Source organism: Paenibacillus sp. Pae15 (assembly GCF_024519685.1).
In the GTDB taxonomy this organism is placed as follows: domain Bacteria; phylum Bacillota; class Bacilli; order Paenibacillales; family NBRC-103111; genus Paenibacillus_G; species Paenibacillus_G naphthalenovorans.
In genome coordinates, this window is sequence record NZ_JALJRM010000032.1 from 1 (window position 1) to 56591 (window position 56591).

56 protein-coding genes, 2 tRNA genes and 1 other RNA gene (1 of these 59 running past the window's edge) are annotated in these 56591 nt (G+C 50.9%); 38 read left to right on the plus strand and 21 right to left on the minus strand.

Annotated elements, in window-relative coordinates; all coding sequences use genetic code 11:
- Positions 1-76, plus strand: a tRNA-Lys gene (locus tag NR121_RS21075).
- 118 nt (positions 77-194) lie between these two features.
- Here the strand turns inward: NR121_RS21075 and NR121_RS21080 are convergent.
- Genes NR121_RS21080 through NR121_RS21095 form a run of 4 tightly spaced genes read right to left on the minus strand, consistent with a single transcriptional unit; the run spans position 195 to position 4107 of the window.
- A complete protein-coding gene (locus NR121_RS21080; RefSeq protein ID WP_074729708.1) occupies positions 195-1763 on the minus strand; it encodes a GMC family oxidoreductase in 1569 nt (522 codons plus the stop codon).
- Positions 1760-2356: a gluconate 2-dehydrogenase subunit 3 family protein gene (locus NR121_RS21085; RefSeq protein ID WP_062410083.1), complete on the minus strand. Its 597-nt coding sequence runs from the start codon at positions 2354-2356 to the stop codon at positions 1760-1762. Before NR121_RS21085 ends, NR121_RS21080 begins: the two co-directional genes overlap by 4 nt.
- An 8-nt stretch (positions 2357-2364) precedes the next feature.
- Positions 2365-2757, minus strand: coding sequence for a hypothetical protein (locus tag NR121_RS21090; protein ID WP_062410082.1), 393 nt, complete (start codon positions 2755-2757; stop codon positions 2365-2367).
- A 21-nt stretch (positions 2758-2778) separates the two neighbouring features.
- Entirely contained in the window at positions 2779-4107 is a 1329-nt protein-coding gene (locus tag NR121_RS21095) for a nickel-dependent lactate racemase family protein (protein WP_171006041.1), read from the minus strand.
- A gap of 146 nt (positions 4108-4253) precedes the next feature.
- Between NR121_RS21095 and NR121_RS21100 the strand changes: the two genes are divergently transcribed.
- The 24 genes from NR121_RS21100 (at position 4254) to NR121_RS21215 (ending at position 28593) form a co-directional block, all read left to right on the plus strand.
- Complete coding sequence (locus NR121_RS21100) at positions 4254-5348, plus strand: PucR family transcriptional regulator (protein WP_137671223.1); 1095 nt, start codon at positions 4254-4256, stop codon at positions 5346-5348.
- Between the two features lie 91 nt (positions 5349-5439).
- Positions 5440-6564: an ABC transporter ATP-binding protein gene (locus NR121_RS21105; protein WP_062410080.1), complete on the plus strand. Its 1125-nt coding sequence runs from the start codon at positions 5440-5442 to the stop codon at positions 6562-6564.
- Between the two features lie 144 nt (positions 6565-6708).
- A complete protein-coding gene (hprK, locus tag NR121_RS21110; protein ID WP_062410079.1) occupies positions 6709-7650 on the plus strand; it encodes an HPr(Ser) kinase/phosphatase in 942 nt (313 codons plus the stop codon).
- A gap of 47 nt (positions 7651-7697) precedes the next feature.
- Entirely contained in the window at positions 7698-8738 is a 1041-nt protein-coding gene (lgt, locus tag NR121_RS21115) for a prolipoprotein diacylglyceryl transferase (protein ID WP_062410078.1), read from the plus strand.
- A complete protein-coding gene (ppaX, locus tag NR121_RS21120; protein ID WP_074729711.1) occupies positions 8716-9363 on the plus strand; it encodes a pyrophosphatase PpaX in 648 nt (215 codons plus the stop codon). The genes lgt and ppaX overlap by 23 nt, the downstream gene beginning before the upstream one ends.
- A 3-nt stretch (positions 9364-9366) precedes the next feature.
- Positions 9367-9882 carry an acyltransferase gene (locus NR121_RS21125; RefSeq protein WP_062410076.1) on the plus strand — a complete coding sequence of 172 codons (516 nt, stop codon included), beginning with the start codon at positions 9367-9369 and terminating at the stop codon, positions 9880-9882.
- 296 nt (positions 9883-10178) lie between these two features.
- Entirely contained in the window at positions 10179-11384 is a 1206-nt protein-coding gene (locus NR121_RS21130) for an ATP phosphoribosyltransferase regulatory subunit (RefSeq protein WP_074729713.1), read from the plus strand.
- 16 nt (positions 11385-11400) lie between these two features.
- Entirely contained in the window at positions 11401-12042 is a 642-nt protein-coding gene (gene hisG, locus NR121_RS21135) for an ATP phosphoribosyltransferase (RefSeq protein WP_062410074.1), read from the plus strand.
- A gap of 44 nt (positions 12043-12086) precedes the next feature.
- Entirely contained in the window at positions 12087-13376 is a 1290-nt protein-coding gene (gene hisD / locus NR121_RS21140; RefSeq protein ID WP_062410073.1) for a histidinol dehydrogenase, read from the plus strand.
- The gene (gene hisB, locus NR121_RS21145; protein WP_217437490.1) at positions 13324-13980 is read left to right on the plus strand and encodes an imidazoleglycerol-phosphate dehydratase HisB; all 657 of its coding nucleotides are present in this window, start codon (positions 13324-13326) and stop codon (positions 13978-13980) included. The genes hisD and hisB overlap by 53 nt, the downstream gene beginning before the upstream one ends.
- Positions 13981-13983: 3 nt before the next feature.
- Positions 13984-14604, plus strand: a complete 621-nt coding sequence (gene hisH / locus NR121_RS21150; RefSeq protein ID WP_062410071.1) for an imidazole glycerol phosphate synthase subunit HisH — start codon at positions 13984-13986, stop codon at positions 14602-14604.
- 81 nt (positions 14605-14685) lie between these two features.
- Entirely contained in the window at positions 14686-15414 is a 729-nt protein-coding gene (hisA, locus tag NR121_RS21155) for a 1-(5-phosphoribosyl)-5-[(5-phosphoribosylamino)methylideneamino]imidazole-4-carboxamide isomerase (protein WP_074729715.1), read from the plus strand.
- A gap of 67 nt (positions 15415-15481) precedes the next feature.
- A complete protein-coding gene (hisF, locus tag NR121_RS21160; protein WP_062411077.1) occupies positions 15482-16240 on the plus strand; it encodes an imidazole glycerol phosphate synthase subunit HisF in 759 nt (252 codons plus the stop codon).
- A complete protein-coding gene (hisIE, locus tag NR121_RS21165; protein WP_062410069.1) occupies positions 16237-16932 on the plus strand; it encodes a bifunctional phosphoribosyl-AMP cyclohydrolase/phosphoribosyl-ATP diphosphatase HisIE in 696 nt (231 codons plus the stop codon). Before hisF ends, hisIE begins: the two co-directional genes overlap by 4 nt.
- Before the next feature lie 93 nt (positions 16933-17025).
- Positions 17026-17841: a histidinol-phosphatase HisJ gene (gene hisJ, locus NR121_RS21170; RefSeq protein ID WP_062410068.1), complete on the plus strand. Its 816-nt coding sequence runs from the start codon at positions 17026-17028 to the stop codon at positions 17839-17841.
- 113 nt (positions 17842-17954) lie between these two features.
- Positions 17955-18905, plus strand: coding sequence for a ribose-phosphate diphosphokinase (locus NR121_RS21175; RefSeq protein ID WP_062410067.1), 951 nt, complete (start codon positions 17955-17957; stop codon positions 18903-18905).
- A gap of 174 nt (positions 18906-19079) precedes the next feature.
- A complete protein-coding gene (locus NR121_RS21180) occupies positions 19080-20819 on the plus strand; it encodes a tetratricopeptide repeat protein (RefSeq protein WP_062410066.1) in 1740 nt (579 codons plus the stop codon).
- 89 nt (positions 20820-20908) lie between these two features.
- Entirely contained in the window at positions 20909-21856 is a 948-nt protein-coding gene (gene trxB / locus NR121_RS21185; RefSeq protein WP_256831890.1) for a thioredoxin-disulfide reductase, read from the plus strand.
- Between the two features lie 163 nt (positions 21857-22019).
- Complete coding sequence (locus tag NR121_RS21190; protein ID WP_256831891.1) at positions 22020-22970, plus strand: ROK family glucokinase; 951 nt, start codon at positions 22020-22022, stop codon at positions 22968-22970.
- Positions 22971-23024: 54 nt separating this feature from the next.
- Complete coding sequence (gene rapZ, locus NR121_RS21195) at positions 23025-23924, plus strand: RNase adapter RapZ (RefSeq protein WP_062410064.1); 900 nt, start codon at positions 23025-23027, stop codon at positions 23922-23924.
- Positions 23921-24910 (plus strand): gluconeogenesis factor YvcK family protein, encoded by a 990-nt coding sequence (locus NR121_RS21200; protein WP_062410063.1) that lies wholly within the window; start codon positions 23921-23923, stop codon positions 24908-24910. The genes rapZ and NR121_RS21200 overlap by 4 nt, the downstream gene beginning before the upstream one ends.
- Before the next feature lie 5 nt (positions 24911-24915).
- Positions 24916-25845: a DNA-binding protein WhiA gene (gene whiA / locus NR121_RS21205; RefSeq protein ID WP_062410062.1), complete on the plus strand. Its 930-nt coding sequence runs from the start codon at positions 24916-24918 to the stop codon at positions 25843-25845.
- 247 nt (positions 25846-26092) lie between these two features.
- Complete coding sequence (locus NR121_RS21210) at positions 26093-26362, plus strand: HPr family phosphocarrier protein (protein ID WP_054819201.1); 270 nt, start codon at positions 26093-26095, stop codon at positions 26360-26362.
- Between the two features lie 455 nt (positions 26363-26817).
- On the plus strand, positions 26818-28593 hold the full coding sequence (locus NR121_RS21215) for a stalk domain-containing protein (protein WP_256831892.1): 1776 nt from the start codon (positions 26818-26820) through the stop codon (positions 28591-28593).
- Between the two features lie 157 nt (positions 28594-28750).
- Here NR121_RS21215 and clpP read toward each other — a convergent pair whose 3' ends face one another.
- Together clpP and NR121_RS21225 are read right to left on the minus strand one after the other, a co-directional pair.
- On the minus strand, positions 28751-29332 hold the full coding sequence (gene clpP, locus NR121_RS21220; protein ID WP_062410060.1) for an ATP-dependent Clp endopeptidase proteolytic subunit ClpP: 582 nt from the start codon (positions 29330-29332) through the stop codon (positions 28751-28753).
- Positions 29333-29494: 162 nt separating this feature from the next.
- A tRNA-Arg gene (locus NR121_RS21225) sits at positions 29495-29566 on the minus strand.
- Between the two features lie 270 nt (positions 29567-29836).
- Here NR121_RS21225 and NR121_RS21230 point away from each other — a divergent pair.
- From NR121_RS21230 to ssrA, 11 genes are all read left to right on the plus strand, one after another.
- Complete coding sequence (locus NR121_RS21230; protein ID WP_054819206.1) at positions 29837-30865, plus strand: sugar-binding transcriptional regulator; 1029 nt, start codon at positions 29837-29839, stop codon at positions 30863-30865.
- Between the two features lie 85 nt (positions 30866-30950).
- Positions 30951-31955, plus strand: a complete 1005-nt coding sequence (gene gap, locus NR121_RS21235) for a type I glyceraldehyde-3-phosphate dehydrogenase (protein WP_062410059.1) — start codon at positions 30951-30953, stop codon at positions 31953-31955.
- Positions 31956-32206: 251 nt separating this feature from the next.
- Positions 32207-33388 carry a phosphoglycerate kinase gene (locus NR121_RS21240; protein ID WP_062410058.1) on the plus strand — a complete coding sequence of 394 codons (1182 nt, stop codon included), beginning with the start codon at positions 32207-32209 and terminating at the stop codon, positions 33386-33388.
- A 14-nt stretch (positions 33389-33402) separates the two neighbouring features.
- Positions 33403-34155: a triose-phosphate isomerase gene (gene tpiA / locus NR121_RS21245; protein ID WP_062410057.1), complete on the plus strand. Its 753-nt coding sequence runs from the start codon at positions 33403-33405 to the stop codon at positions 34153-34155.
- Between the two features lies 1 nt (position 34156).
- A complete protein-coding gene (gene gpmI, locus NR121_RS21250) occupies positions 34157-35710 on the plus strand; it encodes a 2,3-bisphosphoglycerate-independent phosphoglycerate mutase (protein WP_256831894.1) in 1554 nt (517 codons plus the stop codon).
- A 35-nt stretch (positions 35711-35745) separates the two neighbouring features.
- Entirely contained in the window at positions 35746-37038 is a 1293-nt protein-coding gene (gene eno / locus NR121_RS21255) for a phosphopyruvate hydratase (RefSeq protein ID WP_062410055.1), read from the plus strand.
- A 122-nt stretch (positions 37039-37160) separates the two neighbouring features.
- Entirely contained in the window at positions 37161-37877 is a 717-nt protein-coding gene (locus NR121_RS21260) for a M50 family metallopeptidase (RefSeq protein WP_054819204.1), read from the plus strand.
- A 112-nt stretch (positions 37878-37989) separates the two neighbouring features.
- On the plus strand, positions 37990-38226 hold the full coding sequence (gene secG / locus NR121_RS21265) for a preprotein translocase subunit SecG (protein WP_054819205.1): 237 nt from the start codon (positions 37990-37992) through the stop codon (positions 38224-38226).
- 378 nt (positions 38227-38604) lie between these two features.
- Entirely contained in the window at positions 38605-41010 is a 2406-nt protein-coding gene (rnr, locus tag NR121_RS21270; protein WP_062410054.1) for a ribonuclease R, read from the plus strand.
- An 86-nt stretch (positions 41011-41096) separates the two neighbouring features.
- On the plus strand, positions 41097-41576 hold the full coding sequence (gene smpB, locus NR121_RS21275) for an SsrA-binding protein SmpB (protein WP_054819995.1): 480 nt from the start codon (positions 41097-41099) through the stop codon (positions 41574-41576).
- 201 nt (positions 41577-41777) lie between these two features.
- Positions 41778-42141, plus strand: a transfer-messenger RNA (tmRNA) gene (gene ssrA, locus NR121_RS21280).
- On the opposite strand, the gene NR121_RS21285 is transcribed toward ssrA, so the two are convergent.
- The 11 genes from NR121_RS21285 to NR121_RS21335 form a co-directional block, all read right to left on the minus strand.
- On the minus strand, positions 42102-43661 hold the full coding sequence (locus NR121_RS21285) for a recombinase family protein (RefSeq protein ID WP_256831895.1): 1560 nt from the start codon (positions 43659-43661) through the stop codon (positions 42102-42104). The two genes, ssrA and NR121_RS21285, sit on opposite strands and share 40 nt — an antisense overlap.
- A gap of 108 nt (positions 43662-43769) precedes the next feature.
- Positions 43770-44159: a recombinase family protein gene (locus NR121_RS21290; RefSeq protein WP_137671259.1), complete on the minus strand. Its 390-nt coding sequence runs from the start codon at positions 44157-44159 to the stop codon at positions 43770-43772.
- Between the two features lie 83 nt (positions 44160-44242).
- Complete coding sequence (locus NR121_RS21295; protein ID WP_171006045.1) at positions 44243-44413, minus strand: hypothetical protein; 171 nt, start codon at positions 44411-44413, stop codon at positions 44243-44245.
- A gap of 234 nt (positions 44414-44647) precedes the next feature.
- Positions 44648-45106, minus strand: a complete 459-nt coding sequence (locus NR121_RS21300) for a JAB domain-containing protein (RefSeq protein ID WP_054819980.1) — start codon at positions 45104-45106, stop codon at positions 44648-44650.
- Positions 45099-45479 (minus strand): hypothetical protein, encoded by a 381-nt coding sequence (locus NR121_RS21305; RefSeq protein WP_137671260.1) that lies wholly within the window; start codon positions 45477-45479, stop codon positions 45099-45101. Before NR121_RS21305 ends, NR121_RS21300 begins: the two co-directional genes overlap by 8 nt.
- A 122-nt stretch (positions 45480-45601) precedes the next feature.
- Entirely contained in the window at positions 45602-47098 is a 1497-nt protein-coding gene (locus NR121_RS21310; RefSeq protein WP_137671261.1) for a hypothetical protein, read from the minus strand.
- Between the two features lie 63 nt (positions 47099-47161).
- The gene (locus NR121_RS21315; RefSeq protein ID WP_137671262.1) at positions 47162-47773 is read right to left on the minus strand and encodes a hypothetical protein; all 612 of its coding nucleotides are present in this window, start codon (positions 47771-47773) and stop codon (positions 47162-47164) included.
- Positions 47774-47913: 140 nt separating this feature from the next.
- The gene (locus NR121_RS21320; protein WP_137671263.1) at positions 47914-48702 is read right to left on the minus strand and encodes a hypothetical protein; all 789 of its coding nucleotides are present in this window, start codon (positions 48700-48702) and stop codon (positions 47914-47916) included.
- A gap of 244 nt (positions 48703-48946) precedes the next feature.
- Positions 48947-49372, minus strand: coding sequence for a hypothetical protein (locus tag NR121_RS21325; RefSeq protein ID WP_137671264.1), 426 nt, complete (start codon positions 49370-49372; stop codon positions 48947-48949).
- Between the two features lie 321 nt (positions 49373-49693).
- Positions 49694-51058 carry a copper amine oxidase N-terminal domain-containing protein gene (locus tag NR121_RS21330; RefSeq protein WP_054819989.1) on the minus strand — a complete coding sequence of 455 codons (1365 nt, stop codon included), beginning with the start codon at positions 51056-51058 and terminating at the stop codon, positions 49694-49696.
- A 57-nt stretch (positions 51059-51115) separates the two neighbouring features.
- A complete protein-coding gene (locus NR121_RS21335; RefSeq protein ID WP_137671266.1) occupies positions 51116-51739 on the minus strand; it encodes an EcsC family protein in 624 nt (207 codons plus the stop codon).
- A gap of 216 nt (positions 51740-51955) precedes the next feature.
- Here NR121_RS21335 and NR121_RS21340 point away from each other — a divergent pair, with 216 nt between their 5' ends.
- Positions 51956-52411, plus strand: a complete 456-nt coding sequence (locus NR121_RS21340; RefSeq protein WP_137671267.1) for a helix-turn-helix domain-containing protein — start codon at positions 51956-51958, stop codon at positions 52409-52411.
- Positions 52412-52608: 197 nt separating this feature from the next.
- Here NR121_RS21340 and NR121_RS21345 read toward each other — a convergent pair whose 3' ends face one another.
- The 4 genes from NR121_RS21345 to NR121_RS21360 all read right to left on the minus strand — a co-directional run bounded on the left by NR121_RS21345 (position 52609) and on the right by NR121_RS21360 (position 55245).
- Positions 52609-52905: a hypothetical protein gene (locus NR121_RS21345; protein ID WP_137671268.1), complete on the minus strand. Its 297-nt coding sequence runs from the start codon at positions 52903-52905 to the stop codon at positions 52609-52611.
- A gap of 113 nt (positions 52906-53018) precedes the next feature.
- Positions 53019-53273: a hypothetical protein gene (locus NR121_RS21350; RefSeq protein WP_054819990.1), complete on the minus strand. Its 255-nt coding sequence runs from the start codon at positions 53271-53273 to the stop codon at positions 53019-53021.
- 33 nt (positions 53274-53306) lie between these two features.
- Positions 53307-54335, minus strand: coding sequence for a hypothetical protein (locus tag NR121_RS21355; protein WP_256831897.1), 1029 nt, complete (start codon positions 54333-54335; stop codon positions 53307-53309).
- A gap of 100 nt (positions 54336-54435) precedes the next feature.
- Positions 54436-55245: a hypothetical protein gene (locus tag NR121_RS21360; RefSeq protein ID WP_054819991.1), complete on the minus strand. Its 810-nt coding sequence runs from the start codon at positions 55243-55245 to the stop codon at positions 54436-54438.
- A 158-nt stretch (positions 55246-55403) separates the two neighbouring features.
- On the opposite strand from NR121_RS21360, the gene NR121_RS21365 reads away from it, so the two are divergent.
- Positions 55404-56591, plus strand: the 5' portion of a protein-coding gene (locus tag NR121_RS21365) for a hypothetical protein (protein WP_054819992.1). 393 nt of this gene lie beyond the right edge of the window; only the first 1188 of its 1581 coding nucleotides appear in the window; its start codon is at positions 55404-55406; its stop codon lies off the right edge, out of view.

Below are 56591 nucleotides of genomic sequence, written 5' to 3' on the forward strand. Positions count from 1 at the left end.
GAGCCATTAGCTCAGTTGGTAGAGCACCTGACTTTTAATCAGGGTGTCGTAGGTTCGAGTCCTACATGGCTCACCATTTGGTGACCGTAGAGAGACCTTTAGAAGGTCTCTTTTTTTCATTTTGTAAAAGTTACTTGACGATTCAAACGATTCGCTACCCCCTTACATTTTCAAGCAATAAGCATGAGAACGGGCTATAATTCCCTGAGGTTGGCTTTTTCTTTAATGTAGTCGGCTGTACGGGAAGCCAACGCCATGACCGTATTCGTCGGATTGCCGGCACCCGAGGTAACAAAGATACTGGCATCACAGATGAACAAATTTGGAATGTCATGCGTCTGACCGTAGGAGTTGACCACGGAGCTCTCCGGGTCCGACCCCATGCGGCAGCCGCCCATCAGATGGGCGGTATCGGGCACGACGAACTCCGGCCTTCCGCCGGCGGCTTTAAGAATGTCTTTCATTGTACCTACGGCATGATCAATAAGCCGCTTGTCGTTATCGCCGTAGCTGAAGGTGACTTTGGCCAGCGGCATGCCGTTCGAGTCCTTGCATTCGCTCAGGGTGACGGTGTTGCCGGGGTCGGGCAGCACTTCGCCGACCATGGTAATGCGCGCATAGGCGTTATAGTCGAGCACCGCTTCACGCAGGCGTGTGCCCCAGACCGGGCGGCTGCCGCCCGACTTGGAGATGCCCTGGGCAAAGCTCAGCGGCCTGACTCCGCGGGCGTGCAGCGTGTAGCCGCGCGTGACACCCCCGGTTAGATGATAGAAATCCTGCGTCGTCGCAAGTACCGGCGTTCCTTTGTACAGCCGCACATCGTGATCGAACCGCGCGTAGACGTCGTTGCTGCTGTGCGTCATGAACGCTTTGCCCACCCATCCGCTGCTGTTCGCAAGCCCGTTGGGGAACTGCGCATTGGCCGAGTTTAACAAAAGCCTTGGGGTTTCTACGACATACGCGGAGATAATGACCAATTTAGCCCGCTGTTCATAGGTCTTGCCGTTATGAACGAAGGTGACGCCGGTCGCCCTGCCGTCTTTACCGACGTTCACCTGCGTGACCATACAGTCAGGAAGAACCTCCGCTCCGGCCCGTATGGCTTTTGGAATGTGCACGATCAGTGTGCTGAATTTGGCGTTCGGCATGCAGCCCTGCGTGCAGAAGCCGCGGTTAATGCAGGGCGGCCGGCCCTCAAAGGGCGCTGACAGGATGGCGAGCGGGCTGACCACCCAGCGAATGCCAAGCTTCTCGCAGCCTTTAGCGAACAATTGGGCGTTCGGGCTGATCGGATCACGCTCCGGGTACGGATAGGGGCCGTGGAATGATCCCCAAGGGAAATACTTCGGACCCGATACGGCGATTTCTTTTTCCACTTTATCGTAGTAGGGCGCCAGATCCGCGTATCCGATCGGCCAGTCTTCTCCTACGCCGTCAAGCGTCCTAGACTTGAAGTCTGTCTCGTGAAACCGCAAGAAGACGCCGGTAAAATGCACCGTGCCTCCGCCTACCCCTTTGCCGGAATTGTTGTGCCCCATCTGGAGCGGGTCTGCACCATCTACAATGCGCGTATCCTGCCAGCCCAGCTGCTTCATGGCCAACTCATCGCTGGCAAAGTCGTGCTGCGGGTCGCGAAACGGCCCTGCATCCAGCACTACGATTCGCATTCCGGCTTCACTGAGCTCCTTGGCCAAAACCCCTCCCGCCGCGCCGGCACCCACAATGACGACGTCCACCGTTTCGTTTTCGTATTTCCGCTTCATTCTTTTTTCTTCTCCTCCTTCGCCTCCCAGGGATCGAGATGTTCCATACGAGCGTAGCCGCGAGGGTAAGCCGGTCCGCCAAATCCGATTTCCGACCATATCTCCGGATGGGAATAATAGGCTTCTATGCTCAAGGAAAGCAGCTTCTGGAAAAATACCTGCTGGGGTACGTCCCGCCACACTTCGTGAGGAACCGCCTCGCCCTGGCTGACCTCTTCCATAAGCTGTTTTTTCTGCTTCTCCTCCAGATGAAAGAAAAGCTTCGTATGGATGGACTGGCATGCGGCTTCCAGCGCCTGCAGACCCTGGCGAACCAGCTCTTGGACTGGAGGAATCCCGGGCTTGCGCTGGCTTTCCTCTCCGGAGGCCAGTGACCGGTCGATGTGGCCGAGCACGAATTGTATGATCTCCGGACGGGCGTCATCCATTAACAGACTGCACCATGCTCTCAGCATTTCCGCTTCCACCGTTGTGAGGAAGGTATGGCCCCCGAAGGTTTGCAGCCGGGAGTTAACGATTTTTCGCGTATGTTCATCCCATTCATGCTGTTCGTTCATCACATTGTAAGAGGGGTAGCGGGTAAGACGTTTCATAGGCTGACTTACCTCCAATAGTAAGCGATCAGGCCCAGCACGCTGATCGCGATGTACATCATAGGCATGAGGACAGGCGGGCCGACCAGAAAATTGCGCATGCTGTAGCCGCCTACACGCAAGCCTACGCCGTGAAAATGATAGTAGAAGCCGGCGGTGCCGGTCAGAACGCCGAACCACATCAGGAAAACAAAGACAGAAAGCAGCCAATCCGGGCGGGATATGGCAATCCATATCGCTGCCAGACTGTAAATTGGCGATGAAATGACAGGAGACCACATCGCTTTGTGATGGAAGTTCTGGCGGTAATGCGATAGCGTGACCTGTACCCACACGGCCAAAAAAGCCAAGCCGACAAATAAAAATACAACGCGCTCCAAGGGCCAACCGGTCCAATTCATAGGAATCGCCTCCATGTGAGATTAAGCTTGGGGCCGGGGTTGCCCGGGAAAGGTTAAGGAACCGAACGGCATGACGGCCAGTTCCAGCGGGGATGTCTTCGACAGATCTTTCAGAACCGTTTCCAGATGATCCGCCGGATGGAAGCCCAGAAGCTCCGTCATGTGACGGGGGAGGGAAGAATGCAAATACACCGGATGGCTGTTGAGCACTTCGTCTACGTGCAATATTTTATGGGCGCCGAGCACAAAGTGCTGTTTCAGCTTGGCCGTCATCCGCGGCCGGTCCGATATCGTTTCGACCCAGTACTGAAACATGCCGTTGCCGAGTCCCTCGGAAAGCTCCGCCGCCATCAGGATCGGCCCTCCCGGCTTGGTAAACGCAGCGGCATTGCGCAGAGCTTTTACCGCTTGATAGAGCTGCCGGTCTTTAGGATCCCCTCCGGGAGATACAATAACGAGATCGTACCGCTTACGAACGGGATGCAAGAAGCGGGCGGAGGCAAGAGCTGCGCCGGTTCGATGAGCCGAGTGCACATTTCCGGCTACCGCGTCCAGAACATGCCTGTCCATATCGACGATCACGTTGAGAAGAAAATGAATGGGAACGAAGGCATGAGCTTCCTCGAGATCGCGGTGAATCGGATTATCCGGATCCCCAATCGCCGCGCGGTACTGCAGAGACAGTCCGTGATTGTGCTCGATACAGGACTGCGAGGCGACGCCGGGAATCAGTGCTTTCACCCCACCGGAGACGCCGACCAGGGCATGAGGCTCGATGTTGCCCGTCGCGATGCGAAGCGGCGCTTCAACCACCCGCCGGTTGATTTCCACCGGCGTGCCGTGCGAGGTCGTTCCAACATGCACGCAATCCTCAGGCAGAGCGGAATGATTGTACACCCTAATTCTTTGGTATACGGCCTCCCCCACCAATTCCCGCAATTCCTCTTCGGTATGCTTCCGATGAACGCCGAGCGCCACGATGATATCGATTCCGTCGTCTTGAATGCCCGCGGATCGTAGCTCTTCAAGCAAAGGTTCCAACAGCAGCGGAGTCGGACAGAGCCTTGTGCCGTCGCTGACCAGAATGACCGCCCGGCTGTATCCGGCCGCCAGTTCCCGAAGTCCGGGCGAGTCGATCGGTGCCTTAAGCGCTTCCCGGATCAGATGTAAAGAGCGGTCACGCCCTGCGCATGGCTGCTCCTGCATGTAAGTAATCGTCTCGTAAGAACAGGCCGGGGGGATTTCAAAAGAAACAGTTCTCGTACCGTAACGCAAGCTTGGAATGACCTTGCCCTCCTTCGATATTGGCGGGATAGCGTCCGAATGCAGACTCTTAAAAATTATTTCCATATTGCAATAAATTATCCTGAATGATGGAGCGCCAAAGTACGGACATTGCGCCCTTTTTATTTTTACGGCAGTGCAGTTATGCTACAATATAGAACAGCGAACGAAGAAATCTTCATCATTATTTATAGAAGGTTGGGAGCCAGGACATGGATTGGGAACTGTTAAGGGAGCGGCTCGAGAAGACGTTGAACGTTCCGGTAAAATCGGCCAAATGGTCATGGGACGACTGGCGGCGCGATGCGCAGGAAAGCGGAGCGGGGAGCTTGGCCAAGGGTGGGGAAGTGTACTTTTTCGTGCAAAAGGAAGGGCAGGATGCCCGGCTCTTTACGGTGCGGGAGGATGCGGTCACTCCGGTGGAACGCCGGCTTGTCGAGCTGATGCTGGAAGCGTGGAATGTCCGGGACAAAAAAAGCCCGGTAACTGTGAGTGAATTGGAGCGCAAGGCGGGACTGGTACGCGAATGGTTTCGGGAGCAGCAGGAGCTCGGATTGGTCCAGGCGGAGATGCCGGATACGCTGGTGTCCCAGCTGGGGCTGTATTCCACCAAAATTCCGCTGCTGCTGTACGGCGATTACACGACGGCCCGCCGCGTGCAGTATCTTGAGCTGAAGAAGCTGCTGGAGTCGTTTTTTGATGCCGAAATCACATTGATTCCTTTGACAGATAAAGAATGGCTCATGCTGGCGCCGGAAAACATCCTTTCTATAGATGACAAAGAGGATCGCGACCCTGATGAAGAAACGCAGGAGGATCTGCTTGCGGCGGTGGGCTATGGATTGCATGAAATGCTGGAGAATGAATGGGTGGGGGAGTGTCACCTGGCTGTCCATTACCCGATTCTTCCTTCAAAAGAGCTTTATGCAGCTATATTGCAGCTGCGGGAGACGATGATGCTGGGACGGACGTATCATGTTGGCAGCACTACGCATTTGCCATGGGAGCTTCAGCTTGAAAAGCTGGTGCATCTGATCCCCGAAGCGGAGAAGGCCGGTTTTTTGGAACGCGCCGCCCAACGTCTGGACCTGGCGTTCGATCCGGAGACCCTAACGACGCTCGAGCATTTCTTTCAGCTCGACTGCAACGTCAGCGAAACGGCCAAAAAGCTGTATATTCACCGGAACACACTGCTGTACCGGCTGGACAGATTCAAGCAGGAAACGGGATTGGACGTTCGGACCTTCAATCATGCGGTGCTGGTCAAAATCGCTATGCTATTGTACAAAGTCACGAAAAGAAAGTGATTTTTTTGTGAAGATTGTGCATAGTCAGCCTGCGGTCAGGTACGGTATGATTTAACCATATCACGATACTAACTCGCAGGAGGAATTAATCATGGCAGGTGTACGTTTAAACCACGTCGTTAAAAGATATCCTGGTGCTGAAGAAGCAACGGTGAAGGACTTTCATCTTGATATTAAAGACAAAGAATTTCTTGTTCTCGTAGGCGCTTCCGGCTGCGGTAAGTCAACTACGCTTCGCATGATCGCCGGTCTGGAAGAAATTACGGAAGGCGAACTGTATATCGGCGACCGTTTGGTGAATGACGTAGCACCGAAAGACCGTGACATCGCGATGGTTTTCCAATCCTACGCGTTGTATCCTCACATGAACGTGTATCAAAACATGGCATTCGGTTTGAAGCTCCGTAAATTCAAGAAAGCCGACATCGACGCCCGTGTACGCGAGGCGGCCAAAATTCTCGACATCGAGCATTTGCTGGACCGCAAGCCGAAGGCTCTTTCCGGCGGTCAGCGTCAGCGTGTTGCCTTGGGTCGTGCGATTGTCCGCGAGCCGCAAGTGTTCCTGATGGACGAACCGCTCTCCAACCTGGACGCCAAGCTGCGCGTACAGATGCGTGCTGAGATCAGCAAACTGCACAAACGTCTTGAGACGACCGTGATTTACGTAACGCATGACCAAACGGAAGCCATGACCATGGGCGACCGGATCGTCGTTATGGATAAAGGCGTTATTCAACAAGCGGCTACGCCGGAAGAAATCTACAACCATCCGGTGAATATGTTCGTAGCAGGCTTCATCGGTTCCCCGTCCATGAACTTCATCAACGGCGGATTTGTAGATCAGGGCGGAAGCTTGCATTTCAAAACTACGGGTATCGATGTAGAGGTGCCGGAAGGAAAAGCAAAAATCCTGCGTGAAAAAGGTTATGTAGGCAAGGAAGTCGTAATGGGCGTTCGTCCGGAAGATTTTCACGAAGAAGCCATCTTTATGGAAGCTTCACCGAACAGCATCGTGAACTCCTATATCGAGGTGGCCGAGAACCTGGGTCATGAAATGTTCCTGTACCTGAACGGTATCGGTACACAAAGCGTCGTAGCCCGTGTAGACGGACGTTCAGGCCTTAAAGAAGGTTCGAACGTGAAACTCGCTATCGATATGAACAAGGTTCATTTCTTCGATAAAGATACGACTGCTTCCATCCTGCTTCATTCCTAATCGCAGCAATGATTCAAAAGGTCAGCCCTGATGGGCTGGCCTTTTTTTGAATCTTCGTGAACGAAAGGGCAGCTTCTTCCGGTTGATTTATGCGCGGGATTTCGTTAGGATGAGAATATTGGGATAAAAAGGAGAAAGAGCACGATGCCGAAAAAAGTGAAAGTATCCGATTTGGTGAAGGAGTTCCATTTGGAAATCATTTGCGGCGAAGAAGGGCTAAAGCGTCCGATTACAACAGCCGATTTATACCGGCCGAGCTTGGAGATGGCCGGCTATTATGAATTTCACCCGCACGATCGGGTCCAGATTCTGGGAAAGACGGAGCTTACCTTCTTTGACCGCTTGTCTTCCGAGGAACGGATGGATCGGATGCAGAGGCTTTGTTCGCCGGAAGAAACGCCATGTATCATTATCAGCCGCGGGATGGAGGCGCCGATTGAGCTGCTCGCGGCGGCAAACGAACATCATATTACCGTGATGCGGACGAATCTGGCGACGACCATCCTGGCCAGCAGACTGACGGGATTTCTGGAGAACCGGCTTGCGCCCTCGACGACAATCCACGGGGTACTGGTTGATGTGTACGGGATTGGTATGCTGATTTCCGGCTCCAGCGGCATTGGCAAAAGCGAGACGGCTTTGGAATTGGTCAAGCGCGGTCACAGGCTCATCGCCGACGATGCGGTGGAAATCCGGCAAACGGCAGACAATCAACTGATCGGGAACGCTCCTGAGCTGATTCGGCATCTGCTCGAGATCCGCGGGATCGGAATTATTAATGTGATGACGCTGTTCGGGGCAGGCGCCGTAAGGACGGCAAAGAAAATTTCGGTGGTCTGCAAGCTGGAGATTTGGCAGCAGGATAAACAGTATGACAGGCTGGGTCTGGACGAGGAGACGACGCGCATTATCGATACCGACATTCCGCTGGTTACGATCCCTGTACGACCCGGACGTAACCTGGCGGTCATCATCGAAGTGGCGGCTATGAACTACAGGCTGAAGCGAATGGGATATAATGCCGCGCTGCAGTTTACAAATAAGCTTACAGAGTCGCTGAACGAAGATATGGACGATTTGGAATAGAATTGTACTGCTCATCATTAGGAAGGTAAGTGGAAGGGAGTTTAAGCATGTTTCTTGCGATAAATCCGATTGCGTTCTCCATTGGTCCGTTGAGCGTTCGCTGGTACGGTATTATTCTGGGTACGGCTGCTCTGATAGGGCTGGTGCTTGCCATACAAGAGGGGAAAAGGTTCAAGATGTCCCCCGATTTTTTTATGGACTTGGTCCTGATCGGAGTGCCGTCGGCTATCATTGGCGCAAGGATTTATTATGTAGCCTTCCAATGGGACGATTATAAGGACAATTTGTGGGATGTGTTCAAAATATGGGAGGGCGGCATTGCCATTTACGGCGCACTCATCGGGGCGATCGCTGCTGCGTTTTTTTATGTTCGGCGTAAAGGGTATTCATTTTGGCGAATCGCCGATATTTGCGCCCCGGGGTTGATTGTCGGTCAAGCCATCGGCCGATGGGGAAACTTCATGAATCAGGAAGCGCACGGCGGACCGGTGACGGAAGCCTTCCTGCGGGAAAACCTGCATCTGCCGGACTGGATCGTGAATCAAATGCTGATCGACGGACGGTATTACCATCCTACCTTTCTGTACGAATCGGTATGGAACATCGTGGGGCTTCTTCTGCTGCTCGTGCTGCGGAGACAATCGTTTATGCGGGCGGGAGAGCTCTTTTTAAGCTATTTCATCTGGTATTCGACTGGGCGTTTTTTCATTGAGGCGCTGCGGACCGACAGCCTTGATTTCACGGGACCGGCATGGTTGGCCGAGCTGATGAACGGGCTTTGGTCCCCGATGCAGCTGCTTGGCTTCGAGCAGGGCTACTTGACCTATGGCGGCAACGTGCGCATATCTCAGCTGTTGGCCTTGTTGATCGTTCTTGCCGCCATTACACTGATCGTGGTCCGCCGCCGGAGCGGGGCCGCTGCGGCACGTTACTCAGATCCGATTTATCGGATCGGGGAAGAACCGGATCGATCCGGGGCGCCGGTCTCTGACGATACGAAAGCAGGCGGTGCCGAGACAACGGCCGGTGGTCATAGTCAAGACGGCAAGACGAAGGAGCAGAAGAATGATTCGAACCATACTGTTTGATTTGGATGGAACCATTATCGATACGAATGAGCTGATTATTCAATCCTTTCTACATACGTTTGAAGGGGTGGGGCCTGAACCGCTGACGCGTGAACGCATTGTTCCGAACATGGGACGGCCGTTGATCGAACAGATGGTGTATTTCTCCGGAAGGGAACAGGTGGAAGATTTGGTGGCCAAGTACCGGGAATTTAATATCAGCCGCCATGACGAGCTGGTTAAAGAATTCCCGTATGTGCGGGAGACGTTGGCGCGGCTGCATGCCGCGGGAGTGAAGCTGGGCGTGGTCACGAGCAAAATCCGCCGAACGACGGAAATGGGGCTTAGGCTGACCGGCATGTTCGACTTGTTCGGTACGATTGTGACCGTAGATGATGTGACAAAGCCCAAGCCAGATCCGGAAGGCATCCGCAAGGCGCTGCGTGACCTTGAAGCGGACGCCTCGGCTGCGATAATGGTCGGCGACAGCCACTATGATATCGAAGCGGCGCATCAGGCAGGCATTCGTTCTGTGGGTGTTTCCTGGTCGTTGAAGGGGATAGATTATTTAAAGCGGTATGAGCCGACCTATATCATTGACGATATTCGTGAAATTTTGCCGCTTGCCGGCGTCGAGGGGAAGTAGCCAGTGAGACAAACGGACAGGTATCCGGTAGAAGGGCCGAACTCGCTGTGGCAAATGTACAGCACGATCAGCCGATGGAAGGCCGTTCGCAATTTTATATTCATCCAAATATCCAGATATACTCCTTCCCTGCCGCTGAAGCGCTGGATTTACCGCCGGGTGCTGGGGATGAAGGTGGGGGAGCAGGCTTCTTTCGCGCTGATGGTGATGGTGGATGTCTTTTTTCCCGAAAAGATTGAGGTAGGCGACAATACCATTATCGGCTATAACTCCACCATCCTGACACACGAATATTTAATCAAAGAGTATCGGCTTGGGCGTGTGCGCATCGGTTCCCATGTAATGATCGGCGCGAACACGACGATTTTACCGGGTGTCACGATAGGGGACCATGCCGTTATTGGGGCGGGTTCGGTGGTCCATAAAGATGTGGCTCCGTACAGCTTCGTAGCGGGTAATCCGCTGCGGGTGATCCGTGAGGATGTGCGGAAAGAGCCGGTTTACTTAAATATGGAATAAATTTCATCCTGCGGGAGAAGGGCCGGTTTCCCCAATGCGGCTCCTTCAACCGGCAATCGATAACAGTCAGGGGAAGTTGGGAGCCGGAAGCCGTTGGCTCCCTTCATTCATTATAAGCAGATGGCATCCGAACCTGTTTCCCGATCATTGACGAATCGGGGGTTCCGTGGTAAACTAGCGAGTGTCTTCTTTATCTTGGTAGTATGGTAGCACATTAGCGGACTAAAGTAATAGATGGATGACTCAAAGATGAACCGAATCCAATATCATTTAATGAATAGTAAGGGTGAAGACCGATGTCCAAACCGAAGGTGTTTGAAAAGCCGACAGGCGTAAAGGACTATCTCCCCGAGGCGGCGGCGGCGCTGCGCGGCATTGAGTTCAAAGTGCTGCAGTGTATGGAGCGCTGGGGATACAGAGAAATTATAACGCCTACTTTGGAATATTACGATACGGTTGGAGTCGCGAGCTCCACGGAAGATAAAAAGCTGTTCAAACTGCTCGACCGCAATGGAACAACGCTGGTCATGCGATCGGACATGACAGCGCCGATTGCCCGTGTGGTATCCTCGCTGCTGAGGGAACATCCGTTTCCTCTGCGCCTGTCGTATCATGCCAATGTTTTCCGGGCCATTGAAGCGGAAGCGGGACGGGATGCGGAGTTTTTCCAGACCGGTGTAGAGCTGGTAGGCGACGATTCGAGCGAATCGGATGCGGAAGTGATCGCGCTGGCGGTGGCGTGCCTGCAGGCTGCCGGCGTGAAGGAGTTCAAGATCGCCCTTGGCCATGTGGGATTCTTGAACGGATTGTTCCAGGAGATGCTGGAAGGGCGTCCGGATGCTCAGCGGGCGCTAAAGGACTGCCTCCTGAGCCGCGATTATGTAGGTTATCGGGAGACGATTAAAGCGCTCGGGCTGCCGGCAGAGGTGCAAAAGAAGCTGGAAGGCGTTCTTCGTCTGCGCGGCGGGCAGGAGATTTGCCGTCTGGCGCAGCAAGTGACGCATGATCCTGTAGCCGAACGTGCGATCGCTCATTTGTGTGAGATATGGGATGTGCTGAAGGCTTATCATGTAAGTGAGCATGTGTTAATCGATCTGACGATGATCGGAGATTTCTCCTATTATACAGGCATGACGTTTGAAGGATATGCCGCAGACCTTGGTTTTCCCGTATGCAGCGGCGGCCGCTATGACAATCTACTGTCGCAGTTTGGACGTCCGGCGCCGGCCACCGGATTCGCGCTGAAGACGAACCGCATTTTAGAGGTAGTCGGGAAAAGCGCATCAAGCGCAACGGCCAGGAGAGTGCTTGTCGCTTACACCGCCGAGCATCGCGAAGCGGCGCTTAAGGAAGCCTTGGCGCTGCGTTCACGCGAAGGGTTGATGGTGGAGACCAAACTGCTGGATCATAAGGACGGACTAAAAGACAAACAGCCGCTGGATGACGGAGCCTTCCGCGTACAGGGGACGGTCTATCAGGATGTCTTTGAGTTTGTGAAGTAAAGGAGGGGCGATACGCATGCAGGATTTATTGAAAGTAGCGATGCCCAAAGGGCGTATCTATAAACAGGCCTCCAAGCTGTTCCGCGAAGCGGGCTTAGCGATTCCCGAGGATGCGGATGACTCGCGCAAGCTGATTATCGCCGTACCGGAAGCGCGGATGGAATTCATTATGGCGAAGCCGGTCGATGTACCCACTTACGTCGAGTACGGCGTTGCAGATATCGGAGTTGTCGGCAAGGATGTGCTGATGGAGGAAAACCGGGATGTCTATGAGCTGCTGGATCTCGGCATTGCGCGATGCCGCATGTCCGTGATCGGGCTGCCGGACTGGAAGCCTGTGCTGAATCCTCGGGTAGCGACGAAATACCCGAACGTGGCTTCGCAGTATTTCCGCGAAAGGGGACAGCAGGTCGAGGTGATCAAGCTGAACGGCTCCATTGAGTTGGCTCCATTGATCGGATTGGCGGACCGGATTGTAGATATGGTGGAAACCGGCGGAACGATAAGGGAAAATGGTCTGGCAGAGCACGAGCAGATTTTTGAGATCACAAGCCGCTTGATTGCGAACCGGGTAAGCTACCGGATGAAAAATGCCGCTATTCAAGGGCTGTGCGATCGGCTGCAGCCGGTGATCGCCGCGGTGACGGCAAAGGGATAACCATCCCATCATCCGCAACGAATTGTCAGAAGGAGGCAGGGAACATGAGAATTATGCCTGCATCGAAATTTTCACTGAAGCGGGAGGTCGAGTACGGCTCCCCCGAGCAGAACGAGAGCGTCCGGCGGATCATCGAAGAGGTGCGCCGCGACGGGGATGCGGCGCTGCGGAGATTCGCGCAGCAGTTTGACGGTGTCCGCGTGGACGAGCTGCGCGTGACGAAAGAGGAGATCGAGGCCGCTTACAACGAGGTGGACGAGGAGTTTTTGTCGGCCATTCGTGCGGCCGCAGTGAATATTCGAAAATTCCATGAGAAGCAGATGCGTTCCTCGTGGATGGATTTGCAGGCCGACGGCACCATCCTCGGCCAAGTGATCCGTCCGCTGAGGCGGGTCGGCTTGTATGTTCCGGGCGGGAAGGCGGCTTATCCTTCTTCGGTGCTGATGAATGCCATTCCTGCACAGGTCGCGGGAGTGCCGGAGATCGTGATGGTGACGCCGCCGGCCACCGCAGGGGCTGTGGGCATCAACCCGCATATTCTGGTAGCGGCGGCGGAAGCGGGCGTCGGCGAAATCTACCGCGTGGGCGGAGCTCAGGCCGTAGCTGCGCTCGCTTATGGGACGGAGTCGATCCGAGCCGCGGACAAGATCGTCGGGCCGGGCAACATTTATGTAGCTCTGGCCAAGCGGTATGTGTTCGGCGCCGTAGATATCGACAGCATTGCCGGGCCGAGCGAAATTGTCGTGCTGGCCGACGATAGTGCGGATCCGGCCTACGTAGCTGCGGATCTGCTCTCTCAGGCGGAACACGACGAGATGGCCTCGGCCATTCTGATCACGACATCGGAACCGTTGGCCGAAGCGGTCCGCGCAGAGGTGGAACGCCAGTTGAACGAGCTGCCGCGGCGTGAGATCGCCGCGAGATCGATTCGCGATTATGGCGCGATTCTTACGGTATCTGACCTTGAAGAGGGGATTGATGCAGTCAATCGCTTGGCGCCGGAGCATCTGGAGATTATCGTGCGGGAACCGTTTCAATATTTAAGCCGGATCGAGAATGCGGGAGCGATCTTCCTTGGGCCTTACAGCTCCGAGCCGGTAGGCGATTATTTTGCCGGACCGAACCATGTGCTGCCGACCAATGGCACGGCACGGTTCTCGTCACCGCTTAACGTGGACGATTTCATAAAGAAGTCGAGCGTCATTTATTACAGCAAGGAAGCGCTGCTGCGGGACGGCGGTCAAATTATTTCGCTCGCCCGTCATGAGGGGCTGGATGCACATGCGCGGGCAATTCAAATTCGTTTGGAGAAAGAAGGGAATACTCGTGGCTGAACAAGACTTTCAGGCAGCGGGGCGCCGGGCTGAAATCGCGCGCAAAACGAATGAGACGGACATTAAACTGGCTTTCTCTGTCGACGGTTCGGGCGTATCCGAGATCGAGACCGATGTACCGTTTTTGAACCATATGCTCGATTTGTTTACGAAGCACGGCCAATTCGACCTCAGGGTGGACGCCCGGGGCGATGTGGAAATCGACGATCACCATACGGTAGAGGATATCGGCATCTGCCTCGGACAGACGCTGCGTGAAGCGCTGGGCGACAAAAAAGGAATTAAACGCTACGCAAGCGTGTTTGTTCCGATGGATGAAGCGCTGGCTCAGGTGGCGATCGATATCAGCAACCGTCCCCATCTGGAATATCGCGCCGAGTATCCATCGGCAACGGTGGGCAGCTTCACGACGGAGCTGGTACATGAGTTTCTGTGGAAATTTGCGCTGGAGGCCCGGATTACGCTGCACGTTATCGTGCATTACGGGCACAATACGCATCATATGATCGAAGCGGTCTTTAAGGCACTTGGCCGTGCTCTGGACGAAGCGACCAGCATCGACCCGCGCGTGCAGGGCGTTCCGTCCACGAAAGGGGTACTGTAAGCCATGATCGCGATCATCGATTACGGAATGGGCAATCTGCACAGCGTCCGTTCGGCGGTGGAGCGTCTTGGCTACAGCGCCTTGGTGACGACGGACGAGCGCGAGCTGCTGGATTCGGAAGGAGCCATCCTCCCCGGTGTAGGCGCGTTCGGCGATGCGATGGAGCATCTGCGCAATGCCGGGCTGGATGAAGCGGTGAAACGTTACGCGCAAAGCGGAAAGCCTCTGCTGGGGATCTGCCTTGGCATGCAGCTGCTGTTCAGCAGGAGCGAGGAATACGGCGTGCATGAAGGATTGAACCTGCTGCCGGGCGAAGTCGTCCGCTTCCAGGGCAGCTGCAAGGTTCCGCACATGGGCTGGAACAAGCTGTCGTTCAAACAGTCGAATCCGCTGCTTCAGGGTTTGGAAGAAGGCCATGTGTATTTCGTCCATTCCTACCATGTGCTTCCCGAGCGGAAGGAAGACCTGCTTGCGACGACCGATTATCATCAGGAGGTCACGGCTATTGTCGGCCGCGGCAACGTGTACGGCATGCAGTTTCACCCCGAGAAAAGCGGGGCTGTCGGCATGCGGCTGCTCGGCAACTTTCTGAATATGTGCGTCAAGAAACAGGCTGCAACGTAGCCAATCAGGCTGCCATACAGCGAAGCACGAATGTCTGATGGCGGCTTGTACCCTATAAGACTCTGAGATGGAGGAACGTCCATGTCTTCATTTGTTATTTATCCCGCGATCGATATTCGCGGCGGCAAGTGTGTTCGTCTGATTCAAGGGGACTATAACCAGGAAACGGTATACAATGAAAATCCGCTAGAAGTGGCCAAAGCCTGGGAATCGCAAGGGGCGAAATGGATTCATTTGGTCGACCTTGACGGAGCCAAGGCGGGCTATCCCGTGAATGACAAGCTGATCGGTGAAATCGCAAAGTCCGTTCAGGTGCCGGTGCAGCTCGGCGGCGGCTTGCGCACGGAGAAGGACGTGGATCACGTGCTTTCGCTAGGCGTATCGCGTGTTATTCTCGGTACGGCGGCGATTGAAAACCGTGATTTTGTGAACCGCGTACTCGCCAAGCACGGTGATAAGGTGGCCATTGGTCTGGATGCGCGCGACGGCTATGTCGCGACGCGCGGCTGGCTGGAAACGTCTGCGGTGAAAGCGGATGAGCTTGCCGTGGAGCTGGCGCGGGAAGGCGCCCGCACGTTTATTTTTACGGATATTTCCCGTGACGGCATGATGAGCGGACCGAACGTGGAAGCGATCGTCCACTTGGCCAAGGTGTCCGGACAAACGGTGATTGCGTCTGGAGGCGTCAGCCAATACGACGACTTGAAGCGTCTTGTACAGTACGCGTCTGAGGGAGTCGGCGGCGCGATCGTCGGGAAGGCGCTGTATACTGGCAGCATTAAGCTGGAGGAAGCGCAAAGCCTGGTATAAGCTGATTCAACGATTGCCGCCCGCCGGAGAGCGAGGCGGCTTTACGGCAGAGAAAGGGGTGCGGGGTATGCTGGCCAAACGGATTATTCCCTGCCTTGACGTCAAGGATGGCCGGGTCGTCAAGGGAGTTAACTTTGTGAATTTGCGCGATGCTGGTGATCCGGTAGAGCTGGCTTCGATCTATGACCGCGAGGGGGCTGACGAGCTTGTGTTCCTCGATATTTCGGCTTCGCATGAAGGCCGTGCCACCATGGTTGAAGTGGTGCAAAAAACGGCCGGTGAAATCACGATTCCGTTTACGGTAGGAGGCGGGATTTCCAGTGTGGACGATATGAAGCGGCTGCTAAGAGCGGGCGCGGACAAAATCGGCATCAATACGGCTGCAGTCAAAAATCCGCAGCTCGTGTCCGACGGTGCGCGCCGGTTCGGCTCGCAGTGCATCGTGGTGGCCGTTGACGCCCGATACAATGCCGAATGGGGCGAGTGGGAGGTATTTACACACGGCGGACGGAACGGTACGGGCATCAAGGCGCTGGAGTGGGTAAAGCGGATCGAACAGCTCGGGGCTGGAGAAATTTTGCTCACAAGCATGGATGCGGACGGTACGAAGGACGGCTTTGACCTCCCGCTGACGAAGGCGGTGTCGGAGCTGGTGACGATTCCTGTCATCGCCTCGGGCGGAGCGGGCAGGAAGGAGCATTTTTATGAGGTGTTCACAGAAGGCAAAGCGGATGCGGGGCTGGCTGCGACGATTTTCCATTATAAAGAAATAACGATTGAAGAGGTTAAGGACGACCTTAGAAATAAAGGAGTGGAGATCCGATGAGTGGACAACAAACGTCGGTGGATAACTTGGAAAGCTTGTTAGCGGCGATTAAATGGGACGGAAGCGGCCTGGTGCCGGCCATCGTTCAGGATGCGGCCAGCAAAGAGGTGCTGATGATGGCCTATATGAACAAGGATTCGCTGAAAGCTACGCTGGAGTCGGGCGAAACCTGGTTTTGGAGCCGTTCGCGCGGGGAGCTGTGGCATAAAGGCGCTACAAGCGGGCATATCCAGAAGGTAAAATCGCTGAAGTACGACTGCGACGGAGATACGCTGCTGGTGCAGGTGGACCAAACCGGTCCGGCTTGCCATACGGGACGCTACAGCTGTTTTCAGCACGATGTACGCGTCGGCGTTTTGGCCGGGCAGGCGGAGAAGATAGGGTCTGATGAAGAAGTCGTGAAGGACCGCTTCGCGATGCTGGGCATATTGGAATCCGTCATTGCACAGCGCGATGCCGAGCGTCCGGAAGGGGCCTATACGACCTATCTGTTCGAGAAAGGCGTCGACAAGATTTTGAAAAAGGTCGGTGAGGAAACGGCGGAGGTCATCATCGCAGCTAAAAACCGGGACAACGACGAGCTGCGTTATGAAGCCAGCGATCTGATTTTCCATCTCCTGGTGCTGCTCCGCGAGAGAAAGCTGCCGCTGGATGAGCTGATGAAAGAGCTGGACCGCCGCCACAACAAGTAAATAAGCTTGGGATCAAAGCTCATTGGAAGAACAACCTAACGGCAATTCAGCGGAAGAACATGGAACCGCTGGCCGGGCAAGGAGAATCGCTCTATGCGCATTGATTATCATACGCACCATGTAAGATGCGGCCATGCGTCGGGTGAACTGGAGGACTATGTGCTGAAGGGCATTGAGATCGGACTCACCCAGCTCGGGCTGTCCGATCACATGCCCTTGCTGCACGTAGATCCGGCCGCCTATTATCCCGGCATGGCCATGCCGATGGAAGAACTGCCGAAATATATTGAGGAAGCGTTCATGCTGCGGGAGAAATATAAAGACCGCATTGATATTCGTGTAGGGCTCGAAGGAGACTATATCGAAGGCTACGAGGCTGACATCGAGCGGATCATTCAAGCATATCCCTGGGATTACGTTATCGGGTCTGTGCATTTTTTGGGTGAATGGGACATTACCGACTACCGGCAAACCGACGGCTGGAAGCAGAGGGACGCCTACGAGGTGTACGAACAGTACTATGATGCAGTAGGTAAAGCCGTCAGGACAGGCTTTTATGATTATATCGGGCATATTGACGTGATCAAGAGGTTCGGCTTCAAGCCGGAGCAAAGCGTGGAGCACCTCGAACGCCAAGTTTTGGAAGCGGTAAAAGCACAAGACATGGCCATCGAGCTGAATGCCAGCGGTCTGCGTATGCCGGTCAACGAAATGTTTCCAAGCCGCCGGATGCTGGAATATGCGCTGGAGCTGGGTATTCCGCTCACGATCGGCTCGGACGCTCACCAGCCGGAGCGGCTGGGACAATATCTGGATCAGGCGGTAGATCTGCTTCGTGATGTCGGTTTTAAAGAATTAGCCACATTTAAAGGCCGGAAACGGCTAATGATGCCTATTGGATTCCCCTAATATGATGTATAATAGGGTAGTAGCTTTATTAAAATGATGTAAAATACCATTTTTTGCAATACTTGCGGCGTCGTTTGATGACCCACGTAACATAAGCACAAGCGGAGGTAACCATGTACAGCGACAAAATGAAGATTTTTTCGGGTTCGTCCAACCCGAGATTGGCGGAGCGCATTTGCAAGGAGCTTGATGTACCGCTCGGCCAGATCAAGCTGTCCCGTTTCAAAAGCGGGGAAATCTACTGTCTCTATGAGGAAAGCATCCGGAATTGCGACGTGTTCCTAGTGCAGACCTTTTCCCATCCGATCAATGAGAATTTCATGGAGCTTCTCGTTATGATGGATGCCGCCAAACGGGCATCGGCGAGAACGATCAATCTTGTCGTTCCCTACTATGGTTATTCCCGCCAAGAGCGAAAAGCGGCGCCCCGGGAACCGATCTCGGCGAAGCTGGTGGCGGACCTGCTGACTACAGCCGGTGCGGACCGCGTCATCACCATCGATCTGCATGCTCCGGCCATTCAAGGCTTTTTCAACATTCCGGTGGACCATTTGACGGCACTGGATTTGATCAGTGATTACATTAAGAAGAAAAACATTCCCAATCCGATCATCGTTTCACCGGATGCGGGACGGGCGACGACTGCAGAGAAAATGGCCAACATTCTTGACGCGCCGTTCGCTATGATGATCAAAAAAAGACCCGCTCACAACGAAGCGGTTATCACGCATGTCATCGGAGAAGTTGAAGGAAGAACCCCGATCATCATTGAGGATTTGATCGATACGGGAACGACGATCGTCAACGTTGTCGAAGGCCTCAAGGAGCGCGGGGCGAACGATGCCTACGTGTGTGCGACACACCCGGTGTTCTCCGGACCGGCGCTGCAGCGTCTGGATCATCCGAACATCAAGGAATGCGTGATTACGGACTCCATCGCCATTCCGGAAGATCATTCGGCCCGGTTCCAAGTATTGTCCGTGGCCACTTTGCTGTCGGATGCCATCAACATCATCATGTCCGGCGGATCGCTTAGCTCTTTGTTTAAATATGGCGGTGTATAACTTATAATACATTTATTGGATGACCCCGACAAACAGGAACTAACAGTTTGGGGTCATCTTGTGGTATACTTAAGAATCAATATTACTCCGGCGATTTAGAGAGCACTTTGCGAATGGATATTCAGGAAGGGTTTCTCATGAATTCCGGTCGGGTTACGGAGGTGCCTTATTACTATGGGGAAGAAAAAACGTGCGACGCCCAAGCACAGCAATATCGTACCGATGAAAATGGATGCCACGTTCTTTTTCGAAAAAGCCGTTCAGTCCTTGGACCGTTATCATTATGATAAGGCATTGAAGTATTTTCGTCGCGCGGCCGAATATGAACCGGAAAACCCGGTGAATCATTGCAATCTGGCCGGGCTTCTGTCCGAGATGGGAAATTATGAGGAATCCAACCGCATTTTGCAGCATGTGCTTGATCGGATCGACCCTACGATGACGGAATGCTATTTTTATATGGCGAACAATTTTGCCAATATGGAGAATTACGAGCTGGCCGAAGAAGCGATTATCCATTACCTGGAGAATGACCCCAACGGACAGTTTCTGGAAGAATCCGAAGAAATGATGGAGCTGCTCAGCTACGAGCTCGACCGTCCCACCAAGCTGACGACGATCAAGAGCCGGGAAGGGCTGTTCGAGCACGACCGGGCGCGTTCGATGCTGGAGGAGGGCCGTTTTTCGGAAGCGGTGCGGGTGCTGGAGAAAATTATCCGCAAGCATCCCGACTTCATAGCTGCGCGCAATAACCTTGCGTTGGCCTATTATTACATGGGACACTTTGAAAAATCGGTTGATATGATTCGTCAAGTGCTGGAGCTGGAGCCGGGCAATTTGCATGCGTTGTGCAATCTGGCGATTTTTTACCAGCATTTCGGTGATAAGGCGGGTCTGGCCGGGCTGCTTGAAGTGCTGCGCAAAACGTATCCTTTCCATCAGGATCATGCGTTTAAGCTGGCGACCACTATGGGGATTTTGAACGAGCATGAGAAGGCTTATTTGCTGTTCAAGCGTCTGTTGAAAACCGGCGAAACGGGTCCGGATCCTTGCTTGTGTCACTATACCGCCGTAGCCGCATACAATACGGGCCGCTATGAGGAAGCTGAGCGCTGGTGGCGGCAGGCGGCGAAGTTCGACCCCGGTTCGGAAATTCCCAGGTTCTATCTTAATTTGCTCAATAAGAATTGGGACGAAGCGGTGAAGCCGCCTGTCAGCTATCATTATCATATGCCGTTTGAGGAGCAGTTTCGGGGAATCGAGCGTACGGAGAACGGCTTGCCGGATCACCTGAAGCGCGATCCGTTGGTGCGTTCGTCCTTTTTCTGGGCGTTGCGGCATGGAGACGCGCATACGAAGCTGCAGGTCATTCAAGCGTTCGGCTTGATCGCCGATGACGAGGTGAAGGATGCGCTGCTTGAATTTATCGGACAACCGGGCGAGGATGACTATCTGAAGAAGGTGGCTATTTTCGTTCTTCGCAGTATCGGCGTGAAAGAACCGCTGACGGCCGTGCTGGAGGGGAATCAGACAACGGTGGCCCCGTCGCCTTTTGCTCCGGGGCTTCCGATATGGGATCCCAAATGGCAGCTGGTGATGGAGACGGCGATGCGGTATATGTTCCGCCGCTACGATATGGTGCAGCAGTACGATTTACAAACGCTTTGGGTAGAATACTTATCAAGAGTATTTCCGAACGTGCCCAAAATCACGAAAGTGGAGGGCTGGGCAGCGGCCCTGGAATACCTGACGGCAAAGATGCACCGACGCCCTGTCAGCTATCAGGAAACCGCGGATCGCTACGGCGTATCGGTAGCTACCGTCAGCAGGAATGCCAAGCTGATTGATGAAGCCTGCGGATTGAAAGAAAAGATGGACGCCATCTTTGATAAATTTGCAAGCTTGGAGTCTTAACCTTAATATGAAGGTATAGAAAAAAATACGCTGACAACCGGCCGTAAAGAAGCGGCTTTAAGAGTTGCAGTGGATTGGGAGGAAACCATATGTACAAGTCAATCGTTATCGGAACCGGACCTGCCGGGTTAACGGCAGCTATCTACTTGGCACGCGCCAACTTGAACCCGCTTGTTATCGAAGGTCCGGAGCCGGGCGGCCAGTTGACCACCACAACGGATGTGGAAAACTTTCCGGGGTTTCCTGAAGGCATCATGGGGCCGGAATTGATGTCGAATATGCGTAAACAAGCCGAACGCTTCGGCGCTGAATTTAAAACCGGCTGGGTCAATAAGGTGGATCTCTCCGAGCGTCCGTTCAAGCTCAACGTAGAAGGTCTTGGAGACATTGTCGCGGAATCGCTGATCATCTCTACAGGCGCATCGGCCAAGCTGCTCGGCATTAAGAACGAGAAGGAAAGCATCGGCCGCGGCGTCAGCACCTGTGCAACCTGCGACGGCTTTTTCTTCCGCGGCAAAAAGATTATCGTGGTCGGCGGCGGCGACTCGGCGATGGAGGAAGCAAATTTCCTGACACGTTTTGCAACGGAAGTACGCATCGTCCACCGCAGAAACGAGCTGAGGGCTTCCAAAATCATGCAGGATCGCGCGCGCGAGAATGAAAAGATTGTTTGGAGCTTAAACCGTACGCCTCTGGAGATTATATCCGGGGATAAAGGCGTTACCGGTCTAAAAGTGAAAAACAACGAAACCGGCGAAGAAGAATTGATCGAAGCGGACGGCATCTTCATAGCGATCGGCCATAAGCCGAATACGGATTTCCTCGGCGGACAAATCGAAACCGACGAGCTGGGCTACATTATCACGAAGCCGGGTTCATCCTTGACCAATGTGGAAGGCGTATTCGCCTGCGGCGACGTACAGGATAGCAAGTATCGCCAAGCGATTACGGCTGCCGGCAGCGGTTGTATGGCTGCGCTGGATTGCGAAAAATTTCTTGAAGGGCATATGGTACACGATTGGAGCCAGTCTCTTTAATCGATTGAACGTGGAACTTTCGTTCCGCGTTTTTTCTTTAGCCTTCGCTTGACCTCTTGTAGACGTTGGCTTATAGTTGGAACAAGAGAGAGTGCATATGAGCCGGGTCTTCAAAGGTCTTGGACAACATAGATTGGCAATTTTTATGAGGTGATTAAGAAGCATGGAACAACAAGTATACGTCGGAGTCGATTTGGGAGGTACCTCCATTAAGGTGGGCTTATGTAATGAGCAGGGCAAGCTGCTGCTCACAGACGAAGGGCCGACCGGTACCGAGCACGGCGCCGACGTGGTGTTGGAAAATATCGCGCAGTACGTTCGCAAACTGGTGGCGGAGTCCGATTATACATGGGATCAGGTTGCAGGGATCGGAGCGGGAATCGCCGGATTCATGGATATTTCCGAAGGCTTCGTTAAGCTGTCTCCCAACCTGGGCTGGCGCAATGTGCCGGTGAAGAAAATTCTTGAAGAAAAGCTTGGAAAATCGGTGATAATCGACAATGACGCCAATGTGGCGGCCCTTGGCGAAGCGTGGGCGGGTGCAGGCGCGGGTATCCCGAACATCGTTTGCTATACGCTTGGCACCGGTGTCGGTGGCGGGATCATTATCCGCGGCCGAATTTACCAAGGCTTTTCCGGTATGGCCGGCGAACTGGGGCATATGGCGATTGTTCCCGACCTTGAGGCTATCGATTGCGGCTGCGGCAAAAAGGGCTGTCTGGAAACCGTCTCATCCGCAACGGGCATTATTCGAATGGCGAAGGAAGCGGTGGAACGCGGCGAGAGTACCTCTTTGGCACTTGTAGAAAACATCATGGCTAAAGATGTGTTCGACGCAGCCAAAACCGGCGACGAAACGGCGCTTCGTATTATCAACCGCGCTGCCTTGTACCTCGGCAAATCGATGGCTACCGTTTCCGTTATCTTAAATCCTCAGCGATTTATCGTCGGCGGAGGCGTATCCAAGGCGGGCGATATCCTGTTTGACGCGATCCGTAAACACTACAGAGAGCATACTCAGGAAACCGCGCAGGAAGGCGTGGACATCGTCCCGGCTGTTCTAGGCAACGATGCCGGAGTCGTTGGCGCTGCCGGCCTTAATCTGCGGGGATAAACCCGGATCGAGCCGTCCTGCGGCTTCTCCGGGCAGTGGAAGGAGAAGAACCCCATGGAAGAAATGCAAACTCTCGGCAAGCTGGTGATCATTACGGGGATGTCCGGAGCCGGCAAAACCATAGCGGTGCAAAGCTTGGAGGACCTGGGTTTTTTCTGCGTGGATAACCTCCCTCCGGTCTTGATTCCTAAATTTGCCGAGCTTATTGAGCAATCCAAAGGTCGAATCGGTAAAGTAGCACTTGTGATCGATCTCCGCGGCCGTGAGTTTTTCACTTCGCTGTCGGAGTCGCTTCGGTTCATTAACGAGAATTATACTTTAACTCATGAAATATTGTTCCTCGATGCAACGGATTCGGTTCTGGTGCAGCGTTATAAGGAAAGCCGGCGCAAGCATCCTCTGGCTCCGACAGGAGCGCCGCTGGAAGGCATTCAGCAGGAAAGGAAGCTGCTTGAGGAGCTAAAGGGTCTGGCTACTCAGGTGATCGATACCAGCAATTTGAAGCCAACCCAGCTCAAAGAAAAGATCATTTCCCGTTTCACCAACCTAGAGGTAGGCGGCATATCTATAAATGTAATCTCATTTGGCTTTAAATACGGAATTCCGATTGATGCCGATTTGATTTTTGACGTTCGCTTTTTGCCCAACCCGCATTATGTGGAGCATTTACGTCCGAACACCGGGCAGGATACGGAAGTGTACGATTATGTCATGAAATGGACGGAGACGCAGGAGTTTTTGGCGAAGCTCCTCGATATGCTGCATTTCCTCATTCCCCAGTACAAGAAGGAAGGCAAGAGCCAAGTCGTCATCGGTATCGGCTGTACCGGAGGTAAGCACCGCTCGGTTGCGATTGCGGAATATCTCGGTAAAATGATGGGCAATAGCGAAACGGAAGTGATCAGAGTCACTCACCGGGATTCGGAACGCGATCGGGTTGAGGTGAAGAAATGACGCTTGTCCATGAGAGGGGAAAAATCAGGCCGCGGATTGTTGTCATCGGAGGGGGAACGGGTCTGTCGGTCATGCTTCGCGGACTTAAACAGAAGCCCATGGATATTACAGCTATCGTCACGGTGGCCGACGACGGAGGGAGCTCAGGCATTTTACGCTCCGAGCTTGAAATTATTCCGCCGGGCGATATCCGCAACGTATTAACCGCGTTGTCGGATGTGGAACCGCTGCTGGGCCAACTGCTCGAATATCGTTTTGATAAAGGGAATGGTTTGGCTGGACACAGTTTGGGTAACCTAATGTTAGCGGCGATGCGAGATATTACCGGTGATTTCGTTACCGGGGTGCGGGAGCTGAGCCGTGTTCTGGCTGTTCGCGGCCGCGTGCTTCCGGCTTCGGATCAGTCGATTGTACTTATCGCGGAGATGGAGGATGGCACCGTTGTGAAGGGGGAATCCAAGATTCCCCAGGCAGGCGGTGTCATCCGCCGCGTATCGATCGAACCGGCTGATGCTTGTGCTCTGCCGGAAGCGTTGGAGGCTTTGCGGCAGGCGGATGCTATACTGGTTGGTCCGGGGAGTCTTTACACCAGCATTTTGCCGAACTTGCTGGTACCCGAGATCGCGGAGACGATTGTGTCGTCCCAAGCGTTGAAAATGTTTATTTGCAACGTAATGACCCAGCCTGGAGAGACCGACGATTATAAAGTGAGCGACCATTTGAAAGCGATTCGAGATCATGTCGGGCAGGATTTGTTCGATTATGTCATTGTGAATAATGAAGAGATTCCCGAGAAGGTTCAAAACCGGTATGCCGAAAAAGGCGCAAAGGTCGTTCAACTGGATTTGGATGAAGTGACGAAGCAAGGCTACAAGGTCATTGCCGACCGCCTCGTCTTGTTCCGAACTTATTTACGTCACGATGCGGAAAAGCTAAGTCAGCACATTTATCAACTGGTGGAGAGCTGGATGTTCAAGAAGAGGTGATTACCATGTCCTTCGCCGCCCAAACGAAAAAAGAACTTACCTTGATGGAGTCGGAGCAATGCTGCGAGAAAGCGGAGCTATCTGCCCTCCTTCGTATGAATGGGGCCGTCCAGGTTTCCAGTCAGAAGATTGTATTGGATGTCTCGACGGAGAATGCCGCCATCGCAAGGCGGATTTATACGCTTCTCAAAAAGACGTTTCAGGTGCATACGGAGCTTCTGGTCCGCAAAAAAATGCGGCTGAAGAAGAACAACGTATATATTGTGCGTGTTCCCAATCAGGTGCAGGAGATTTTAAAGGAGCTGCGGATTGTTTCCGAGGGATTTCTGTTCACACCGGGCATAGAGCCGGATATTATTAAGAAAAGCTGCTGCAAAAGGGCATATCTGCGAGGGGCTTTCCTGGCGGGAGGCTCGGTCAACAACCCGGAGGGCTCTTCTTATCATTTGGAAATTTATTCGATGTACGAAGAGCACTGTCAGGCTTTGTGCCAATTGGCCAATGATTTTGACCTGAATGCCCGCTGTATCGAACGCAAAAAAGGATTTGTCCTCTACATCAAGGAAGGCGAGAAAATCATCGAGTTTCTCAGTTTAATCGGTGCGCACCAGGCTTTGCTCCGTTTTGAAGACGTCCGGATCATGAAGGACATGCGCAACTCGGTAAACCGTTTGGTCAATTGCGAAACGGCGAATTTGAACAAAACGATCGGTGCGGCGGTGCGCCAAATCGATAATATTCGCCTTCTGCAAAAAGAAGTCGGTCTTAATAATCTGCCGGAGAAGCTCCGGGAAGTTGCGGAAATCCGTTTGAAGCATCCGGATATGAATTTGAAGGAAGTCGGGGATCTGCTGAAGGGTCAAGTCAGCAAATCCGGAGTCAATCACCGTTTGAGAAAAATCGATGAACTGGCGGAAAAGCTCAGGAAATCGTGAGAAATTCGTCTAAATGTAGATTTTTTGTGTAAATTATCAATAATTCTAGTGTAAACTAATGAAAAATGGTATAATAACTGAAAAATCGCTTTTTAACGAATGCAGAACGGTTACCGATTTGGCAAGGTTTCCGCTCTGAATTGTTTTGGGATACCATCCTTCTTTATAGGACGGTGAAATTTAATTACTCTTAGGGCGTTCAGCCCTTCATCCTTTGGGAATTAAGATTGTAGGGGGTATTGGTTGCATGTCGAGACGCCCAGTAGTCGTCAAATTAAAAACAGGCCTTCATGCCAGACCGGCAGCACTTTTCGTGCAGGAAGCGAATAAGTTTTCCTCGGAAATTTTTGTGGAGAAAGACGAGAAGAAAGTCAATGCCAAGAGCATTATGGGCATTATGAGCCTTGCCATTAGTACGGGGACCGAAGTCCACATAAGTGCGGAAGGTTCGGACGCAGAACAGGCTGTAAACGCTTTAGTCGCATTAGTGAGCAAAGAGGAATTGGAGAACCAATAAGATCTGCAAGCTTCCGATAAGGAAGCTTTTTCTTTTGCGGGCTTCCTTATTTTACCTGGAGGGACAAGCAGAAATTCATCAGAAAAAAGCGCAACCTTTTTTCGGGCCGTGCGTCTATATAGACGTGCTATAACCGGAAAAGGTTTTTTGTTGTTTCTGGAAACATCCGCATAAACAAGCCTTATGAGGGCTCGGCTTTCCGGCGGTTTCGGAAACAGCATCTCGCCTGTGAAGCGGGGAGCTGTGCCACCCTGCCGTTCCGGCTTTAAGAAAAGACTTCGATGAGAAGTAATTCTTAAGAATAATAAAGAAAGTATAAATTTGCAGCGTAGTTAAACACTTTCTTTATTGCAAGAAACCCTGCCCTTGAATCACGGTCGCTCATTAAGGGACGACCTAGTTCGTTAGTGGTTTTCTTACGGCACCAAAAGAGCTGCACAAAGAGGAGTAGAAGGATGAAACGAATAAGGAAAGAATTGGCCTTGTTGCTAATCATGTCGATGCTGCTGTCGTTTGTAGCGGTCCCTATGGCTTCTGCTGCGGAACAAGAAGCGCCGATATCTTCCGGGACGACTTATGTATTACTCTACCTGAACAAGAAGGAAGCTTTCCTGAACGGGGAGCAGGTTACGCTGGAGGCTCCGGCGACCATCATCAAGGACAAGACATTCGTTCCCGCCAAGTTTTTGGGCGATGCTTTCGGGATGAGAGTGGAATGGATTGCATCCAAACGGCAAATTGAAATGGATACGCCGGGTTACAATATCATGCTCGACATTGATAACAAATCCGTGTGGATTAACGGATACTGGCAGCATTTTGACGATGTGGCTGCGATTGTGAACGGTAAGCTGATGATCAAGCTGACTTGGCTAGCCGACTACATGGGGGCGAGATATACATACAATGATGAGCTGAAACGGGTCGATGTACTTTACACGAAGCCTCCGCGGGGAATTTACAATCCGGATACAAGCAATTCAAACCCCGTTGCCAAGTTTACGTTTGCCAAGCCGACCTACAAGATCGGTGAACCGGTCAAATTTGTGGACCTGAGTTACGACCCGGATGCGGAAGGTCTTCCAAAGTACGAGTGGCAGGGCAGGGAAGAGGCCTATTTCGCTCCCGGCACTTATCCGATTACTCTGACGGTATGGGATCGTAACGGCAACAAGAGCGAGCCCTATACCCGCAACCTTGTGATTACGAATGAAACCTATCTGAATAAAGTGGAATATCCGATCTACACGAAGCCAGTGGGCAGTTACATTAAGACCGATTGGGGCACACTGTGGAATAATTTCTGGGAACTTCCCCAACTGCCGAAGCAGGTGACGGAGGACCGCTCCCGCAAGCTGCTTGTCAGCGACAGCCCGGAGACCTTCACCGAACAAGGAATTTTGTATCAGGATGATGTTGAAGGCAAAGGACGTCTGTACGCGGATCATATTAACGGAACGAAAGAAAAAATGACGCTGGCGATTCTGGCAACCAACCTGACTGATAAACCGGTAACGGTCAAAACGACGAATAAAGGCGAGGTATGGCCTTCCGTTTATGCGAATTTGATCGGCAGCGAGGCAACCGTCGATTTCCTGATCGGCGATCCGATTAACGAGACGATGACGATTCCGCCTCAAAAAACATTTGTATATAAGCAATTTCCGGATTTTTATCCCGATCAAGGGGTGAATTTGTTCTACGATGTGGAAACAAGCGGAAAGGTGCAGTTTACATTCGTGACCGCTCCGGAAATTACACAAAATGCATTGCAGCTTCCGAAGCTTGCGTTTAACGGTCATGTCCGCGGCACATTCCCGGTTTCCGAACTGATCTGGAACATTGATGCCAGCTCATTTACTACGCCGTCACGATTGGTTATCGGGGATGGGAAGACGGATCCGTTCCAGCCCGGATATGATCCGCAGCGTGGACAAGAAGTGCGCAACGAAGGCAACTATGGGGTAGTGTACAAAATTCACGCGGATAAACCGCGGAAGATGGCGGTCATGATTCTTCCTAGAGGAGGGGTGTTTAAGGGGCCGATCAAAATCAACGGTGAAATCCGTATGGTTCCTTACTCCGGTGTGATGACCGCATTCGACGGTATGCAGATTTTGGCGAAAACTACGGGCAAGGAAGAGTCGTTGGATATTGAATTCAGCCCTCCGGCCGGGTCTGCGCTTCCATTCGACCTGATCTTCTACCCGCTCGATGATCGGGCGCAATAATCGTTCGCAACAAGACCTTTTTCTCCCGCTTTCAGAAAGCGGTGGGGAAAGGTCTTTTTTTGCTGAGAATCAAAAGCTGGTTTAAAGGACTGAAAGCCAATAAAAAAGCCCTGATTCGGCTTATTCGCCGTTCAGGACTTTTTTCATTGCGACAGTGTTACACGCGCTCGATCACTTTATCGATCAAGCCATACGATACCGCTTCCGCCGCCGACATGAAGTTATCGCGGTCCGTATCTTTTTCGATACGCTCGACGGATTGACCGGTACGCTCTGCCAAAATGGTATTCAGCTTGTCGCGCATTTTCAGAATACGTCTTGCACGGATCTCGATATCGCTGGCTTGCCCTTCGGCGCCGCCAAGCGGCTGGTGAATCATGACTTCGCTGTTTGGCAGGGCGAACCGTTTGCCTTTGGCGCCTGCCGCGAGCAGGAATGCTCCCATCGATGCAGCCAAACCTACGCAAATCGTAGATACGTCCGGCTTGATGAACTGCATCGTGTCGTAAATCGCCATTCCCGATGTGATGGAGCCTCCCGGGCTGTTAATATACAGATGGATATCTTTGTCCGGATCGCTTGCTGTCAAGAACAACAGCTGGGCGATAATCGAATTGGCTACAACATCGTTGATCGGACTACCGAGAAAAATAATGCGGTCCTTAAGCAGACGGGAGTAAATATCGTAGGCGCGTTCCCCTCTTGCGTCAGGTTCGACAACCATAGGAATAAAACTCATGAGCTGCAGCCTCCTTATATTTAAACTATAACCATCATAACGGAAAATCAAACAAAGGTCAAGAAAGGTCAAACAAAGAAAATAAAAAAACTCCTGATGGAGTATTTCGAAAGATGCCAAAGCATTATGGCAGCCGTTATTCTGTAAACCAAAAAACAGCAACGCGCCCGCAAGGAATCGAACCTTGATCTCAGGCTCCGGAGGCCTACGTCATATCCATTGGACCACGGGCGCATATACAATTAGGATGTTGTCTCAAGGTGACAGCAAAAGTTATTATAATCTATCGTGCTGATAAATGCAACTCCATAAATCAAAAAGTTTTGAATGAATAGGCTGCAGGCCAATGGGAAAAAATTCGAATGGGAGCCTCTTGAAGCAAGGAACATATTGGAGTATAATAAGTTCAGCTAAGTGAGAGTGCTTAGTTCTTTTTTTGGAAGATGTGGGACTAAAAATGCAGTACCGGGACAAAAAACGTCCATATATGAGCGGAGTGAATCCATGAGAGAGATCCTTTCTATTCAACAGCAGCTTCTCCCTGATTTGGTGGATACCTTGAAGAAGCGGTATACCATACTTCACTATATCCTGGTTTCCGGAATGGTGGGCCGCAGGACGCTGGCACTGTCATTGAACATGACGGAGCGGGTGCTTCGCGGGGAAGTGGATTTCCTCAAAGAGCAGGGGCTGATCGATGTGGAGGCCTCCGGGATGCGCATCAGTGCAGCCGGAAGAGAACTGCTTGAGAAAATCGAACCGCTGGTGAAGGATTTGTTCGGACTTACCGATTTGGAGGAACGCATACGCTCGCATTATGGCTTGAGGCAGGTCGTTATTGTACCGGGGGATTCGGACGTATCTCCTCACACGAAGAAGGAACTGGGGCGCGCCGGCGCTTCTGTACTCCGCAAGCTGGTCAGGGAGGACGAAGTCATTGCCGTGACCGGAGGGTCCACGCTGGCTGAAGTCGCGTACCATTTGACGGCTGCAAATCCGATGAAGGGATGCTGGTTCGTTCCTGCCCGGGGCGGATTAGGGGAAAGCGTGGAGCTTCAGGCGAATACGATTGCTTCCACGATGGCCAAGAAGGCCGGAGCCCGTTATCGGCTGCTGCACGTGCCGGATCATCTGGGCGAGGAAGCTTATCAATCGCTGATGCAGGATGATCACATCTCCGAAATTGTTCAATTTATCCGCAAGGCGCGGATGGTCATGCACGGCATAGGAGACGCTATGGTCATGGCCAGACGCCGCAAGGTGGATAGTGAAACGACAGAGAGCCTGCAGCGTGACGGAGCGCTTGCCGAAGCGTTCGGGTATTATTTTGACAGGGAAGGACGCATCCTTCACAAAATGCCGACCATCGGGCTCCGTATGGAAGATATTCAGCGTATGGATACGGTGATCGGGATCGCCGGCGGCAAAAGCAAAGGTGAAGCGATTGTCTCGGTGCTGAAGCACGGGCACGAAGATGTGCTTATCACCGATGAAGCGGCGGCGCAATACATTGTACAACGACTGACATCTTGATAGGCTCCGGCCTGTCTTGACATATGTTGCAGCGGCCCGCGGCCGTTAGACGACACATCATAACCATTTTTAGGAGGCAATTACTATGGTAAAAGTAGGAATTAACGGTTTTGGACGTATCGGCCGTAACGTATTTCGTGCGGCTCTTAACAATCCGGAGGTTGAGATCGTAGCGATCAACGATCTGACAGACGTACACACATTGGCGCACCTGCTTAAATATGATACAACGCACGGTAAACTGGATGCTACGGTTGAATCTACGGAAGGTGCATTGATCGTCAACGGCAAATCGATCAAAGTGTTTGCCGAGCGTAATCCTGAGAACCTGCCTTGGGGAGCTAACGGCGTGGAAATCGTCGTAGAATCCACAGGGATCTTCACCGCGAAAGAAAAAGCGGAGCTTCACTTGAAAGGCGGCGCCAAGAAAGTCATCATCTCTGCGCCGGCTACCAACGAAGACATCACTATCGTTATGGGCGTTAACGAAGACAAGTATGATCCATCCGCCCATACGATCATCTCCAACGCATCCTGCACAACGAACTGTTTGGCTCCGTTTGCGAAAGTTCTCAATGACAAGTTCGGTATCGTAAAAGGGATGATGACGACCGTTCACTCCTACACAAACGACCAGCAAGTGCTTGACCTGCCGCATAAGGACCTCCGCCGCGCACGTGCCGCTGCCGAGAACATCATTCCGTCCACGACGGGTGCAGCGAAAGCCGTTTCCCTGGTTCTGCCGGAGTTGAAAGGCAAGCTGAACGGTATGGCTATGCGCGTGCCTACACCTAACGTTTCCGTAACGGACCTGGTGGTTGAATTGAGCAAAAACGTAACGGTCGACGAAGTGAACGCTGCGTTGAGAGAGGCTGCCGAAGGTCCGCTGAAAGGGATCCTGAACTACTCCGAAGAGCCGCTTGTATCCAGCGACTATAACGGCGATCCTGCTTCCTCCACGATCGACGCTCTGTCCACGATGGTGGTCGGCGACAACATGGTCAAAGTCGTATCCTGGTATGACAACGAGTGGGGTTACTCCAATCGTGTTGTAGATTTGGCAAACTTTATCGCGAAAAAAGGTCTGTAATGTTAAAATTGTGGTAATGCTCTGATCATCTTTTTAAAAGAAACTCGCCATCGTGGGCTGTAGGGTGTGCCCACAGCGTTAGCCAAACATTCGTTTCCGCAAGGCAGCAGGAATCCGTGAAACGAAGATGCAGGCTGACGCTCTGCGGCACTCCCGACTATGACGGGACGGGCTGTTCTTTACAGATGAGGAGACATTCCCACATTTTTTATGTGCGGGCAGGATAAAACCGGTTGGAGGGCATGAATAGGATGAGTAAAAAAAGCATTCGAGACGTAGAAGTAAGCGGTAAAAGAGTGTTTGTCCGGGTTGATTTCAATGTGCCGCTCGAAAACGGTAAAATTACCGATGACACGCGGATCCGTGAGACGCTGCCAACGATCCGGTATTTGACGGAACGCGGAGCGAAGGTAATCCTTGCCAGCCACATGGGTCGTCCGAAAGGCCAAGTCGTGGAAGAGCTGCGTTTAACCCCTGCGGCGGAGCGTCTGTCCGAGCTTCTCGGCAAGCCGGTCGCCAAAGCGAATGAAGCGATCGGAGATGCAGTGAAGGCGCAGGTTGCAAAGCTGAAGGACGGTGACGTGCTCCTGCTGGAGAACGTGCGGTTCTATCCCGGGGAAGAGAAGAATGATCCGGAGCTGGCTAAAGCTTTTGCCGAGCTCGCTGATCTGTACGTAAACGATGCCTTTGGCGCCGCGCACCGCGCGCATGCGTCTACGGAAGGGATTGCACACCATTTGCCGGCGGTATCCGGCCTCCTGATGGAAAAAGAGCTGGAAGTACTCGGCAAAGCGCTCAACCATCCGGATCGTCCTTTCACGGCGATTGTGGGCGGAGCGAAGGTGAAGGACAAAATCGCCGTTATTGAAAAGCTTATCGAAATCGCGGATAACATTATCATCGGCGGAGGCTTGTCCTATACGTTCTTCAAGGCCAAAGGCTATGAGATCGGCAAATCGCTTGTGGATAACGACCGTCTGGAGCTGGTTCTGGAGTTTGAGCGTAAAGCAAAGGAGAAAGGTGTCAACTTCCTTTTGCCTGTGGACGTCGTGGTAGGAGACGCATTCAGCGCGGATGCGAATACCAAGGTCGTTCCGGTTGACGCGATCCCGGCAGATTGGGAAGCCTTCGACATCGGACCGAAAACACGCGAATTATATGCCCGGACCATCGCCGAATCCAAGCTGATCGTATGGAACGGACCGATGGGCGTATTCGAACTGGAGCCTTACAAGAACGGAACCAAAGCTGTGGCGGAGGCTTGCGCCGCGACATCCGGTTATACGGTTATTGGCGGCGGCGACTCTGCGGCTGCGGTAGAGAAGTTCCAGCTCGGAGATAAGATGGACCACATCTCCACGGGCGGCGGCGCTTCTTTGGAATTTATGGAAGGCAAGGCGCTTCCGGGCGTGGTCGCCTTGAACGATAAGTAAGGAGGCAGTCAAACATGCGTAAACCGATTATTGCGGGCAACTGGAAAATGTTCAAAACGGTGCGGGAGGCTGTAGCTTTTGTAAATGATGTCAAAGGCAAGGCTGAGGCCGACGGGGTTGAAAGCGTCATTTGCGCGCCTTTTACGAATCTGCCTGCATTGGTGGAAGCGGTAAAAGGAACCTCGCTGAAGGTGGGCGCCCAGAACCTGCATTTTGAAGACAGCGGTGCTTACACAGGCGAAATCAGCGGCGTCATGCTGAAGGATCTCGGTGTGGATTACGTCATCATCGGTCACTCCGAACGCCGTGCTTATTTTGCGGAGACGGATGAAACAGTGAACAAAAAAGTGCATGCCGCGTTCAAGCACGGCTTGACGCCGATCGTCTGCGTGGGCGAGAAGCTGGAGGAAAGGGAAGCGGGTCAAACCAAATCCGTGTGCAAAGTGCAGACAGAGGCGGCTTTCGCCGGTCTTAGCGCTGAGCAAGCGGCGCAAGTGGTTGTTGCTTATGAGCCGATCTGGGCGATTGGAACGGGCAAGTCTTCCACCGCTGCCGACGCGGAAGACGTGATCGGCTATATCCGCGAGCTGATCTCCGGCTTATACGGACAAGAGACGGCGGCAGCCGTACGGATTCAGTACGGCGGCAGCGTGAAACCGAACAACATTGCCGAATACATGCAGCAGCCTAACATCGACGGTGCCTTGGTGGGCGGTGCGAGCCTGGAGCCGGCATCTTACATCGCGCTGGTTGAGGGGGCTAAGTAAGATGGCCAGACCCAAACCGGTAGCCCTTATTATTCTGGACGGCTTTGGACTGCGTAGCGAAGTCCAGGGAAATGCCGTTGCTCAAGCCAAAAAACCGAATTATGACCGGTACTGGAACCAGTTTCCGCATACGACGCTTACCGCTTGCGGGGAAGCCGTAGGTCTTCCGGAGGGCCAGATGGGCAACTCCGAAGTAGGCCATTTGAACATCGGCGCCGGCCGGATTGTGTATCAGGATTTAACCCGGATTTCCAAATCGATTCGGGAAGGCGAATTTTTCGAGAATGAAACCATCCTTGGCGCGATCAACCATGCACGGAACAAAGGGAAAAAGCTTCATCTGTACGGCCTGTTGTCCGACGGCGGGGTACATAGCCATATCGAGCATCTGTTTGCCCTGCTGGAAGTATGCAAAAAGGAAAAATTCGAGGACGTATACATTCATGCGTTCCTGGACGGCCGCGACGTAGCTCCGGACAGCGCTGTGAAGTATATGGAACAGCTGCAAAACAAAATTGCCGAGCTCGGCGTAGGACGAATCGCTACGGTACAGGGCCGGTACTACGCGATGGACCGCGACAAGCGATGGGAGCGTACGGAGAAGTCTTACCGTGCGATGGTGTACGGCGAGGGGCCGACTTTTGAGGACCCGATGGACGCGATCAAGGATTCTTATAACCGTTCGGTGTTCGATGAGTTCGTTATGCCGACGGTCATCGTAAAGCCCGACGGTACGCCTGTCGGTTTGGTTGAATCGGAAGATTCGGTCATCTTTTTCAACTTCCGGCCTGACCGCGCCATTCAGCTGTCCCAGGTCTTTACCAACAGCGATTTTCGCGGCTTTGACCGGGGGGAGAAGGCTCCCAAGGATTTATATTATGTCTGCTTGACCTTATTCAGCGAAACCGTTGGCGGTTATGTGGCTTATAAGCCGAAGAACTTGGATAACACGCTTGGTGAAGTGCTGGTGCAAAACGGTCTGAAGCAGCTTCGCATCGCCGAGACGGAGAAGTATCCGCATGTTACGTTCTTCTTCAGCGGCGGCCGGGATGTCGAACTGCCGGGCGAGACACGGATTTTGATCAACTCGCCTAAAGTAGCCACGTATGACTTGAAGCCCGAGATGAGCGCTTATGAGGTTGCGGCGGCGGCCGTTGCGGAAATCGAAGCCGAAAGACAAGATGTCATTATCTTAAACTTTGCAAATCCGGATATGGTCGGCCATTCCGGTCTGCTTGAGCCTACGATCAAGGCGGTCGAAGCCACCGATGATTGCCTGGGTCAAGTGGTCGAAGCCGTTCTGGCTAAAGGCGGCGTTGCCTTGATAACGGCTGACCACGGCAATGCAGATATCGTGACCAATCCGGACGGATCGCGCAATACCGCGCATACGACCAATCCTGTACCTTTCATTATTACCGACAGTCGTGTTACACTAAGAAACGATGGCATTCTGGCGGATATCGCCCCGACGGTGCTGGACCTGCTCGGTGTAGCCCAGCCGGAGGAAATGACCGGAAAGTCGCTTTTGGCAGCAAGTGTTAAACATAACTGACATTTGATTAAAAAAGACAAGGAGTGTATCTAGCAATGACTGTAATCTCCAATGTGTACGCCCGTGAGGTGCTTGATTCCCGCGGCAATCCGACCGTTGAGGTGGAAGTATTCCTGGAATCCGGAGCGCGCGGCCGCGCTATCGTTCCATCCGGTGCATCGACAGGCGCTTATGAAGCGGTAGAGCTTCGTGACGGGGACAAATCCCGCTACCTTGGTAAAGGCGTGCTCAAAGCCGTGGAGAATGTGAACGACATCATCGCACCGGAAATCATCGGCATGAATGCACTCGATCAAGTGGGTATCGACAAGCGCATGATCGAGCTTGACGGTACGCCGAATAAAAGCAAGCTCGGCGCGAATGCGATCCTCGCCGTTTCCATGGCGGTTGCCCGCGCAGCGGCGGAAGCGCTCGACGTTCCGCTGTATGTATACCTTGGCGGCTTTAATGCCAAAACCTTGCCGGTTCCGATGATGAACATCATCAACGGCGGTGCGCATGCGGATAACAACGTGGACGTACAGGAGTTCATGATCTTGCCGGTGGGCGCTCCATCCTTCAAAGAAGCGCTGCGTACGGGTGCGGAAATTTTCCATAGCCTCAAAGCGGTCCTGAAGGACAAGGGCCTGAACACCGCCGTAGGCGACGAAGGCGGCTTCGCTCCTAACCTTGGCTCCAATGAAGAAGCGATTCAAACGATCATTGCCGCGATTGAGCGTGCGGGCTATAAGCCGGGCGTGGATGTGTTCCTGGGTATGGACGTTGCTTCTACGGAGTTCTTCAAAGACGGCAAATACCACCTCGAGGGTGAAGGCAAATCGTTCACTTCTGCGGAATTCGTAGATTTCCTTGCTTCTTGGGTTGAGAAATACCCGATCATTACGATCGAAGACGGCTGCTCCGAAGATGACTGGGAAGGCTGGAAACTGCTGACCGATAAGCTGGGCAGCAAAGTACAGCTGGTGGGCGACGACCTGTTCGTGACAAACACGAACCGTCTTTCCCAAGGCATTGAGCAGAACATCGGCAACTCGATCCTGATCAAGGTCAACCAAATCGGTTCCTTGACCGAGACGTTCGATGCGATTGAAATGGCGAAGCGTGCAGGCTACACAGCTGTCATCTCTCACCGTTCCGGCGAGAGCGAAGACAGCACGATTGCGGACATCGCGGTAGCTACCAACGCCGGCCAAATCAAAACGGGAGCGCCTTCCCGTACGGACCGCGTAGCGAAGTATAATCAATTGCTCCGCATCGAGGATCAACTGTCCGATGTAGCTCAATACGCAGGCAAATCGGCCTTTTACAACCTGAAAAGCTTTAAGTAATCTGTTCTAAATCATTTTATAACTGCCAGACCGGCTTTGAACTTTTTCGTTCCCGGCTTATCCCGCGATGGATCATCGGGAACGAAAAAGCTTCAGCCTGACGCAGACCCGGAGGGGATCCAATGAGTAATCTGATAAAGACCGTATTGTTCTTGATGGCATCGGCTTTTCTTACGCATTTGATTCCCTTCAATCATTTTTTCCGCAGCTTAAATACGATGATTCACGAATTCGCCCATGCGATCATGACGCTTGCGCTTTCGGGCCATGTGATGTTCATTGAGCTGTATGCTAACCATAGCGGAGTCACCTATTCGCAAATATCCAGCGGCTGGAGCCTGATTCCGATTTCATTGGCCGGGTACACTTTTGCATCGCTTTTCGCCTGGTTCATGTTTTATGCCAGGGCGAAGGGCAAAGAGCGTTTGGGCTTGCAGACGATTACATTGGTGGCTATTCTTTCGCTGGTCCTGTTTGTCCGCAATGAATATGGAATCATGTGGCTGATCGGCTTCGTGCTGCTTAATATCGTCATGCTTGCTTTTGTGCCCCGGTTGCTGCGGGACGGATATTATCTTCTCCTGTCATTCCTGATGCTGGAGGAAGCCGTATTCGGGTCGTTCTCTTTGGTTCTGTATGCCATGCAGGATCCGGCTGCTGCTGGGGATGCAACGAACTTGGCTCAGGCTACCCTCATACCGGCCCTCGGTTGGGCTATTTTCTTTACCGTGTTTTCTCTATGGTGCGCGTCCCGGTCGCTCCGCTTATTCTTTGGCGGCCGTAAACCGAGGAAGAGCCGGGATCATACCCGCGCATTTCAACCGCGTTATGAAGAATGACCGGCGGCTTAAGAATCCGCTCGATTTGTCAGCGGTTTTTTTATGTGATATAATATGGTTGCTGTCTATTTTTCGGACAAGATCGGTGTGATCCCGCAGGAGGTGGAATTTCATGGAAGTTGCATTGAAAATTATACTGGTAATTGCTTCGCTTGGCTTAATTGCGGCGGTTCTGCTGCAGCCGGGCAAAAGTGCGGGTTTATCCGGTGCCATCTCCGGGGGGGCGGAACACCTGTTCGGTAAGCAAAAGGCACGCGGCTTGGAGCTTTTTTTATCCCGTCTTACGATGGTGCTCGCAGTAGTGTTCTTTGTTTTGTCTGTGATTGTGGCTTATTTCGTAAGAGCCTAATCTAATAAATATATGGCAGCAGGGGAAAGTTACTCCTGCTGTTTTTTGTTTCTTAAGCAGGGAGTATGCGTCGGGTTGCCGGGTGTTTCTGCCATTTCCTTGGGCGGGCTATGAATTGGAGTGCACTTGGCTATACTAGGAGTATAATCTATGAAGCTTATTTATAGAAACAGCTTGTACATATACAAAACTGAATTGGTCAAGCGGCGGTATGATTAGGCGGCTCAGTGGGCCTATTCAGCCGCGCGGACGGGCTACGATGTTGTTTTTAATGAAGCCGGAGGGAGAGGGGACAAGGAAACAGACGGAGACCTGTCAATTGACATAGTTTATTGTACAAAGAGATGAAGTTAAGAACACAAAAGGCAGGTGAGAATCATGATAACCAAAGAAGATTTACTTGATTTTATGAAGGAAACGGCTTATAAACCGATGACGTATAACGAGTTGGAGCAGCATTTTCCGCTCGAGAGCGCGCAGGATTTCAGAGAATTTCTGAAGCTGCTCAATCAGCTTGAGAATGAGGGCTTGATTCTTCGTACCCGCAACGACCGCTATGGTGTACCGGAACGGATGAACTTGCTGCGGGGCAGACTTCAAGCGCATGCCAAAGGGTTTGGCTTTCTCATTCCGGATGACCGCGATCACCCGGATGTATATATCCATGCAAACGATATGGGTACGGCCATGAATGGAGACATCGTACTCGTGCGTATCAACTCCAAAAGTTCTCACGGCGGAAGGATGGAAGGAGAAGTCGTACGTGTCGTTACCCGCGGCAATACGCAAATCGTGGGACTTTTTCAAGCGCATGAAGAGTATGCTTTTGTCATTCCCGATGATAAGCGGGTCGTGCGCGATATCTTTATACCGAAGGAAGCGTTCGGCGGAGCGATGGACGGCCATAAGGTCGTCGTCAAGATCGTCTCTTACCCTGAAGGCCGCGCGGCTGCACAAGGCGAAGTCATTGAAATTTTGGGTCATAAGAATGATCCTGGCGTCGATATTTTATCCATTATCCGCAAGCACGGTTTGCCTGAGGCATTTCCTGATGAAGTGATGGAGGAGGCTGCAGCAGCTCCGGCTGTTATTTCTGAAGAAGAGCTGAAGGGGCAAGGCAGGCGGGATTTGCGAGGCAAACGGATCGTCACGATCGACGGTGAGGATGCCAAGGATTTGGACGATGCAGTGAATGTGGAACGGCTGCCGAACGGTAACTATTTATTGGGTGTTCACATTGCCGATGTCAGCTATTATGTAAAAGAAGGCTCCGCACTGGATCATGAAGCGTACAACCGCGGCTGTAGTGTGTATTTGGTCGATCGGGTGATTCCGATGCTGCCGCACCGTTTATCTAACGGGATATGCTCGCTAAACCCGCAGGTGGATCGTCTGACGATGTCCTGTGAGATGGAATTTGATGCGAATGCCAATGTGGTGCGCCACGATATTTTTACAAGTGTGATTAGAACCAGCGAGCGGATGACCTACACAAACGTGCGCAAGCTGTTGACCGAGGAAGAGCCGGATGCCGAGCTTGTGGAGAAATACGGTTATCTGATGGATGATTTCCGCTTAATGGAAGAGCTGGCCATGAAGCTGCGCTCCAAACGGATGCAGCGGGGCGCCATCGATTTTGACTTCCAGGAATCTAAAATTTTGGTGGATGAGAACGGAAAGCCGACGGATATCGTCAAAAGGGACCGGACCATCGCCGAAATGATCATAGAAGAGTTTATGCTGGCGGCAAATGAAACGGTTGCAGAGCATTTTCACTGGCTGAAGGTGCCGTTCTTGTACCGGATTCACGAGGACCCGGATGGGGAGAAGCTGCAGCATTTTATGGAGTTTATTACGAACTTCGGATATGTGGTGCGGGGGAAGGGTAATACGGTTCATCCCCGGGCGCTGCAGACGCTGCTTGAAGAGATTAAAGGGACTAAGGAAGAAACGGTCATTAGTACCGTTATGCTGCGCTCCATGAAGCAGGCAAAATATGATTCCCAGAGCTTGGGGCACTACGGATTGGCTGCGGAGTTCTATACGCACTTCACTTCGCCGATTCGCCGGTATCCGGATTTGGTCATTCACCGCGTGATTCGCGAAGTGCTCGAGAACGGCACATTAAGCGCGGCCAGGCACGAATATCTAGCCTCTCGAATGGACGATATCGCAAAGCAATCGTCGGAGCGGGAGAGAATGGCGGTGGATGCGGAGCGGGAGACCGAGGCGCTGAAGAAAGCCGAATTTATGCTCGACAAGGTCGGTGAAGAATTCGACGGCATCATCAGCAGCGTGACGAGCTTCGGCATGTTCGTGGAGCTGGACAATACGGTGGAAGGACTCATCCGTCTGTCTGATCTCACGGACGATTATTACCATTATTATGAGGCGCAGCACGCATTGATCGGAGAGCGGACCTCGAGAATCTATCGCTTGGGTGATGAAGTGAAGGTACGCGTGGCGCGGGTGAACAAGGATGAGCACACCATCGACTTTGAAATGGTGGATATGAAGCCCCGGCCGCAGAAGGTGAGTCTGGTGGACGTGCTGAACAACGTCCGCAAGAACGGCAAGCGGAAGGGCCGCGGGGGCCGGGAAGCCGGAAAGCCGGCCGCCAGCGGCAGTCGTACCGGACGCAGTAAACAAGGCTCTGGCGGCAGCAGCCGCAGCGCGCGGGGCAAAGGCCCGGGTGCGGCGAAAACCCGTGCGCTGGAGTCGGTTAAAAGCGGCTCGGGTACGGGCACAGCCAAAAAGAAGCGCAAAAAAACCGTTAAGCGGTAACCTCTTGATTTCCCGGGATGGAGTTGGTACAATGGACTCCATCCCTCTGTTTGGAAATCATGCAGGAAGGAGCGGCAGCGGAGAATATGAGCAAGAAAAGCGAAAACAAGGTTCTGGCGCAAAACAAGAAGGCTTCTCATGATTATTTTATTGAAGATACCTATGAGTGCGGTTTGGTCCTGACGGGAACGGAGATCAAATCGCTGCGCCAGGGCCGGGCCAATATCGGCGATGCGTTTGCAACGATCCGCAACGGCGAAGCATTCGTGCATAACATGCACATCAGTCCGTTCGAGCAAGGTAACCGTCATAATCCTGGCGACCCGACACGCGCCCGCAAGCTCCTCCTCAAGAAAGCCGAGATCAACAAGCTGTTCGGTCTGGCCAAGCAGGAAGGGTATACGCTGGTGCCGTTGAAGGTTTACGTTCGAAACGGTTTTGCCAAACTGCTGCTCGGACTCGGTAAAGGGAAAAAGCAGTACGATAAACGTGACACTGCAGCCAAACGCGATGCTCAGCGAGACATCCAGCGTGCGCTGCGCGAGAAGCAAAAAATTGCCAGATAATACGGCAAACACCGCTATTCTGTCAAGGATATGGCGATGCTTCCATGAGTTCGAAGGTTCTTTTTGCTTCATGAATGTGGTATAATAAAAGCGCACCAGGGAAGTGCACAGCATCATCAGCAAGACCAGCAGAAATGTCGTCATGGTAGATAAGTTTTATTTCATAACCTTACCGGGCCCGTCTACAGGGCCTGCCTATGCGGGGACGTTCTTGGATTCGACGGGGATAGTTCGAGCATGGGTTGCGGGTAGCGGGGACGCGTCCGCTTCATCAACGCTAAAGCCAATTAAATGGCAAACAACAACAATCTTACGCTTTAGCAGCTTAATAACCTGCTAGCGTGCTCCTACTCTGCATCGCCCATGTGCCGGGATAGGGGCTCAACCTTAGTGGGATACGCTGTCTAGTCTCCGCCTGCGGCTAGCTGAAGAAGACAATCAGGCTGACCTGAAGAGGAGCCGGTTACGGGGCGCCTCTAGGGTGACATCAAAACTGTGACTACACCCGTAGAAGCCTGTGTGGCGTTATCTTCGGACAGGGGTTCGACTCCCCTCGTCTCCATATGCCAAATCCACAACGGGGACCTTAAAGATAACTTCTACATGCTTTTCGTAGATGATTACCTTTTCCACATAGCTGCCGATGAACTTCTTGATCTCAGGAAGATCGCGGTTTACGATGTGGGTCCCGAACTGAGAAAGCAGTTGTCGCAGAGTTTCCTCTGTGATGGCTGCTTTTTCTTTTATGGCCTCTACCTCGATGAGTTTCTGTGAAAGGTCAAACTTCTGCTGTTCTAGGCCTGCCAACTTTTCCAAGAAGGATGGGTTGGATGCGCCTGCTGCAACAGCGTTTACGATGTTTTCGATCTGCCGCTCGATTCCCTCAAGGCTCTTATTGAGCCGCTGCTTTTCGCCTTTCACGTTCGTCTCTTTAGATTTTTGATAGTCGCTGAGCTGCTTGGCGAGAAGTGGAATGGCCTGCTCGTTGAAGATTTTCTCCTGCAGCTGGGCGAGCACATAATTCTCGATGTATTCCCGGCGTAATTCCGGGTTTTTGCATTGTTTAGTTCTGTCTCGATTGCCACAGCGGTAGGTTACATATTTTAGCTTGTTTCGACCGCTATATTTTACATTGCCCATCATTGAGAAGGCGGTGCCAACGTTTTTCAGGCATTCACCGCAGACGCAAAGGCCGCTGAGAAGGTACATTTCCTTGGCTTTGTACGAGCCTGGAGTCTTTTTGTTATTGTCCATCTTAACTTGTACTTGCTCGAAATCCGCCTTGGTGATGACCGCAGGCATCCCTCCCTCCACGCGTATTACATCTTCGTCGTCTTTCTTCCGATTACTGTTTCGCTTGCCTTCCGCATCTTTGGAGTCTGTCAGGTTGAAAATGTAGGTTCCGGTGTACTTCTCATTACTGAGAATGGTGTACAATGTGCCTTTGCTGATCGGGCGGCCGTAGCGGGATTTGTAGCCCTTATCGGCCAGTTCCCGGATGATCTGGTTATAGCCGTAGCCTGCGAGAAACATGGAGAAAACCGTCTCGACGATCCCGCGCTCATCCTCATTGATGACGTATCGCTTCGTCACCGGATCGACCGAGTAGCCGATCGGCGGTAGTCCGCCGGTATGCTTGCACTGGTAGGCCGTTTCTTTCAGGCCCTTCATGACTTCTCGGGCGAGGTTAAGGGAGTAATACGCTGCCATGCCTTCGTACATCGATTCCATCATTATACTCTCGGGCGAATCATCTAAATTCTCAAGAACACTTAGCAAGCGAACTTTATTCTTCTTCAAAATTCTTTTATAATGAACGCTATCATGTTTGTCGCGGCTAAAACGATCAAGTTTGTGAACGATAATAAAAGAGAACAAGCCTTTTCCGCTATCCCCGATCATCTGCTGAAAACCGGGGCGCTTGTCTGAAGTAGCGGTTTTAGCGCGATCTTCATAAGTCATGACAAGTTCATATCCATTTTGTTTGCAGTAGGCTTCGATAGCTCTGTTTTGGGCATCAATGGACTCGTCCCTTTGGTTATCGCTGGAAAATCTTGTATACGCTGCTGCTCGTTTGATTGTCATGGTTACATTTCTCCTCCCAATTGTAAATGCAGTCTGCGAACAACGGTGCTCTTTCAGAAATTAGATTTCCGCTAAATCCAATTCGTTCATTTCTTTCAAACGATGGATCTAGGGTCCGATAATCGCCTTTAAAAAGGAATTCGCAATGGTTTCCTCAGGAGACGAATGCTTCATTTGCTCCGTGATTACAAGCTCAACTCCAATATCGTTAAGTCGCTGTTTAAAAATCGCTACATCCAGAATGCTACGACTGATGCGGTCCGCGCGCTGGACGATAATGACATCGAACAGTCCATTCTTGGCGTCGGAGAGAAGTTTTTGGAGTTCGGGTCTTTGATTCAGTGGAGCGGAGGATCCGACATAATTGTATAAATTAATCACTTCCATTTGGATGGATTTTGCATAGGCTTCGCAAGCAACTTTTTGCTTATTGACTGATTCTTCAAGCTGAGATTGACTTGCGACGCGGATATAAATAGCTGCTCTTTTTTGGGTCATGGTTTGTTTCCCCTCTCAGTTCTAAATGTATGATAATGATCGGTCCCTCGGTGGAGGGACCGATAGAAATGGTAGAATGAGTATTAATGTTGTTTTTTTAATACTGCGTTTAGCAAAACGACGGTGGGATGAAAGTATTGTTCGGGTGTTTCACGGATTTGCTGCAGTTTCTCCCAGTCCGTACCATCCGAAGCATGAGTGTATCTTTTGAGACTATCTCTTGTTATGCAGGTGCGGTATCGTGCCAGTTGCATTGTTTTCTCCTCCTTGATGTCAACGATTTTTCCGATATTCAATAATTTCTAGTACGAGTTGAGCGGTGGCCATGACGAATGAGATAATTGCTTTTTTCATTGGCCCTCCACGATAAATTTGAGGTTACAACGTTGTGCGGTGCGCGCTACATCAGAAAATTTGGAAATTAACGTTCGAACTGTCTTAAATGTCCGCACAATACGTGTATTACTTCGCTCTAAGCTTGGAAGCATCTACATCAGCCCCCGTTCCTTCATGCTGACGAAATTATCATCGCCGAGTATGATGTGATCAAGCAAGTCTATTCCGAGCAGCGTGCCACTGTCTCTGAGCCTTTCCGTCAAATTGACATCTTCAGGGCTTGGTGTTGCTTCACCCGATGGATGGTTATGCGCAGCTACAATCGATGCCGAATTCGAGAGTATAGCTAACTTAAACGTTTCTCTCGGATGAACCAGCGAAGCGTTAAGGGTACCGCAGGATACCTGATGAAGTGCGGTTGGTTCATTTTTCATATTTAAGCAAAGGATACAAAATGATTCCCGATCACAGTCTCCGATAAACTCCCGAAATAATTGGGCGGCATCCTCTGGCTTTCGAATGACTCGATTGGGGTATAAAAACGAAGGTTTCTCCCGAACCATCCTTAATGAAATAACTTCGATTCGTTTGGAAGGCGCTTGTTTAGCCATTATCAATCCCCCCAAATCGGATTTTTTCGATAAGCCATCTTTCAGTCGGTTCGTCAAGGATGCCAGCGGGCACAATGTAATGCGCCAGCCAATCGTTATCCAGCATAATGCAGATTCGATAGATAAGCAGCTCAGGTAACTCGATCTTCTCTACGTACTCGATACCGAATGGAGCTTCTGAAAACCGCAAAGGCAAATTGTCCATCGGTTCGCAAAGGAAAATCGGATTATGGAGTAGATGGTCAGCTTGTTCATCATGGTTTGTCTCGGCGCAAGCTGCGGAAAAAAGATCATATAAATATGATGTAAGTGGCGGTACGCTTAAGCCGTTGTGGAGTGCATGAAGATCGGTCAGCGATTGGATTTTTATCATCGGAACAGCTCCTTTCAAGTTTTCTTGTATTTATTCAATAGAATAATATAACCTTGAAAAGAGACTCGTTTCGATTCCTTTCGCTGCATTTTTAAGCGAAAGTTGCGTCAATAGCGACCATCTTATTGAACAATTTTATTGGTTATCTCCACAAATTTTGCGGTTCCTCCATTCCGTATGCCGTAGTGGATTCCTACCTGCTCTAGGTTGGATTTCACTTCTTTAAGCCGCATACTCAGTACGTGATCTCCCTTTGGCCATAAATTGCTAAGTGTGTTGATTCCTCGGTTGAAGGCCACTAGCTCCAGTTCCTTCCGCAGAGAAGCAACGCTTCCCCTCCAGTTAGGTTTGCCGGACATCAGTGCCGCTATTGCCGAACCGACTGGATGTGCCTCAATGGCTTCCATATTGGAACGAGCCATGTTCGCTTTATATGCCTCCAGAAATTTGTCGCCACCGATCCCTGAAGCTTCGGCAATGGCATAACCCCAACGTGTGAAGTCTGCCATGCGAAACAGCTCAGCCAACTCTACTTGAGGGTATATGGCCATAGCTTTGCTGAGCAAATGAAAGGCGGCTCCAATCATTTGAGGCTTATCCTCATTAAATTCATTCCAAATGGTACGTTCTTCTTTCCGATCTTTTTCGCCAATACGGTCAAGGTCAAGAATGATAGACCGATCCAGAAGATCGGGACGATTGGCCACCATACTGATTCCGTTAAGGACAAGGCATCTCTTAAAGCTAAGAAATACCTCTTCACCATCTGTAAACAGCTTCCGCTTACTAATACCGCCACCAGTTACGGCAGTACAAAGGAGATCGCTTATCTTCGGTTTAAGCGATTCGAGATTATCCAGACAAAGCATGTAGTTTTTCGAAAGTGAAAGCGTTAAATCAGGTAGGCTTGATGGTGGAAACATCACATCCATGGCGGCGGGGTCAATCAAGGAACGAACCATCCGTGCCGTTGTTGTTTTCGCTGCCCCCTTTTCTCCCGAAATGATGAGTGCAGGGTGTGGGATATTAGGAATCAAGCACGTAACCAGATAGATCATGAATAGTAATTGATCTAACTTTTTGCTGATGCGAACATGCTTGAAAATCCGGCTGAGCTTACCTTCACCATTTAAGGATGGGTATGTTTGTGGCCTCATGTTCGGGACGCGGTAGAATAGAATAGGTGATTCTTCCACAATTACGACCTTTTTTGGACGGACAGAGACTGCCTGCCATAGTTCATTGCCAAGATCGTAATAAAAGATACCGTCTTGTTCGGTGACACGATAGCCAAGGGTGTATTGTTTACCTTCGAAAACGGCTTTCGTTTCAAGTAGCCGTATGACTTGTTTCATAGCTTCTGAAAATGGGGCCTTACCTGTTTCTAAAAAGAACTTCATGGTCAGCCAGCGTTCAAAATCAATTCCGCTTACTTTATGAATCTCTTGATGTTCGTTTATTCTGATAGCTGCATATGCCTCGTTAAGTTCGTCCCGCAATAAAGTAATTTCGGAAGCCAAACGGATTAGGATATCCGCTTGACTCTCCTTCTTTTCGGGCTGAACGTCTTGCTCTGATCTTCTGGCTGGTTCATTATGTTGATTGTTGCTATCCTCCATTTGTGGATACCTCCCTTAAATGTGGGAGCCTCGCCTGTAGCAAGGCTCCCATGATTTTTGTACTTACAGGGTCCAATCAGTATCGTCCTCATCCTCAGAAGAAGTCGATGGGCTCTCCTGCGTAGATGGTGCATTTTTCTTAACCGGTAATCTCCTTCGCCCAGGTAATGGAGCCGGTTCTTGCGCTTCTTTCGTAATGGTACTGGATTCGACGACTTGATCTTCTGTGTATTCTTCGTCAAAAATCGAGTTGGTGTTAGAAGTGAGATCAAGACGTTGCTTTTTCCAATCTTGAAGCTCCCGGGGAAGTGTACCGTCAAACCGAGCAATATCAGTGACATTACTGTATACTTTGCCGTCAAACTCATTTTCCTCAATTGTTATTAGCGCTGATTGTCCAATCAGTTTTTCGATCTCAAATTCTTCGTTGATATCGGGCAATAACCCAAATGTTGCGCTAAAGTTATATAGATCTCCGTCAGCGTTCCAGAAGAGTGGGATCGTTCTTGTTACTGTCATCAGGCAACCGTTGACAGAGATTTTAATAGACGGAATAAGGGCCTTGTATTTGTTTCCTTTCTTACTGGTTTTTTCTTCAATATCCCAGTCACAAAAGATTCCCGGATAATTACCTATAGGTGCACGGTCATATTCGCGTTTAATTTTCATCTTCATGATATTTGCTCTCTCCTTTAATCATTGTGATGCCCTGAGGGCTAGTTTCTGGTATAGTAGAGCTGGAGACAGCGGGTAGCCGCCCGCTGTCTCCGATAACTGGTTGATCTGGCCGTGCAGAAAGTACGGCTCTTTTTTTATTAATGCGATCCCGTAATGTAGAATCTTATGGTGAAATCCCTCAGGCCGAACATCTCCAATTGTCTCTTGATTTTGGAGCCAAGATATTTTTCTGTGGCTAGTTTCGCATCAGAGATCGTGTTCGCGTAGGGTCCCTCATCGCTGTAGCAAAAATAAAGGAGGTGACCATTTTCTTCACCTGCTTGTTCAGCATTGAAAGTGGATCGAATGAAAGAATCCGTGCTCTCCTTTATTGATTGTGCCTCACGCGGAGGGATCAGAATCTCGAAGTATGGAATAATGAGTTGGGAGGACACATTCCAATGAGATTCACATCCGGCACTAAATTTTATTTCGAAGGGAGCATTTAGCCTGGAGTTAACTAAGCTTTCGATGGTTGATTCACTAGTTCGTTCTAAAAGCTCAACCAAAGATTCTTCCTCTTCGATTGGTTCGTCCAAAATGATATCCGAAAGAGGTGTCGCAATTCGGCAAAATTGAATGGTCCGTTTGTGCAAGTCAGCAACGTCAGCTTCGGCGATAAGTACGATATCACCAGTAAAAACTGCATGACTTTTTTCTAGAGAAGCCATGAAGTCTGAAATAGACTCTCTTGACTCGACTACCATCGGGAAGGGAAGTTCGGTTCGAATTCTAACCTTGTTCTTAGCTCCGCTGCTGGTCTCCAGTTCTCTAAAAATTGTATAGCTCTTAATTATTAGAAACCGGTGCTCTATTAAATCAAGCACAAGATCAAATTCCTCAGGTCGTGCAATTCTACGTTTGAAGTACATTGAGATGTTCCCCATTCGTTTCTACCCCCTCGAAGTTATGTTATGAAATTTTCAAAGAACACTGTTTATTAACTGTTTAAGCGCATTTACTTGGTGCTAATTACGGTGAACGAATTTTCTTCAACTGTGTAACCACCTTTCGTTGTTGTTCTTCCTTACAAGTAAAATAATATAAAAAAAGCATCCCGCTTAAATGCGAGACGCTAGGTGTATAACTTTCTATTGACAAATGCTTGGAAATTGTGATATATAGCTGCTTCTATTTTTTCATAAAGTGTGCCAAACGCGATTCAACCCAAGTATCGATGCCTGTGTGTATGTCATTCAGCAGATTCAAATGCTCGTAGTAGTTCAGATTGAGTTTTGAAACTTGTTCCCCGATTGCTTTAATTTTTTCGACCAAGCTTGCATTTAAATCATGAGCCTGTTTTCTGCATAGCACTTCGATTATATTAAGCCATCCTTCTTTAAATTCCTCATTGGGGATGTTTTCAGCAACAGCTATCATTCGTTCGCGAAACTGTCTGGAATTTTTATATACATCAGCCGAGTTATTCCCAAGCTCTTTGTTTGACGTAATCTTGATTAAATACGATTCGCCCATTTCTTTCAACAGTTGATGTATCATTTCTCTTTCATCTTCGTAGAAGGTGATCTCGCCAGAATCATCTTTTAACTGTTCCATTTTAAGTCCTATGTAGTCCATGAATTTCTTAAGGCGCTTGTATATAACATCGTATTCACAGAATAATGGGTCACAGAAATCTTTTAACTTTACTGACTTTTTGAGGGTATCCAGAATAGTCGGCTCCTTACCTCGATTTGTAGGTGAATCCGACTCATTTTAGCATAAATTGGTTTCCATAGTCTACCACTTTATAGGAGAAATTCACAATGGTACAGAGTTGCTTTGCAATCAACAAAAAAAGCATCACCCTCTAGGGCGATGCCAGAATATATCACTGAATGTTATTCGAATATGAGCGAAGGAACGGCATCATCACCATCATTTAAGATCGATAAATTTCGTAATCTCCCCGAAATCGGTTGAAACCTTTACAAAATAGGAACCTGGTTTACCGGTGAATGGACTTCCTTTACTGTCTGTAAAAGAGCTAACCGGAATAGTCAAATCGTATTTCATAGTCGTTTTAGCAGTTGGCTTATAAGTGTACTCCATGATTTGAATGCTTTTGATTTCCACTAGGTATGGGTCATATTTCGGATCTTCAATCGTAAATTCCTTTGCATTTAGAGAAAGATTCAGCCGCTGTACTTTATTTTGCATGTCCTTATCCAACTCAGGGAAGCTAATCTTACCCGGATTCGTTTCCGAGCGCTCTTTACGTATGTCATATTCAGTGGATGATTTCAAGAAATTACCTGCGACAACGATATACATCGGCTCGACGAACTTCTTGCCGAGCGCGTTGGTTAGTTCAACCGTGCTCTCGCCAATGGGTATGCCGTTAACTGTTGCTTTGTCACCTTTTGCAACCTTGGTCGTACCGCTGAAAAAGACTTGGAAATAGGTGCTGTCACTCCACATGCCTGTAATCTGGCTGTATGTGCCTCCGACATGCCCAACCGCGCCGGTTATCGTTTGTCCGTTCTCCAGTTTAATTTCTCTAGCTGAATCAATCTCCATAAAAGTTAAATTGACTATGTTTGACTGGAAGTTGGATACATTTTTCGCGATATCTTTCTCTTGAACGGTCTTGGCAACCTTATCAAGTGATAGAGGATTTCGGTCTGCCGCGAAAAAGTCAGCATCGTATTTGGAGAGAACTTGCTTTGTTTCATCACTCAAGCTTGTCCCAGATGCATATTTATCCAAAGCTAACTTCATGGTATCAATCCCAAGGCTAGATGTAATTGAAGCTTCAGCCTCATTGCTGTAATCATCCGCTTTGACGCCGCCTCCGAAAGGTGTTTCCTGAACGAGGACCGTCTGGGTGCCTGAATCAAATCCGACGAAATAGCCTAGCGCCTCCGCGACGGCTCTGGCTGGAAGGTAGACTCTCCCGTTTACATTTTGAGCAGGGACTTCCAGTGTTTTGTACAGATTGCCGTTCAAGTAAATTTGCTTGCTGCCGACGCTAAGAATCACAGTCTTGTCATCCTTTACGATCGTAACGCTTTGCGTTTTGTCGTTCCAGCGGATGTGGTCGTCATCGTTTTTAACACCGAGTGCAACCAGCAAGTCGCGAAGTGGAAGCAGACTGCTGCCGTTGTCGATGAATGGGGTTCCGTACTGAAATTGGACAGGATTACCGCTAACACTCATGTTAAGATCCGCGGCAAAAGACACGTTGGCAAGTAGACTTGAGGAAAGCAATGTGATTGAAAACATCTTCAAAAACTTATTCATAGGTTAACTTCTCCTTTTTTATCAACGTATGTTAAAACGTAAGAGACTCCGAGTGTTTCATCTCTCAATAAAAATTTCCCTTGAGGTATTACCGACAATATTCGTTGAAACCCCATCGAAAACAGCGCTAGTGATTCCTCCAACAAACGGAACGGCTTTCGAAAGATTAACGACGCCACTTTGGCCGAATTTGGTCACAAGCCGAAAACCGACAGCGGAATTGATGCGTTTGATTACCTCTGTAGACATGCGTTTTACGGCTTGTTCAGCGAATTTTTTGCCCACCTGAATGCCCACTTCCTTTAGGATTTCGGTAGCGGCATTGCCACATAAGCAGGCGTAAGCCATTGTACGCACTTTATCATCTTTAACATCATGTCCACCCATGATTGCGATTGCAGCGATCATTCGCAACTGAATGTACAGGACAGATGCGATGTTGGCAGGAACCGCAATAGGCAGCGTAATGATCCCGCCGAGACCGGTTACGAAGCCAGAGGTTGCGCTCTTTGTGTTTTGCCAGCGAATGAGTGCGTTGACCTGTTCCTGTAAATCCCCTTTATGCTGCAAGTACTCTTCCGCCAGCTCGTAAGAGCTGCTCGTGCCTGGAACGCCCCCGGTCAGTGCCTTTTCGTACGCCCAGTCTAGCGCCTTGCTGATGCTTTGTTGCGTGATAGCCATCCGATTTCTCCTCCCGAGAACTGAGTATTTGTCGAGCGGGGGGTTAGCCCGTCGAAAAATGATTCGCAATCGCGGTTCCCAGTCCTACCAAATGATTCCTTTGACCTAAAAAGATTATACTAGACATATATTCAGATACAAGGAAAACTGAATAGTTAATATCCTTCTGGTCTAAGGGTTCCTTCTCTACCATGAAAGAGAAGGACAGGTGATCGAATGGCGGATATAAAGGTTCTGGTAGGGAAGCGTCTTCGTCAGATGCGAAAGGAGAAAGGACTGTCTCAGGCCGTAGTAGCCGAAAGAGGCGGAATGGCTGATACGTATTATGCGGCTATCGAAAGAGGCACTCGTAATATATCGCTGGAAAGCCTGGAGAAAATCGTCGCCGCGCTGGATGCCGAGCCGATAGATGCGTTTCGCTTTGGCGAACTGCAGATGGGGAAAGGCTTGGAGGGAAAGCGGGATGCTATCCGTTTGCTTGCTTCATTCTTGGAAGAGCGGAGCTTGGGAGAAATTGAACTCATCCGAAAAATGACCAAAGACGTCATGGCGCGATCGATGCCGAAAGAGGTAAATCCAAATGAATTCGCCCGATTCTTTTTACGGAATCGGGCGTTTATCATTATTCCGATGGATAATGCCTATCCAGGTATTCCTTTAGAGCTGCATTGATAAGACTTGCGATCTTGGCGATTTCGCCGCGCTGGTGCAAGCCGTGTACTCGGTGAAACAGCGGCTTTTCAAGGTATGTCGTGATCCTTGCGCACCTTTCGCTGAATAGCGGAGCTTTTGGTTCCAGCGGCTTGCTTGATTGCTTTGCCGGTTCAGTGTGCAGGATGGTGGGGGGCACTGGGATTTCAGGGTGAGCCTCACTTGGGGGCTGGAATTGCCTTCTTTGGACGGAGGATGGAGCGTGACGCAGAAGGCCTTGCAGGATCGAGTTTCTTTATGGGAGTTGCCGTCTCTGGCATGGGGCTATCGACTTCCATTGAATGCTCGCATGCCTGCGGATTTATTTCGGAATTTCCTACACTATTGCTTAAATGATATAAAACCGGCGTTTCTTCAGCGATTTGCTCTGTAGAGGAGGCAGAAGCTGGTGTACCGAAAGAATATCGATCCTTCATTCTTGCAGCTTCGCCGATCTTAAATGATCGTTGTCTCATGAGTAAGATGTCACTCCCTTGGCAAGTTTGGAAGACGTGAACTGAGTTGACGATATCAGCGTATCTGTAGATACTGATGTAGATGTTTACGTCTACCTAATGGTTTGTTTCTGCTAAGGAGCGCTTTTAATATCTAAAAGCAAGGACAGCTCAAGTCTTACATCCAGTAATTCATCGTCGATATCCCGTTCTACAGTCCTTAAGGCTAGCATTAGCCTATGGATGGTAGGCAGATGCACTTGTTCCCCTGATGGTTGGAGGAACCGCAACATTGCGGCCAAAACTTGCTGGCAGGTATCGATTTGTGACAGAAGATCGTCTTCCCGCTCAATGAGTGTGGTATGCTTTACGGCTCGTTCTTTGTCCATGTATTCTACCTCCAGCATCAATGTAAATCGTATTTAGGCTTTTAGATACTTCGGATTGATTAGCACCTTTTCATCGGCATGCTTGACATAGAATTTCATGTCCCGTGTGGATTGATTTGCCTGTTCGGTGAAAGCTTCTCGCAGCGAGGGGCTCTCTAGCTGGAAGTAGTCCCGGCCCTTCTGATTGCCGAACAGAGCGATCATGGCGTAGTTGTAGCTGGCCGGGTTGCAGATGCCAGCCGTGCCGAGAGGAAGGCGTTCGGTCACTTGGCCCACGGTGAGTTCGTCGAGATTGACCGGGTGTCTATCCAGCGAGAGAAGGAGGCAGGCGAACAGGACGTCGGCGTTCGACCGCAATTTGATCTTGGAAAGGTCGAATTGTTTCGCCGCGGCGTCGTTCCATGAGAAAGTCGTAATGTCCGGTTCCTTGGTTTTGTAGTCCGTGGCGACGTTCTTGTAGGCGTGGCGGTTGCCGTACGCCTTGAGGAAGCGGTCGAACTGCAGTCGATTTTTTGATCCGAAGGACAGCTTGGGCATGATCGCGCGGAAAAATTCGGAATACCGTTCGAGGTCTTGCAGGGAACGGGAAAAGGCTTGTTCGCTGTCCTGGTGATTGATTGCCTTGAGCAGCTCGGCCATGGCTTGGATGCGGTGCTGATCGGCGATCTCGAAGTCGTCCGGGCGAAGCAGGTGAAGGAGAAACGTAGCGGCATTGAAGCCGTTCTGCCAGTCGGGCAGGCGCTTCTCCCAGAATTGAAACGATTGCGCGGCCCCGAAGGCAGCACTCTGCACGAATTCGGGCCAAGCCTTGACGATGTTCAGGATCGTCCTGCTGTGGGCCGAGGGCAGGTCTTTTCGCTGCCAGGCTCCGAACTGCCAGCCGAGCGCCTGCCTGAGCGCGGTGATCGGCACGGCGGCGGGATCGCAGAACATTCGCTTCCACTCGTCCAGCGGCTCGACAGGGTATCTGGCGTAGGGGAAGCGGAATAGGTGTTCGTCAACGTGCTCTTGGACGAACGCGGCGATTGCGCGTTTTTCTTTTTCACTTAGTGTCATGGACATTGGTTTCGCTCCATTTCGTAGGGAAATTGGTGACGGTATCGTCGGGTGCGTTTGGTGACGCTCCTGTCGCTACCGTCGCTTTTTTAGGGACAAACAGGGGTCAGAAGTATTTGTCGAAGTCGTCGGGATCAGGGGCCGATGGCTTTTGCTTGCCTTGTGAATCCGGCAGCTTGTAGTCCTCGTCGTGGCCGTTCAGGGCGATACGTTGCTCTGGCGTCAGGAACGGATCTTTAAATTGCACGTAAAGGGGCGTAGCGAAGGACTTTACCCATTCGATGGCGCTTGGAACATCACCGCCATTGAAAGCGGGAGCTTCGCTGAACGGCCCGCCCTCCCACAGAAAGTCTGCCGTCTGACGAGACTCGTTCACGATGAAGGAAAAGTCGGTCCCGTCCACGTACGGGTTGGTTCCTTGTACGGCGTCCGTTGTTCTCAATACGACGCGAGCGAGGTGAGTCGGGTTTTCGGTCTTGCTTGAACGAATGTTCGGAAGAGAGGCGAACGGCGAACGATCGGTCGGCAAAGGAACGACTGCCGCCAGCATTACCCACACGTTGCTGATCGAGTCACTGTCGATCGAAATGTTGCCGTTCCGATCGAACGTTTCCCTAAGCTTTTGAAGGATGAGTTCCTCCATGGAAAGCGTGTCTTGGCTATGAGAGTCCTGTGAATTTTGTTCCGAACGGCTTTCCGTTACGTCGCCGCCAGCCGCTAGCGTGTCGGTTCGAATGTTTGCTTCGATGTCCCTCATTCGGACGAGCATGTTAGAGTAGGAACGGTTTCCGAGCCTTTGCGCCATTCGGGCCGCTTTTTCTTCAAGCGTTCCTTGTCCTTCGAGCACTTCGATGAAGGTGAGTTCCTGTTCATCGGGGGTGAAGTTGCGATGGCCTGGTCCTTTTCCGCGTTTCATATTTATCGCTCCGTTCTACATGATTTTTACTTTAGTGTGACAAAGAATTTAAGATTTTCAATATGATCCATGTGAAAAAAGCCCACTATAATAATGAAAATTTAAATTGCTTCGGAGGCTTTAAATGAACTAATATAATTTTATAAGAGCAGTGTGACATGCTGGGGGTAGAGCGGATCATGGATTACATCACGTTTATCAAGAATGAGATTGAAATGCAGGGATATTTAACGGCGCAAGAATTAAATCAGAAATTGTCCGAGCAATTTCATATTACTCCTGCAAACTGTAGAAAAATTGTTCAACGTATGACTGCTAGTGGGAAAATTAACTCGACTTCTCCGATTACCTTTGGAAATAATCAATACGTTTACTTTACCCGACCATTAAACAAATCTGCCATTAAGCATATTACGAAGAAACATCGGCCTTCCCTGTATCGACTCATTGTTACCCTTGAGAATTCACAAGGGGTTCTTTCGTACTACGAGGCTCTGAAGGTCACCCCAAGCCCGGTGGACAGAGAGAAAACCAAGATGGATCATTTAGATCGTATTATTCAAGACCTGCTTCATCTAGGTTTGATTATGGAATTACAGACATATAACAGTGTGACCTACATAATCGATAAGCTGCATGGAGTAAATTGGCCATCGGTTGTGAAGAGCCATGAGTGCAAGATGAAGTTAGATTGCACGTTTATAAGAGATGTACTTATATGGCTGAAAAAGCATAATGTAATTAATCGTGAAGAAGTTGTTTATCGGAGTAAGAATGAGCTTTCTAAAGGTGCTCAACATAATAACTTTGTATGGGATGCTTTTGCCTATTCGTCTGCCACAGGAATAACAAATGACCGAGAGGACGGTAAGAACACGCTTGTTGTTCTGGATGTTCAATTGAGTCGACCTTATTCCCAGCAAGACCTGGACGGGTTTTATAATCGTGTTCAGGGTGTAATTTGCAGTTCTTCGAGCAGGAAAAGAAAGGTGTTGCCAATTATCATCATAAATGAAATAGCGGAAACAGGTGTGCAAAATCGAATTAGAAAGCTTGGCTTCTTGTCATTTCATCTGGGTACGATTTATGGGGAGCGGATTTATGAAGTTTTGAAGAGCCTGGATAAGATCAATGAACTTTTTAGATTTCAGTCGCATCCTGTAGAAGTCGTTTCGGAAGTAACAAATATACTGGAGAACTTGAGAGAGTCAGGCCAAGAGACAAACCTCCAGAATCTAAAAGGGGACCTTTTTGAATTTCTGATGTATTCAGTTCTTCGCAGAATTATTGGTGAAGGATATATTGAACAAAGCGTTGTGCTGAAAGAAAAGAATTCGGAAGGCAAA

What these genes read in the sequence shown, in the direction of transcription:
- NR121_RS21080 (WP_074729708.1), bottom strand. Translation starts at nt 1,763, where the DNA reads ATGAAGCGGAAATACGAAAACGAAACGGTGGACGTCGTCATTGTGGGT.
- NR121_RS21085 (WP_062410083.1), bottom strand. Translation starts at nt 2,356, where the DNA reads ATGAAACGTCTTACCCGCTACCCCTCTTACAATGTGATGAACGAACAG.
- NR121_RS21090 (WP_062410082.1), bottom strand. Translation starts at nt 2,757, where the DNA reads ATGAATTGGACCGGTTGGCCCTTGGAGCGCGTTGTATTTTTATTTGTC.
- NR121_RS21095 (WP_171006041.1), bottom strand. Translation starts at nt 4,107, where the DNA reads ATGGAAATAATTTTTAAGAGTCTGCATTCGGACGCTATCCCGCCAATA.
- NR121_RS21100 (WP_137671223.1), top strand. Translation starts at nt 4,254, where the DNA reads ATGGATTGGGAACTGTTAAGGGAGCGGCTCGAGAAGACGTTGAACGTT.
- NR121_RS21105 (WP_062410080.1), top strand. Translation starts at nt 5,440, where the DNA reads ATGGCAGGTGTACGTTTAAACCACGTCGTTAAAAGATATCCTGGTGCT.
- hprK (WP_062410079.1), top strand. Translation starts at nt 6,709, where the DNA reads ATGCCGAAAAAAGTGAAAGTATCCGATTTGGTGAAGGAGTTCCATTTG.
- lgt (WP_062410078.1), top strand. Translation starts at nt 7,698, where the DNA reads ATGTTTCTTGCGATAAATCCGATTGCGTTCTCCATTGGTCCGTTGAGC.
- ppaX (WP_074729711.1), top strand. Translation starts at nt 8,716, where the DNA reads ATGATTCGAACCATACTGTTTGATTTGGATGGAACCATTATCGATACG.
- NR121_RS21130 (WP_074729713.1), top strand. Translation starts at nt 10,179, where the DNA reads ATGTCCAAACCGAAGGTGTTTGAAAAGCCGACAGGCGTAAAGGACTAT.
- hisG (WP_062410074.1), top strand. Translation starts at nt 11,401, where the DNA reads ATGCAGGATTTATTGAAAGTAGCGATGCCCAAAGGGCGTATCTATAAA.
- hisD (WP_062410073.1), top strand. Translation starts at nt 12,087, where the DNA reads ATGAGAATTATGCCTGCATCGAAATTTTCACTGAAGCGGGAGGTCGAG.
- hisB (WP_217437490.1), top strand. Translation starts at nt 13,324, where the DNA reads ATGCGCGGGCAATTCAAATTCGTTTGGAGAAAGAAGGGAATACTCGTG.
- hisH (WP_062410071.1), top strand. Translation starts at nt 13,984, where the DNA reads ATGATCGCGATCATCGATTACGGAATGGGCAATCTGCACAGCGTCCGT.
- hisA (WP_074729715.1), top strand. Translation starts at nt 14,686, where the DNA reads ATGTCTTCATTTGTTATTTATCCCGCGATCGATATTCGCGGCGGCAAG.
- hisF (WP_062411077.1), top strand. Translation starts at nt 15,482, where the DNA reads ATGCTGGCCAAACGGATTATTCCCTGCCTTGACGTCAAGGATGGCCGG.
- hisIE (WP_062410069.1), top strand. Translation starts at nt 16,237, where the DNA reads ATGAGTGGACAACAAACGTCGGTGGATAACTTGGAAAGCTTGTTAGCG.
- hisJ (WP_062410068.1), top strand. Translation starts at nt 17,026, where the DNA reads ATGCGCATTGATTATCATACGCACCATGTAAGATGCGGCCATGCGTCG.
- NR121_RS21175 (WP_062410067.1), top strand. Translation starts at nt 17,955, where the DNA reads ATGTACAGCGACAAAATGAAGATTTTTTCGGGTTCGTCCAACCCGAGA.
- NR121_RS21180 (WP_062410066.1), top strand. Translation starts at nt 19,080, where the DNA reads ATGGGGAAGAAAAAACGTGCGACGCCCAAGCACAGCAATATCGTACCG.
- trxB (WP_256831890.1), top strand. Translation starts at nt 20,909, where the DNA reads ATGTACAAGTCAATCGTTATCGGAACCGGACCTGCCGGGTTAACGGCA.
- NR121_RS21190 (WP_256831891.1), top strand. Translation starts at nt 22,020, where the DNA reads ATGGAACAACAAGTATACGTCGGAGTCGATTTGGGAGGTACCTCCATT.
- rapZ (WP_062410064.1), top strand. Translation starts at nt 23,025, where the DNA reads ATGGAAGAAATGCAAACTCTCGGCAAGCTGGTGATCATTACGGGGATG.
- NR121_RS21200 (WP_062410063.1), top strand. Translation starts at nt 23,921, where the DNA reads ATGACGCTTGTCCATGAGAGGGGAAAAATCAGGCCGCGGATTGTTGTC.
- whiA (WP_062410062.1), top strand. Translation starts at nt 24,916, where the DNA reads ATGTCCTTCGCCGCCCAAACGAAAAAAGAACTTACCTTGATGGAGTCG.
- NR121_RS21210 (WP_054819201.1), top strand. Translation starts at nt 26,093, where the DNA reads ATGTCGAGACGCCCAGTAGTCGTCAAATTAAAAACAGGCCTTCATGCC.
- NR121_RS21215 (WP_256831892.1), top strand. Translation starts at nt 26,818, where the DNA reads ATGAAACGAATAAGGAAAGAATTGGCCTTGTTGCTAATCATGTCGATG.
- clpP (WP_062410060.1), bottom strand. Translation starts at nt 29,332, where the DNA reads ATGAGTTTTATTCCTATGGTTGTCGAACCTGACGCAAGAGGGGAACGC.
- NR121_RS21230 (WP_054819206.1), top strand. Translation starts at nt 29,837, where the DNA reads ATGAGAGAGATCCTTTCTATTCAACAGCAGCTTCTCCCTGATTTGGTG.
- gap (WP_062410059.1), top strand. Translation starts at nt 30,951, where the DNA reads ATGGTAAAAGTAGGAATTAACGGTTTTGGACGTATCGGCCGTAACGTA.
- NR121_RS21240 (WP_062410058.1), top strand. Translation starts at nt 32,207, where the DNA reads ATGAGTAAAAAAAGCATTCGAGACGTAGAAGTAAGCGGTAAAAGAGTG.
- tpiA (WP_062410057.1), top strand. Translation starts at nt 33,403, where the DNA reads ATGCGTAAACCGATTATTGCGGGCAACTGGAAAATGTTCAAAACGGTG.
- gpmI (WP_256831894.1), top strand. Translation starts at nt 34,157, where the DNA reads ATGGCCAGACCCAAACCGGTAGCCCTTATTATTCTGGACGGCTTTGGA.
- eno (WP_062410055.1), top strand. Translation starts at nt 35,746, where the DNA reads ATGACTGTAATCTCCAATGTGTACGCCCGTGAGGTGCTTGATTCCCGC.
- NR121_RS21260 (WP_054819204.1), top strand. Translation starts at nt 37,161, where the DNA reads ATGAGTAATCTGATAAAGACCGTATTGTTCTTGATGGCATCGGCTTTT.
- secG (WP_054819205.1), top strand. Translation starts at nt 37,990, where the DNA reads ATGGAAGTTGCATTGAAAATTATACTGGTAATTGCTTCGCTTGGCTTA.
- rnr (WP_062410054.1), top strand. Translation starts at nt 38,605, where the DNA reads ATGATAACCAAAGAAGATTTACTTGATTTTATGAAGGAAACGGCTTAT.
- smpB (WP_054819995.1), top strand. Translation starts at nt 41,097, where the DNA reads ATGAGCAAGAAAAGCGAAAACAAGGTTCTGGCGCAAAACAAGAAGGCT.
- NR121_RS21285 (WP_256831895.1), bottom strand. Translation starts at nt 43,661, where the DNA reads ATGACAATCAAACGAGCAGCAGCGTATACAAGATTTTCCAGCGATAAC.
- NR121_RS21290 (WP_137671259.1), bottom strand. Translation starts at nt 44,159, where the DNA reads ATGACCCAAAAAAGAGCAGCTATTTATATCCGCGTCGCAAGTCAATCT.
- NR121_RS21295 (WP_171006045.1), bottom strand. Translation starts at nt 44,413, where the DNA reads ATGCAACTGGCACGATACCGCACCTGCATAACAAGAGATAGTCTCAAA.
- NR121_RS21300 (WP_054819980.1), bottom strand. Translation starts at nt 45,106, where the DNA reads ATGGCTAAACAAGCGCCTTCCAAACGAATCGAAGTTATTTCATTAAGG.
- NR121_RS21305 (WP_137671260.1), bottom strand. Translation starts at nt 45,479, where the DNA reads ATGATAAAAATCCAATCGCTGACCGATCTTCATGCACTCCACAACGGC.
- NR121_RS21310 (WP_137671261.1), bottom strand. Translation starts at nt 47,098, where the DNA reads ATGGAGGATAGCAACAATCAACATAATGAACCAGCCAGAAGATCAGAG.
- NR121_RS21315 (WP_137671262.1), bottom strand. Translation starts at nt 47,773, where the DNA reads ATGAAGATGAAAATTAAACGCGAATATGACCGTGCACCTATAGGTAAT.
- NR121_RS21320 (WP_137671263.1), bottom strand. Translation starts at nt 48,702, where the DNA reads ATGGGGAACATCTCAATGTACTTCAAACGTAGAATTGCACGACCTGAG.
- NR121_RS21325 (WP_137671264.1), bottom strand. Translation starts at nt 49,372, where the DNA reads ATGGAACAGTTAAAAGATGATTCTGGCGAGATCACCTTCTACGAAGAT.
- NR121_RS21330 (WP_054819989.1), bottom strand. Translation starts at nt 51,058, where the DNA reads ATGAATAAGTTTTTGAAGATGTTTTCAATCACATTGCTTTCCTCAAGT.
- NR121_RS21335 (WP_137671266.1), bottom strand. Translation starts at nt 51,739, where the DNA reads ATGGCTATCACGCAACAAAGCATCAGCAAGGCGCTAGACTGGGCGTAC.
- NR121_RS21340 (WP_137671267.1), top strand. Translation starts at nt 51,956, where the DNA reads ATGGCGGATATAAAGGTTCTGGTAGGGAAGCGTCTTCGTCAGATGCGA.
- NR121_RS21345 (WP_137671268.1), bottom strand. Translation starts at nt 52,905, where the DNA reads ATGAGACAACGATCATTTAAGATCGGCGAAGCTGCAAGAATGAAGGAT.
- NR121_RS21350 (WP_054819990.1), bottom strand. Translation starts at nt 53,273, where the DNA reads ATGGACAAAGAACGAGCCGTAAAGCATACCACACTCATTGAGCGGGAA.
- NR121_RS21355 (WP_256831897.1), bottom strand. Translation starts at nt 54,335, where the DNA reads ATGTCCATGACACTAAGTGAAAAAGAAAAACGCGCAATCGCCGCGTTC.
- NR121_RS21360 (WP_054819991.1), bottom strand. Translation starts at nt 55,245, where the DNA reads ATGAAACGCGGAAAAGGACCAGGCCATCGCAACTTCACCCCCGATGAA.